The sequence below is a fragment of the Campylobacter sp. CCS1377 genome, assembly GCF_040008265.1.
Taxonomy (GTDB): domain Bacteria; phylum Campylobacterota; class Campylobacteria; order Campylobacterales; family Campylobacteraceae; genus Campylobacter_D.
This window is the reverse complement of the sequence record NZ_CP155620.1, coordinates 692055-749725: the sequence shown is the minus strand read 5'-3', so window position 1 is coordinate 749725 and position 57671 is coordinate 692055. Positions and strand designations below refer to the sequence as shown.

General features: G+C 30.2%; 60 protein-coding genes and 1 tRNA gene (2 of these 61 cut by a window edge). 42 read left to right on the top strand and 19 right to left on the bottom strand.

All coding sequences use genetic code 11. The features are described 5' to 3' along the window. The 4 genes from AAH949_RS03825 to ilvA all read left to right on the top strand — a co-directional run. A protein-coding gene (locus AAH949_RS03825; RefSeq protein WP_348519030.1) for a M48 family metallopeptidase crosses the window boundary here: on the top strand, nt 1–359 show its 3' end. The gene continues 829 nt to the left of window position 1, outside the view; the window shows 359 of its 1188 coding nt (coding positions 830–1188); its start codon lies off the left edge, out of view; it ends in the stop codon at nt 357–359. Continuing rightward, on the top strand, nt 356–1147 hold the full coding sequence (locus AAH949_RS03820) for a HemK/PrmC family methyltransferase (protein WP_348519029.1): 792 nt from the start codon (nt 356–358) through the stop codon (nt 1145–1147). Before AAH949_RS03825 ends, AAH949_RS03820 begins: the two co-directional genes overlap by 4 nt. A 71-nt stretch (nt 1148–1218) precedes the next feature. After that, nucleotides 1219–1662, top strand: a complete 444-nt coding sequence (locus AAH949_RS03815; RefSeq protein WP_134239101.1) for a CoA-binding protein — start codon at nt 1219–1221, stop codon at nt 1660–1662. Then, nucleotides 1659–2870 (top strand): threonine ammonia-lyase, encoded by a 1212-nt coding sequence (gene ilvA / locus AAH949_RS03810; protein WP_348519028.1) that lies wholly within the window; start codon nt 1659–1661, stop codon nt 2868–2870. Before AAH949_RS03815 ends, ilvA begins: the two co-directional genes overlap by 4 nt. 27 nt (nt 2871–2897) lie before the next feature. Here the strand turns inward: ilvA and AAH949_RS03805 are convergent, their stop codons facing one another. From AAH949_RS03805 to AAH949_RS03795, 3 genes are read right to left on the bottom strand one after another with little or no spacing between them, the layout of a single operon-like run. Continuing rightward, entirely contained in the window at nt 2898–3155 is a 258-nt protein-coding gene (locus tag AAH949_RS03805) for an AtpZ/AtpI family protein (RefSeq protein WP_134239103.1), read from the bottom strand. After that, nucleotides 3152–4432, bottom strand: a complete 1281-nt coding sequence (hemL, locus tag AAH949_RS03800; RefSeq protein ID WP_348519027.1) for a glutamate-1-semialdehyde 2,1-aminomutase — start codon at nt 4430–4432, stop codon at nt 3152–3154. The genes AAH949_RS03805 and hemL overlap by 4 nt, the downstream gene beginning before the upstream one ends. Further along, complete coding sequence (locus AAH949_RS03795; RefSeq protein ID WP_134239105.1) at nt 4429–4779, bottom strand: c-type cytochrome; 351 nt, start codon at nt 4777–4779, stop codon at nt 4429–4431. The genes hemL and AAH949_RS03795 overlap by 4 nt, the downstream gene beginning before the upstream one ends. A 79-nt stretch (nt 4780–4858) precedes the next feature. On the opposite strand from AAH949_RS03795, the gene folD reads away from it, so the two are divergent. Genes folD through AAH949_RS03780 form a run of 3 tightly spaced genes read left to right on the top strand, consistent with a single transcriptional unit; the run spans nt 4859 to nt 6425 of the window. After that, nucleotides 4859–5713 (top strand): bifunctional methylenetetrahydrofolate dehydrogenase/methenyltetrahydrofolate cyclohydrolase FolD, encoded by an 855-nt coding sequence (gene folD / locus AAH949_RS03790; protein ID WP_348519026.1) that lies wholly within the window; start codon nt 4859–4861, stop codon nt 5711–5713. Further along, nucleotides 5713–5859 carry a hypothetical protein gene (locus AAH949_RS03785; protein ID WP_166739677.1) on the top strand — a complete coding sequence of 49 codons (147 nt, stop codon included), beginning with the start codon at nt 5713–5715 and terminating at the stop codon, nt 5857–5859. The genes folD and AAH949_RS03785 overlap by 1 nt, the downstream gene beginning before the upstream one ends. Then, a complete protein-coding gene (locus tag AAH949_RS03780) occupies nt 5856–6425 on the top strand; it encodes a DJ-1 family glyoxalase III (RefSeq protein ID WP_348519025.1) in 570 nt (189 codons plus the stop codon). The genes AAH949_RS03785 and AAH949_RS03780 overlap by 4 nt, the downstream gene beginning before the upstream one ends. Before the next feature lie 16 nt (nt 6426–6441). Here AAH949_RS03780 and AAH949_RS03775 read toward each other — a convergent pair whose 3' ends face one another. After that, nucleotides 6442–6684 carry a SelT/SelW/SelH family (seleno)protein gene (locus tag AAH949_RS03775; protein WP_348519024.1) on the bottom strand — a complete coding sequence of 81 codons (243 nt, stop codon included), beginning with the start codon at nt 6682–6684 and terminating at the stop codon, nt 6442–6444. 135 nt (nt 6685–6819) lie between these two features. Here AAH949_RS03775 and dnaE point away from each other — a divergent pair, with 135 nt between their 5' ends. Both dnaE and AAH949_RS03765 read left to right on the top strand, forming a co-directional pair. Beyond that, nucleotides 6820–10419 carry a DNA polymerase III subunit alpha gene (dnaE, locus tag AAH949_RS03770; RefSeq protein ID WP_348519023.1) on the top strand — a complete coding sequence of 1200 codons (3600 nt, stop codon included), beginning with the start codon at nt 6820–6822 and terminating at the stop codon, nt 10417–10419. Between the two features lie 84 nt (nt 10420–10503). Next, nucleotides 10504–11415, top strand: coding sequence for an AEC family transporter (locus AAH949_RS03765; RefSeq protein ID WP_348519022.1), 912 nt, complete (start codon nt 10504–10506; stop codon nt 11413–11415). Here AAH949_RS03765 and AAH949_RS03760 read toward each other — a convergent pair. Beyond that, nucleotides 11407–12351: an SLAC1 anion channel family protein gene (locus AAH949_RS03760; protein ID WP_348519021.1), complete on the bottom strand. Its 945-nt coding sequence runs from the start codon at nt 12349–12351 to the stop codon at nt 11407–11409. The genes AAH949_RS03765 and AAH949_RS03760 overlap by 9 nt on opposite strands. 80 nt (nt 12352–12431) lie before the next feature. On the opposite strand from AAH949_RS03760, the gene AAH949_RS03755 reads away from it, so the two are divergent. After that, a complete protein-coding gene (locus tag AAH949_RS03755) occupies nt 12432–13058 on the top strand; it encodes a Crp/Fnr family transcriptional regulator (protein ID WP_348519020.1) in 627 nt (208 codons plus the stop codon). 1 nt (nt 13059) lies between these two features. Here the strand turns inward: AAH949_RS03755 and ychF are convergent, their stop codons facing one another. From ychF to rpiB, 6 genes are read right to left on the bottom strand one after another with little or no spacing between them, the layout of a single operon-like run. Then, on the bottom strand, nt 13060–14163 hold the full coding sequence (gene ychF, locus AAH949_RS03750; RefSeq protein WP_134239113.1) for a redox-regulated ATPase YchF: 1104 nt from the start codon (nt 14161–14163) through the stop codon (nt 13060–13062). Then, nucleotides 14160–15614 carry a leucyl aminopeptidase gene (locus AAH949_RS03745; RefSeq protein ID WP_348519019.1) on the bottom strand — a complete coding sequence of 485 codons (1455 nt, stop codon included), beginning with the start codon at nt 15612–15614 and terminating at the stop codon, nt 14160–14162. The genes ychF and AAH949_RS03745 overlap by 4 nt, the downstream gene beginning before the upstream one ends. Beyond that, nucleotides 15604–16203, bottom strand: coding sequence for a DedA family protein (locus tag AAH949_RS03740; protein ID WP_134239134.1), 600 nt, complete (start codon nt 16201–16203; stop codon nt 15604–15606). The genes AAH949_RS03745 and AAH949_RS03740 overlap by 11 nt, the downstream gene beginning before the upstream one ends. A gap of 4 nt (nt 16204–16207) precedes the next feature. Then, nucleotides 16208–16756 (bottom strand): adenine phosphoribosyltransferase, encoded by a 549-nt coding sequence (gene apt, locus AAH949_RS03735; protein ID WP_134239115.1) that lies wholly within the window; start codon nt 16754–16756, stop codon nt 16208–16210. Beyond that, a complete protein-coding gene (locus AAH949_RS03730; protein WP_134239116.1) occupies nt 16753–17085 on the bottom strand; it encodes a hypothetical protein in 333 nt (110 codons plus the stop codon). Before AAH949_RS03730 ends, apt begins: the two co-directional genes overlap by 4 nt. Further along, nucleotides 17085–17519 (bottom strand): ribose 5-phosphate isomerase B, encoded by a 435-nt coding sequence (gene rpiB, locus AAH949_RS03725; RefSeq protein WP_134239117.1) that lies wholly within the window; start codon nt 17517–17519, stop codon nt 17085–17087. Before rpiB ends, AAH949_RS03730 begins: the two co-directional genes overlap by 1 nt. A gap of 141 nt (nt 17520–17660) precedes the next feature. On the opposite strand from rpiB, the gene AAH949_RS03720 reads away from it, so the two are divergent. The 5 genes from AAH949_RS03720 (at nt 17661) to rseP (ending at nt 21733) form a co-directional block, all read left to right on the top strand. Continuing rightward, complete coding sequence (locus AAH949_RS03720; protein ID WP_134239118.1) at nt 17661–18215, top strand: CheB methylesterase domain-containing protein; 555 nt, start codon at nt 17661–17663, stop codon at nt 18213–18215. Between the two features lie 3 nt (nt 18216–18218). After that, nucleotides 18219–19001 (top strand): CheR family methyltransferase, encoded by a 783-nt coding sequence (locus tag AAH949_RS03715; RefSeq protein ID WP_134239119.1) that lies wholly within the window; start codon nt 18219–18221, stop codon nt 18999–19001. A 72-nt stretch (nt 19002–19073) separates the two neighbouring features. Beyond that, the gene (locus AAH949_RS03710; RefSeq protein ID WP_134239120.1) at nt 19074–20003 is read left to right on the top strand and encodes a ribose-phosphate pyrophosphokinase; all 930 of its coding nucleotides are present in this window, start codon (nt 19074–19076) and stop codon (nt 20001–20003) included. Between the two features lie 93 nt (nt 20004–20096). Continuing rightward, nucleotides 20097–20630 carry a CDP-diacylglycerol--glycerol-3-phosphate 3-phosphatidyltransferase gene (gene pgsA / locus AAH949_RS03705; RefSeq protein WP_348519018.1) on the top strand — a complete coding sequence of 178 codons (534 nt, stop codon included), beginning with the start codon at nt 20097–20099 and terminating at the stop codon, nt 20628–20630. Beyond that, nucleotides 20627–21733 carry an RIP metalloprotease RseP gene (rseP, locus tag AAH949_RS03700; protein WP_348519017.1) on the top strand — a complete coding sequence of 369 codons (1107 nt, stop codon included), beginning with the start codon at nt 20627–20629 and terminating at the stop codon, nt 21731–21733. The genes pgsA and rseP overlap by 4 nt, the downstream gene beginning before the upstream one ends. Before the next feature lie 62 nt (nt 21734–21795). Here the strand turns inward: rseP and rpsO are convergent, their stop codons facing one another. Further along, entirely contained in the window at nt 21796–22068 is a 273-nt protein-coding gene (gene rpsO, locus AAH949_RS03695; protein ID WP_134239123.1) for a 30S ribosomal protein S15, read from the bottom strand. Between the two features lie 167 nt (nt 22069–22235). On the opposite strand from rpsO, the gene AAH949_RS03690 reads away from it, so the two are divergent. The 16 genes from AAH949_RS03690 to AAH949_RS03615 all read left to right on the top strand — a co-directional run bounded on the left by AAH949_RS03690 (nt 22236) and on the right by AAH949_RS03615 (nt 41144). Next, a complete protein-coding gene (locus AAH949_RS03690) occupies nt 22236–22643 on the top strand; it encodes an RrF2 family transcriptional regulator (protein ID WP_134239124.1) in 408 nt (135 codons plus the stop codon). Further along, on the top strand, nt 22630–24789 hold the full coding sequence (gene flhA / locus AAH949_RS03685; protein ID WP_348519016.1) for a flagellar biosynthesis protein FlhA: 2160 nt from the start codon (nt 22630–22632) through the stop codon (nt 24787–24789). Before AAH949_RS03690 ends, flhA begins: the two co-directional genes overlap by 14 nt. Before the next feature lie 14 nt (nt 24790–24803). Beyond that, nucleotides 24804–25847 carry a 3'-to-5' oligoribonuclease B gene (locus AAH949_RS03680; RefSeq protein WP_348519015.1) on the top strand — a complete coding sequence of 348 codons (1044 nt, stop codon included), beginning with the start codon at nt 24804–24806 and terminating at the stop codon, nt 25845–25847. Next, on the top strand, nt 25844–26068 hold the full coding sequence (locus tag AAH949_RS03675) for a hypothetical protein (RefSeq protein WP_134239127.1): 225 nt from the start codon (nt 25844–25846) through the stop codon (nt 26066–26068). Before AAH949_RS03680 ends, AAH949_RS03675 begins: the two co-directional genes overlap by 4 nt. Next, nucleotides 26056–26688, top strand: a complete 633-nt coding sequence (locus AAH949_RS03670) for a hypothetical protein (RefSeq protein ID WP_348519014.1) — start codon at nt 26056–26058, stop codon at nt 26686–26688. Before AAH949_RS03675 ends, AAH949_RS03670 begins: the two co-directional genes overlap by 13 nt. Before the next feature lie 359 nt (nt 26689–27047). After that, a complete protein-coding gene (locus AAH949_RS03665) occupies nt 27048–27839 on the top strand; it encodes an HrcA family transcriptional regulator (RefSeq protein ID WP_348519013.1) in 792 nt (263 codons plus the stop codon). 5 nt (nt 27840–27844) lie between these two features. Further along, a complete protein-coding gene (gene grpE / locus AAH949_RS03660; RefSeq protein ID WP_348519130.1) occupies nt 27845–28351 on the top strand; it encodes a nucleotide exchange factor GrpE in 507 nt (168 codons plus the stop codon). Nucleotides 28352–28373: 22 nt separating this feature from the next. Then, nucleotides 28374–30245, top strand: a complete 1872-nt coding sequence (dnaK, locus tag AAH949_RS03655) for a molecular chaperone DnaK (protein WP_134239131.1) — start codon at nt 28374–28376, stop codon at nt 30243–30245. 453 nt (nt 30246–30698) lie between these two features. Next, entirely contained in the window at nt 30699–31037 is a 339-nt protein-coding gene (locus AAH949_RS03650) for a hypothetical protein (protein ID WP_348519012.1), read from the top strand. Nucleotides 31038–31173: 136 nt separating this feature from the next. Beyond that, a complete protein-coding gene (locus AAH949_RS03645; protein WP_348519011.1) occupies nt 31174–31317 on the top strand; it encodes a hypothetical protein in 144 nt (47 codons plus the stop codon). Nucleotides 31318–31412: 95 nt separating this feature from the next. Then, nucleotides 31413–32036, top strand: coding sequence for a hypothetical protein (locus AAH949_RS03640; RefSeq protein WP_348519010.1), 624 nt, complete (start codon nt 31413–31415; stop codon nt 32034–32036). Next, nucleotides 32023–34044, top strand: a complete 2022-nt coding sequence (locus AAH949_RS03635) for an Mbeg1-like protein (RefSeq protein ID WP_348519009.1) — start codon at nt 32023–32025, stop codon at nt 34042–34044. The genes AAH949_RS03640 and AAH949_RS03635 overlap by 14 nt, the downstream gene beginning before the upstream one ends. An 8-nt stretch (nt 34045–34052) precedes the next feature. After that, nucleotides 34053–35483 (top strand): hypothetical protein, encoded by a 1431-nt coding sequence (locus AAH949_RS03630; protein ID WP_348519008.1) that lies wholly within the window; start codon nt 34053–34055, stop codon nt 35481–35483. Continuing rightward, nucleotides 35480–38971: a hypothetical protein gene (locus AAH949_RS03625; protein WP_348519007.1), complete on the top strand. Its 3492-nt coding sequence runs from the start codon at nt 35480–35482 to the stop codon at nt 38969–38971. The genes AAH949_RS03630 and AAH949_RS03625 overlap by 4 nt, the downstream gene beginning before the upstream one ends. A 10-nt stretch (nt 38972–38981) precedes the next feature. Continuing rightward, a complete protein-coding gene (locus AAH949_RS03620) occupies nt 38982–40268 on the top strand; it encodes a hypothetical protein (protein ID WP_348519006.1) in 1287 nt (428 codons plus the stop codon). A gap of 288 nt (nt 40269–40556) precedes the next feature. After that, nucleotides 40557–41144: an NUDIX hydrolase gene (locus AAH949_RS03615; protein ID WP_134239382.1), complete on the top strand. Its 588-nt coding sequence runs from the start codon at nt 40557–40559 to the stop codon at nt 41142–41144. A 12-nt stretch (nt 41145–41156) separates the two neighbouring features. Here the strand turns inward: AAH949_RS03615 and AAH949_RS03610 are convergent, their stop codons facing one another. From AAH949_RS03610 to rpmB, 3 genes are all read right to left on the bottom strand, one after another. Beyond that, a complete protein-coding gene (locus AAH949_RS03610; RefSeq protein ID WP_134239381.1) occupies nt 41157–42281 on the bottom strand; it encodes a methyl-accepting chemotaxis protein in 1125 nt (374 codons plus the stop codon). A gap of 18 nt (nt 42282–42299) precedes the next feature. Next, nucleotides 42300–42518, bottom strand: coding sequence for a YdcH family protein (locus AAH949_RS03605; protein ID WP_134239379.1), 219 nt, complete (start codon nt 42516–42518; stop codon nt 42300–42302). Nucleotides 42519–42710: 192 nt separating this feature from the next. Next, a complete protein-coding gene (gene rpmB / locus AAH949_RS03600) occupies nt 42711–42905 on the bottom strand; it encodes a 50S ribosomal protein L28 (protein ID WP_134239378.1) in 195 nt (64 codons plus the stop codon). 178 nt (nt 42906–43083) lie between these two features. Here rpmB and rpe point away from each other — a divergent pair, with 178 nt between their 5' ends. The 9 genes from rpe to AAH949_RS03555 all read left to right on the top strand — a co-directional run bounded on the left by rpe (nt 43084) and on the right by AAH949_RS03555 (nt 51238). Then, entirely contained in the window at nt 43084–43731 is a 648-nt protein-coding gene (rpe, locus tag AAH949_RS03595) for a ribulose-phosphate 3-epimerase (protein ID WP_348519005.1), read from the top strand. Then, on the top strand, nt 43728–44510 hold the full coding sequence (locus AAH949_RS03590; protein ID WP_134239374.1) for a 3'-5' exonuclease: 783 nt from the start codon (nt 43728–43730) through the stop codon (nt 44508–44510). Before rpe ends, AAH949_RS03590 begins: the two co-directional genes overlap by 4 nt. 62 nt (nt 44511–44572) lie before the next feature. After that, nucleotides 44573–45067: a ferritin gene (locus AAH949_RS03585; protein WP_134239372.1), complete on the top strand. Its 495-nt coding sequence runs from the start codon at nt 44573–44575 to the stop codon at nt 45065–45067. Between the two features lie 9 nt (nt 45068–45076). Then, nucleotides 45077–46447 carry an MBOAT family O-acyltransferase gene (locus AAH949_RS03580; RefSeq protein WP_348519004.1) on the top strand — a complete coding sequence of 457 codons (1371 nt, stop codon included), beginning with the start codon at nt 45077–45079 and terminating at the stop codon, nt 46445–46447. Next, complete coding sequence (locus AAH949_RS03575) at nt 46447–47289, top strand: DUF459 domain-containing protein (RefSeq protein WP_134239368.1); 843 nt, start codon at nt 46447–46449, stop codon at nt 47287–47289. The genes AAH949_RS03580 and AAH949_RS03575 overlap by 1 nt, the downstream gene beginning before the upstream one ends. Continuing rightward, nucleotides 47276–48430, top strand: a complete 1155-nt coding sequence (locus AAH949_RS03570) for a GDSL-type esterase/lipase family protein (protein ID WP_348519003.1) — start codon at nt 47276–47278, stop codon at nt 48428–48430. The genes AAH949_RS03575 and AAH949_RS03570 overlap by 14 nt, the downstream gene beginning before the upstream one ends. A gap of 72 nt (nt 48431–48502) precedes the next feature. Next, nucleotides 48503–48829 carry a hypothetical protein gene (locus tag AAH949_RS03565; protein WP_348519002.1) on the top strand — a complete coding sequence of 109 codons (327 nt, stop codon included), beginning with the start codon at nt 48503–48505 and terminating at the stop codon, nt 48827–48829. A 73-nt stretch (nt 48830–48902) separates the two neighbouring features. Then, entirely contained in the window at nt 48903–49184 is a 282-nt protein-coding gene (locus AAH949_RS03560; RefSeq protein ID WP_348519001.1) for a hypothetical protein, read from the top strand. A 773-nt stretch (nt 49185–49957) separates the two neighbouring features. Beyond that, nucleotides 49958–51238, top strand: coding sequence for a hypothetical protein (locus AAH949_RS03555; RefSeq protein WP_348519000.1), 1281 nt, complete (start codon nt 49958–49960; stop codon nt 51236–51238). A 105-nt stretch (nt 51239–51343) separates the two neighbouring features. Here AAH949_RS03555 and AAH949_RS03550 read toward each other — a convergent pair. The 3 genes from AAH949_RS03550 to nrfH all read right to left on the bottom strand — a co-directional run bounded on the left by AAH949_RS03550 (nt 51344) and on the right by nrfH (nt 53890). Then, nucleotides 51344–51433 (bottom strand) — tRNA-Ser (locus AAH949_RS03550). Between the two features lie 111 nt (nt 51434–51544). Beyond that, entirely contained in the window at nt 51545–53359 is a 1815-nt protein-coding gene (locus AAH949_RS03545; protein WP_348518999.1) for an ammonia-forming cytochrome c nitrite reductase subunit c552, read from the bottom strand. A gap of 12 nt (nt 53360–53371) precedes the next feature. After that, complete coding sequence (gene nrfH / locus AAH949_RS03540; RefSeq protein WP_134239197.1) at nt 53372–53890, bottom strand: cytochrome c nitrite reductase small subunit; 519 nt, start codon at nt 53888–53890, stop codon at nt 53372–53374. 197 nt (nt 53891–54087) lie between these two features. Between nrfH and AAH949_RS03535 the strand changes: the two genes are divergently transcribed. After that, nucleotides 54088–56178, top strand: coding sequence for an RNA degradosome polyphosphate kinase (locus AAH949_RS03535; RefSeq protein WP_134239199.1), 2091 nt, complete (start codon nt 54088–54090; stop codon nt 56176–56178). Here AAH949_RS03535 and AAH949_RS03530 read toward each other — a convergent pair. Beyond that, nucleotides 56175–56636, bottom strand: coding sequence for a low molecular weight protein-tyrosine-phosphatase (locus AAH949_RS03530; RefSeq protein ID WP_348518998.1), 462 nt, complete (start codon nt 56634–56636; stop codon nt 56175–56177). The genes AAH949_RS03535 and AAH949_RS03530 overlap by 4 nt on opposite strands. A gap of 68 nt (nt 56637–56704) precedes the next feature. On the opposite strand from AAH949_RS03530, the gene AAH949_RS03525 reads away from it, so the two are divergent. Continuing rightward, nucleotides 56705–57671, top strand: partial view of an MFS transporter gene (locus tag AAH949_RS03525; RefSeq protein WP_348518997.1) — the 5' portion only. The gene runs 215 nt beyond the window's last position; 967 of the gene's 1182 nt are visible here — the first part of the coding sequence; its start codon is at nt 56705–56707; the stop codon falls past the right edge of the window.

The window sequence follows — 57671 nt, the reverse complement described above, 5'->3', positions numbered from 1 at the left end:
AAGCTTTATTTAACGGTGCTTTAATGTTATTTATTTTATTTTTTGTTTTTGCACACTTGCCTGAATTTTTTTACGAAGAAAGCAATTTGGTAGGTGTTGATGCTGGAGTTTTTGCGCTTTTATTTACTTTGGGTAATGTTTTTACTCTTTTATTTTCCCCATTTTTAAATGCTTTGAGCCGAAAAAATGAATTTGCAGCTGATAGGCACGGGGCTAATGTTACAAGCAAAGAAGATATGAAAAATGCACTCATAGCTCTTGCTAAAGAAAATAAAGCTTTTATTAAAACAAGTCAAATTTATACCTTTTTTCACCTTAGTCATCCTAGTATTTATGATAGAATCAAGGCTTTAGCTTGACCATCAAACAAGCCTTAATCTTAGCAAAAGATACACTTTTAGAACATAAAAATGAAGCCTTGTTTATACTTTGCGAGCATTTGCAAAAAGATAGAGCTTGGCTTTTTTTGAATGAAAATTTAGAATTTGATGAAAAACCTTATTTTAAACTAATCAAACGCTTTCAAAATGGAGAGCCTTTTGAATATATCTTTAAAAAAGCTAATTTTTGGGGCTTAGAATTTTATATAGAAAAAGGGGTTTTAATCCCTCGTTATGATAGTGAAATTTTACTCACTCATTTAATTTCAACTTATCAAAAACACTCTTATAAAAATATTCTTGAGATAGGATTTGGAAGTGGAATTTTAAGCATTGTTTTAGCAAAAACCCTTCATCTTAAAATACAAGCTTGCGACATTAACCCCCTAGCCTTACAAATTGCAAAAAAAAATGCAAAAATTCATAAAGTGGATCATTTGATTGATTTTACACTCTGTGATTTTAAGGACTTAAAAGGAAATTTTGATCTTATTTTTTCAAATCCTCCTTATATAAAAAACGACTACAAGCTTGATATTTGGGTGCAAAATGAGCCAAAAGAAGCCTTATTTGGCGGAGTTAAAGGTTATGAAATTTTAGAGCAAATCATTCATTTTAGCTCGCGCACTAAAGCAAAAACTCTAGCTTGTGAATTTGGCTACGATCAAAAAGAAATTTTAAGCCAACTTTTGCAGGATAAATTCTCGCATATTAGCTTTTTTCAAGACGAACAAGGTTTTGATAGAGCTTTTATTGCTTCAAAATAAATTTTTAAAATTTTTAAAAGACTTTTGTTGTATGATTATAGTTTTTAATTTTTAAATTTTATGGAAATACAATGCAAAGTTGCGAAATTAAATTTAACGACAAACAAACAACAAAACAAATCAAAAATATTTTAGAGCACACAAAAAATATTGCCATTGTAGGCTTAAGTCCTGATGAAAATAAGGCAAGTCACTTTGTTGCTAAAAATTTACAAAAAGCAGGTTTTAAAATTTATCCTATTTATCCAAGTTGCGATGAAATTTTAGGCGAAAAAGTTTATCGAAATTTAGATGAGATCAGCGATACAATCGATACAGTTGTAATGTTTAGAAAAGCTGAATTTGCACAAATTCTTTTTCCTATCATACTTAAGAAAAATATTAAAAATTTCTGGCTTCAAGTTGGAATCATCAACGATGAAATTAAAACTTTATGTATGCAAAATCATATTAATTTTATGCAAGATCGTTGCATTTGGGTTGAATTTGAGAAACTAAACAAGGACAAACAATGATAGAATTAAACAAAATTTACCAAGCCAAACAAAAAATTGCTGATTTTGCAATAAAAACTCCTTTTACTCACTCTTCATTTTTAAGTGAGCTCTGTCAAGCTAGCGTCTATCTTAAAAATGAAAATTTACAAATTACTGGAGCTTATAAAATCCGCGGAGCTTACAACAAAATCGCCAATCTTAATTTAGAGCAAAAAAAGGCAGGGGTTATAGCTGCAAGTGCTGGAAATCACGCACAAGGCGTTGCTATAAGTGCTAAAAAATTTGACATAGAAGCTATCATTGTGATGCCTGAATCCACACCTTTATTAAAAGTAAGTGCGACTAAAAATTTAGGTGCAAAAGTTATTCTTAAAGGGGATAATTTTGATGAGGCTTATATTTTTGCCACTAATTACGCAAAAGAACATGGTTTGGTATTTATTCATCCTTTTGAAGATGAATTTGTTATGGCAGGACAAGGGACTTTAATGCTTGAAATGCTAGATGATGTCAGCGATCTTGATACCATTATTATTCCTGTTGGTGGCGGGGGACTCATCAGTGGGGTAGCAAGTGCCGCAAAGCAAATTAATCCAAATATAAAAATCATCGGAGTAAGTGCTAAAGGTGCTCCTGCGATGTATGAAAGCTTTCACTCTAAAAAAGCAAAAAATTCCAAATCAGTACGCACTATAGCTGATGGTATCGCTGTTAGAGATGTAAATTCTATCAATTTAAATATTATCTTAGAAAGCGTAGATGAATTTGTCCAAGTTGATGATAAAGAAATTGCAAATGCTGTTCTTTTTCTATTAGAAAAACATAAAATCATTGTCGAAGGCGCTGGAGCTTCTGCTGTGGCAGCTTTATTACATCATAAAATAAATCTTAAGGATTCAAAAAAAATCGGAGTAATTTTAAGTGGTGGAAACATCGATGTGCAAATGCTAAATATCATCATAGAAAAAGGTTTAAGTAAGGCGCATCGAAAAATGAAAATCAATGTTACACTCATTGATAAACCAGGAGCTTTACTTGAGCTTACAGACAGTTTAAAAAGTGCAAATGCTAATATCATTAAAATTGATTACGATCGCTTCTCTACCCAACTTGATTACGGCGATGCTATGATTTCTATCACTCTTGAGACAAAGGGTAGAGAACATCAAGAAGAAGTAAGAAAAATCTTAAATGATAAGGGTTTTAATTTTACTGAAAGTATTTAAATTTCAAAGGTTTGAAAGCCTTTGAAATTATTTATATCGGTTTTCTTTTTTAAATTCCTCATAACTTTTTACTTGTGCCTTGTAAGCCTTATAAACATTTAAAATCGCTCCCGCAATACCCCAAAAAACCCCCAACCAGAAAAGTGGAGCATAATTAAAAAATTTTTCCATCAAATACCCAAGTCCTACGCCAATCAAAACCGCTACAACCATAGAAATTCCAAGACTTAGTCCATCGGCAGCTTCTATGGTTTTTTTAATAATTTTTTGTTTTTTATTACTCATAGGTTTTTAAAACTTTCATAAGCAGCTTCTATGGTGAAGTCAATAATTTTTTCATTCATTTTATCACAAATAAAACCTGTTTCAAATTGAGACGGAGCAAGATAAACACCTCTTTTTAACATATTTTGATGAAATTTGGAAAATAATTTCAGATCAGATTTTAAAGCATCTTGATAATTTAAAATCTCATTGTCATTAAAGAAATATCCAAACATAGAACCAACATAAACACTTTGAAAAGGAATCTGATTAATTTTAGCAGCTTCACTAAAACCTAAAGTTAATCTACGAGCTAATTTTCCAAGCCTTTCAAATAAATTTTTATCCTCTTTTGCTTTTTTAATGCTCGCAATTCCAGCAGCCATTGCTAAAGGATTACCACTTAAAGTTCCTGCTTGATATACCCCACCCAAAGGACTTAAAAAATTCATAATTTCATCCCTTGATGCAAAAGCAGCCGCAGGCATACCACCACCTATTACCTTGCCAAAAGTCACGATATCTGCTTCAATATGATTAATACCATAAGAACCCAAAAAAGAAGCCCTAAAACCACTCATAACCTCATCAAAAATAAGCAAAGTTCCATTTTCCTTACATAATTCACTTAATTCTTCCAAAAATTCTTGTTTAGCAGGCACTAAGCCCATATTTCCAGCAATAGGCTCAATAATAACGCAAGCAATATCCCTGTGCTCATCAAATAAAGCTTTAACACTTTGTATATCATTATAAGTTGCTACTAAAGTTTTTTGCGCAAGTTCATTTAAAACTCCCAAAGAACTTGGAGTATTAAAAGTCGCAGCCCCACTTCCTGCACTCACTAGCAAAGAATCAGAATGCCCATGATAACAACCTTCAAATTTCATAATCTTTTCTCTACCCGTAAAACCTCTTGCAAGACGAATAGCACTCATAGTCGCTTCAGTGCCGCTATTTACAAAGCGAATTTTGCTAAGATGAGGAAAATCTTGCAACACAAGCTTTGCAAGCTTTGTTTCAGCCAAGGTTGGCGCACCAAAACTTGAGCCTTTTTTTAAGGCTTTTTTGCAAGCCTTCACTATATCCTTATCACAATGCCCAAAAAGCAAAGGTCCCCAACTTTGAACATAATCAATATAGCTTTTTCCTTCAATATCCACAAGCAAAGCATCTTTTCCATGATCAATGAAAATCGGCTCACTTTCCACATTTAAAAAGGCACGCACAGGTGAATTAACTCCACCAACTATGTATTCACAGGCTTGCTTAAAAGCATTTGTGTTTGTTTTTTTCATTTTTTCTTTTCCTTATTAAGTTGTTTGATGTAATTATATAAAGCTAAAATTTCATTTTCAGTTAAAGAATAAGTTGGCATTATGCTTTTACCTTCCTTGTCTTCACTTAAAGAATTTTTAAATTTTTCATAATCTAAATTTTGAATACTTGGAACTACAAAAGGAATTTTTTGCCTCTTTTTCTCATAATATCCCAAAATTTGCTCTCTACCATCTTCCCCATGACAATGCTTACAACTTATGCCACGAGGATTTTCATAAAGCATTTTAGCATACTCTTGAAAAGTAATAAAATCTTCGCAAAAAAGTTTTACCGCACTTAAAATACAAAAAAATATTATTTTCAAATTCTAACCTTAAATAAAAAAGAAGTTCTAGTATGATACAATTTTTATTTTAAAACAATATAAATATCTAAGGAAAATTATGGTTTTATTGGATGGCAAAAAACTTAGCGTCAAAGTAAAAAACGAACTGAGTAAAAAGGCTGAAAATTTAAAATCACAAGGGATTGAGCCTTGTTTGGCTGTAATTTTAGTTGGTGATGATGAGGCAAGCAAAACCTATGTTAATAGTAAAGCAAAAGCCTGCGAAGCTTGCGGTATCAAGTCTTTAGTCTATAAACTTGAAGCTAGCACTTCACAAAATGAGCTCTTAGCACTTATTAATACTCTTAACTACGATGATAGCGTGGATGGAATTTTAGTCCAATTACCCCTACCAAGTCACATCAATAAAAATCTTATTTTAGAAAACATTAGCGCCCTTAAAGATGTTGATGGTTTTCATCCTAATAATGTCGGCTATTTAAATTTAGGATTTGAAAACGGATTTTTGCCTTGCACACCTTTTGGAATTATGCGTTTATTAAATGAATATAATATCAACCTTGAAGGCTTAGATACTGTAGTGATTGGAGCGTCAAATATCGTAGGAAAACCTATGTCTGCTTTATTATTAAATGCAGGTGCGAGTGTAAGCATTTGCCATATTAAAACAAAAGATTTGAAAATGTATACCAAAAATGCTGATTTAATAGTCGTTGCAGCTGGATGTCCTGATCTACTAAAAGCAGATATGGTTAAAGATGGAGTAATTGTTGTTGATGTAGGTATTAATAGAGTGGATGGCAAAATAGTTGGTGATGTAGATTTTGAAAATGTAAGCAAAAAAGCAAGTTTTATCACTCCCGTGCCTGGTGGTGTTGGTCCTATGACTATAGCTATACTACTTGAAAATACAATCAAATCAGCACAAAACCGTCTTAAGGTTAAAAAATAATGCAAGAAATTTTAGATTTTATTATCACTGCTTTATTTGTTGCTTTTATGGTTTTTTTGATTTTGGGCTTTAATTATCAAATGAGAATTAAAGCAAAAGAAAAAGAAGAAAAATATAAACAATTTAACAAAAAGGAGAAAAAATGAGTAAAAAAATTCTAATTCCTCTAGCACAAGGCTTTGAAGAAGCTGAATTTATAGGTATAGCCGATGTTTTAAAAAGAGCAGGCGAGATGGATAAAAATTTAGAAGTTATCATTGCAGCTTTAAATCAAGAGCTTTTAGTCAAAGGGGCTAATGGTATTGTAATAAAAGCAGATTGCTCCTTAGAAGCTATAGAAGCAAAGGAACTTGATGCTATAGCACTTGCAGGTGGATTTGAAGGAATGAATAATTTAAAAAACAATTCTCAAATTCTAAACATTATCAAAAAATTACACGCTGATGAAAAAATCGTTGCCGCAATTTGTGCCTCACCTATAGTTTTAAATACCGCAGGAGTTCTGGAAGGAAATTTCACTTGCTACCCAGGTTGTGAAGCGGGACTTAAAGGAACAAGATTAAACAAAGCCGTTGTTGTAAATAAAAATATCATCACAGCAGCCGGTCCAGCAACTGCCATTCTTTTTGGTTTAGAACTTGCCAAAATACTTTGCGGAGAAGAAATTTATAAGGCTCTTTATGAGGGTATGTTAATTCCGCTAACTAAGTGATAATTAAAGCAAGGGTTTATTTCCTTGCTTTAATTAATTTTGTGATTTCACCAACTTCAGGAAATCTTTCGCTTTCACAAGCTATCAAGCCTCTTTTTGAAAAAAGCACCTCAGTATCCACCTCAACAATGAAATCACCTCTACCACCGATTTCAAATTCCACTTTAATGTCTTTGAAATCATTTTGTAATTCTTCTGCAACCCTTGCAGCTTGTGGTTGATAATTTCAAAGATTGCAATAAGCAATTTTTACTTTCATCACTAAATCCTTTAAAAAAATTAAGTTTCCATTTTAAAACAAAAGTAAGAAATTTTAGCTTAATTTTAGTTATAAATTCTTTCAAATTCAGCGACAAAATTTTATAATTTCTTCCAAAAAAATACAAGGATAAAAATGAGCCAATTTACCCATCTTCATTTACACACAGAATATTCTTTGCTCGATGGAGCTAATAAACTTAAAGAATTAGCCAAAACCTTAAAAGAACAAGGCGCAACCAGTGTAGCAATGACTGATCATGGAAATATGTTTGGAGCGATTGACTTTTATCAAACCATGAAAGCACAAGGTATAAAGCCCATCATTGGCATAGAAGCTTATTTGCACAATGGCGAAGAATTAAACGATAGAAGCTCAAGACAACGCTTTCATCTTTGTCTTTATGCTAAAAATGAAATTGGATATCAAAATTTAATGTATCTAAGCTCCCAAAGCTATATTCACGGACTTTATTATTATCCGCGTATCAATAAAAAGCTTTTAAAAAAACACAGCGAAGGCTTAATCTGTTCTTCAGCTTGCTTGCAAGGTGAGGTAAATTGGCATCTTAATACAAAAAGTGAAAAAAATCAAAAATTTGGTGCTAAAGGCTATGAAGCTGCAAAAGAAGTTGCGTTGTGGTATAAAGAAGTTTTTGGGGATGATTTTTATCTTGAAATAATGCGTCATGGCATAGGAGATCAACTTTTTATTGATAATCAAATCATTAAATTATCTAAAGAATTAGGCATTAAAATCATTGCCACAAATGATACACATTACACTTTTAAGGAAAGAGCAAGCGCGCATGAAGTTTTTATGTGTATAGCAATGGGCGTAAAATTAGACGATCCAAACCGCCTAAGACACAGTGTTCATGAATTTTATGTTAAATCTCCAGCACAAATGAGCGAACTCTTTGCAGATATTCCAGAAGCGATTGAGAACACTCAAGAAATTGCCAATAAATGCAATTTAGAATTAAAATTAGGCAATCCCACTCCACCAAATTTTAAATTTACACGCCAATATGCTAAAGAATACGACATTAACTTGCCTCAAGAAGAAGTCGAATTTAGTTTTGATAATGACGATGTGGTTTTTGAGTTTTTATGCAAGAAAGGCTTAGAAGAAAGATTAAAATTCATTGATGCAAGCAAACACGAAGAATATAAAAAAAGACTTGAAGTTGAAATCAATATTATAAAAAATATGAAATTTTCAGGCTATATGCTTATAGTTCATGATTTTATAAAAGTTGCCAAGGATAAGGATATCCCAGTGGGTCCTGGAAGGGGCTCTGCGGCAGGAAGTTTAGTTTCTTATTGTCTAAAAATTACAGATTTAGATCCTCTTCCTTATAACCTACTTTTTGAGCGTTTTTTAAATCCAGAAAGGGTGTCAATGCCCGATATTGATGTGGATTTTTGCCAAGATAGGCGTGCTGAAGTGATTGATTATGTGATCGATAAATACGGAGCTGATAAAGTAGCGCAAGTTATTACTTTTGGTAAGCTTTTAGCCAAAGGTGTGATTCGCGATGTTGCAAGGGTTTGCGATATGAGTATTCCTGATGCAGATGAACTTGCTAAACTTATCCCTGAAGAATTAAAAATTACCCTAGACGATGCCTTTGAAAAAGAACCGAAAATTAAAGAATTTATCGATCGTCATCCCAAGGGTCATCAAGTTTGGGAGTATGCAAAAGCACTTGAAGGGCTTAATAGAAACGCTGGTATGCACGCTGCTGGAGTTGTGATTTCTAATGAAAGCTTATGGAAAAAAACTCCGCTTTTTAGACAAAGCAAAAACGATGAAAGACATTTGGTTACTCAATATTCTAAAGATCATTTAGAAGATGTAGATTTAATTAAATTTGACTTTTTGGGCTTAAAAACCCTTACAGTTATTGACAATGCCATTAAGCTCATAAAAAAACGATACAACAAAGATATTGTCTGGGAGGCTATTGATGTAAATGACCCTAAAGTTTATAAAACCATACAAAGTGGTAATACTTTAGGGATATTTCAAATAGAATCGGGCGGTATGCAAAGTCTAAATTCTAGATTAAAACCAGAGCGTTTCGAAGATATCATCGCGGTTTTGGCACTTTATCGTCCGGGCCCTATGGAATCAGGAATGCTTGATGATTTTATCGACAGAAAACACGGACTTAAGAAGATAGAATACCCATTTGATGTTTTAGAAAGTGTATTAGAACCTACTTATGGGGTTATTGTCTATCAAGAACAAGTTATGCAAATCGTTCAAATTATAGGTGGATTTTCATTAGGTGGAGCGGATGTGGTGCGTCGTGCCATGGGTAAAAAAGATCCAGAAAAAATGAAAAAACTAAAAAGTGAATTTGCTGATGGAGCAGAAAAACAAGGCTATAATAGATCAAAAGCGGAAGATCTTTGGGAATTAATCGTTAAATTTGCAGGATATGGTTTTAATAAATCTCATTCCGCAGCTTATGCACTTATCACTTTTCAAACAGCATATTTAAAGACTTACTATCCTAGTGAATTTATGGCTGCTTTGCTTACTAGCGAAGAAAACAAAGTTGAAAAAGTTGCAGTTTATATCGAAGAGATGAAAAGAATGGATATTAAACTACTTCCGCCAAATATTAACAAAGCTCAAAGGGAATTTAGTGCTATTGAGTTAGAAAATGGTAAAGATGGTATTATCTATGGCTTAGGTGCAATTAAAAGTGTTGGAATTCCTGCGGTTACAAATATTATGGAAATAAGACCAAAAGAAGGATTTAAAGATCTTGATGATTTTCTTAACAAAATTAATCCGGCAAAAATCAACAAAAAAACCTTAGAAAATTTAATCAAAGTAGGTGCTTTTGATGAATTTGGCTATACAAGAAAATGTTTATTTGACAATCTTGAAATATTAGCCGAAACAAGTAGAAAAATTGCTGAAGTAAGAAGAGATGCACAAGATTCACTTTTTGGAGAAGAAGAAATCTCAAAAGACATTAAAATCAGCATCAATATCAATAATAGCGAATTTGAGCTCATGGAAAAATTAGGCTATGAAAAAGAAATTTTAGGCATTTATCTCTCAGGCCATCCTTTGGATAAATTCAATAAAGATATTGAAGGAATTGATTATTATAAAAGTATAGATTTTGAAAATTTAAATGGAAATGGTGAAATTTTAAGTATAGGTCGCATTGAAGATTTTAAATCTTTAATGAGTAAAAGTGGCAAAAGATACGCAAAAATGCAGTTGCTTGATTTTTATTCAAATTTTGATGTCATTGTTTTTGAAAGCTTTGTTAATGATTTAGAAGAAATTTTTAAAGACGAAGAGAAAAAACAAAAAGCTTACGCATTTTTACTAGGCTATGATCATAAAGAAGGTTCTTTAAATTTTAGATTGAGTAATTTTTTTGAATTAGAAGAAGTAAAAGATAAAGATTTTAAAGCACAAAAAAGCTTCAAAAAATACAATGAGAAAAAACGCGATAATGATTTTGTAAAAGAGCCTAAAGAATTTGAAAAAAATATTATCGAGCTTGATTTAAGTCGTTTAAATAGAGAATTAATCTATGAAATCCACGAATTAGCAAGGAATGCGCATAATCCAAACGAAGCAGGCAACAAAAAACTTGTATTAAAAGTCATAAGTGCTGGATCTTGTCTGCTTTATCACACAGATTTTGTGATTTCAGATTCTATTAGCGAAAAAATTCTAAGCAAAACAGCCATATAAAAGCAAAGATAAATCTTTGCTTAAGATTTTTTTTAAATTTCAAGTATTATAATTGCGTCGTTTTTTAAATCTCAAGGAAAAACGATGTTTATTTTTACTCCTTTATTTACCGTATTTACTCTATTAAGCGGTGGTTATCTCGCAAAACGCTTTAAAATTTTAAAGCAAAAACAATCAAGAACTTTTCTAGACTTTGCCATTATTTTTTCTTTACCTTGCTTAATCTTTGAAAAAGTATATCATTTAACGCTCGATTTTACACTCATTTTAATAATTTTACTTGGACTTAGTTCCTGTATTTTAGCGGGTTTAATCAGTGTTTTATTGGGTAAAATTTTTCATTTTTCAAAAACCACTCTAGTGAGTATGTTTTTATTATCAAGCTTTGGAAATACACTTTTTGTAGGTATTCCCATCATTTCTGGTATTTATCCTGATCCAAAATTTATAGGAGAAATTATACTTTATGATGCACTAGCAACAACCTTGCCTATTTCGCTTTTTGGACCACTCGTTTTATCTTTAGCAAGCGAGCAAAAAGTGAATTTATTGCAAAATATTAAAAAAATTATCACTTTTCCACCTTTTATAGCACTTGTTGGTGGTATATTTTGCAAAATGTTTTATATCCCAGAATTTATTTTTGAACCCATTAAAATGTTTGGCTCTTGCGCTACCGCAGTAGCTTTATTTGCCATAGGTTTAAGTCTTGGTTTTTCAGCCATTGTAAGTTCATATAAAAGCACATTGATTGTTATTGGAGCAAAAATGCTACTTGCTCCTTTGATTTTTATTGTATTGGTAAAAATTTTTCATCTTAATTTTAGTTCTAGTTTAAATGTTGCAATACTAGAATCAGCTATGCCAACAATGACTCTAGCAGGTGCAATGATAATGAAAGCTAAGCTTGACACTAATCTAGCCGTTAGTGCAGTTGCATTTGGAATTTTGTTTGCTTTTATTTCCATGCCTTTACTCACTTGGATTTTACTTTAAAACAGGCTCTTCTTCAAATATACTCTGATTGATGATATTTTTCAGAGTATAAAAACCCACCAAAAGCATCATAATACATAAAATCACAAACAAAAACACCCCAAAATATAAAAAGATACTCTCATGAGAAAATTCATAAAATTTCAAAATTGCTAAAATTGCTGCTGCACTTGGAAAAGTAAAAGCCCACCACGAGAGAAAAAATTTAAGTTTAAAAAAACTTTTAAACATAAAAAACAATAAAAAACTAAAAAACAAAGTTAAGCTAAAAAGACTTTGCGCAAACAAATCATAGCCCACAATTTTTACATAAGATAAGAAGCCAACTGCAGGAGGTGCAAGCATAATAAACATTGTTGGGATAAATTTCATTGCCAATTGATCGTGAAATAAAATTCTATAAAAAATAATACTAAATAATATCCCATAAAAAAACATCGCTATGCTAAAATAATACCAAAGCCAAGCCCACTCTTTTTCACCTGCAATTACGACGATTAAATTTCCAACCACAGGTATAAACCAAGCTGGATTGGAGTGTTTGATCTCTAAATTATTCTTAATCCAAAAAGAAATCACATAAAAGGTAATAAAGGTTTGAAAAACAAGACCTATATAAAAAAGACTTTGATAAAACACAGGAAAATCTTTCCAAAGCATTGCTAAAATAAGCAAAGAAATAGAAAAAGTAGCAGTAAAATTAATCTTAATGGGATGATTAATTTCGGCTTTAAAAGCATTAAAATACAAAATGATTTTCATAAGATAAAACACAACTATAATCATAAAAAGCGAAGTGCTTATCACTCTGAAAATATCAAAAAACACTAAAGAAAATTTAAATTTTTCGCTCAAAGCAAAAACAACAAGCGAAAATCCACCCATACCCATAATCACAGCAAAAAACATTATGGGAAAATTCTTAATTTTATGCATACTCATATCCTTTTTTTTGTGGAATTATCCTATAATATAAAAAAATGTTTTGTGATTTTGCTACAAAAAAAGGTAATTTTATGACTAAAGAAGAATTAATTGATAATTTTTTTAAAAAATTTAAACTTGCAAACGAAGACTTAGAAGAAATTAAATCAAATGCATATTTTAAAAATTTAAGCAAAGGAACTCAGCTTGCAAGCACAGATGATTGCTTGGGTTTTGTTATCATGGCGTATGGAACTTTAAGAGCTTATATCATCTCTTCAAATGCAAAAGAGATTACTATTTTTAAACTTATTAAAAACGAAGAATGCGTTATTTGTTCAAACTGTGCTTTAAATTCTATTAATTATAATATCATCTTAGAAAGCAGCGAAGATTCTCAAATTTTAATTATTCCTGCAAAAATTTATACCAAAATAAGAAATAAATATCAAAGCATCAATGACTATACTCTAAACATTATTTCTAAACGCTTTTCAAATCTCATTAGTGTTTTAGAACACGCCTTATTTACACCACTCATTGAAAGAATTCGTATCTTTTTAAAAGAAAATTCACAAAATAATAAAATCACACTTACCCATGAAGAAATAGCTAATCATCTAGGAAGCGCAAGGGAGGCCATTTCAAGAATACTAAAAGAAATGGAAAAGCAAGGAGAAATTTCACTGGGTCGTAAAGAAATTACCTTGCTAAAATAAATCAAACATTAAATCTAAAATGCATCACATCGCCATCTGCGACGATATAATCTTTTCCTTCCAAACGAAGTTTTCCAGCTTCTTTGGCGCCACTTTCGCCTTTATAAGCAATAAAATCATCAAAGCTAATCACCTCAGCCTTAATAAAACCTTTTTCAAAATCATTATGTATCACACTTGCCGCTTTTGGCGCTTTCCAACCCTTATGGATAGTCCAAGATCTAACTTCTATTTCGCCAGCTGTAAAATAGCTGATTAAATTCAATTTTGCAAAAGCTGTGCGAATGATTTGCTCTAAGCCACTATTTTCAACACCTAAAGATTGCAATAACTCATTACTCTCTTCTTCGCTTAAGCCTACCATTTCTTCTTCAATTTTCGCACAAAGTTTAATAACTTCATGATTATGCTCTTTGGCATAGTTTTTCAAAGCTTTTACATAATCATTATCTTCTAAGATTCCATCTTCATCAACATTTGCACCATAAATCACTTCCTTAGCAGAAAGCAATCTTAACTCTTTGATTAAATTCTTATAAATCTCACTATCACGCTCACTATAAGAACTAGCACTCAAACCTTTATTTAAATGCTCCAATAAAGAATTTGCAAGCTCCAAACTCTCCTTAGCACCCTTAGCATTTGCCTTAGCTTCTTTATTTAATTTTTCTATTTTTTTACCAAGTTGTTCGATATCGGCTAAGATAAGCTCTGTGTTGATAATCTCTATATCGCGAATAGGATCTACTTTACCTTCAACATGGGTGATATTTTCATCATCAAAACAACGCACAATATGTAAAATCACTTCCGTTTCGCGTATATTAGAAAGGAATTTATTGCCAAGTCCCTCGCCCTTACTTGCGCCCTTAACAAGTCCTGCAATATCAACGAATTCAATAACAGAATGTAGAATTTTTTGCGGATTTACAATCTGTGCGAGTTTCAAAAGACGAGAATCAGGAACAGGCACCATAGCCTTATTAGGCTCTATGGTGCAAAAAGGATAATTCGCACTTTGAGCATTTTGAGCTCTTGTTAAAGCATTAAAAGTCGTGGATTTCCCAACATTAGGCAAGCCAACAATTCCAACCGATAAACTCATTTCATAACCTTTGAAGAAAGTTTTAATAAATACGCAATGCACATTCTAACCCCTGCTCCACTTGCTCCAAAAGCATTATAGCCCCAACTTTTTTCCAAATACGCAGGTCCTGCTATATCAAGATGCAACCACTTATCTTTATATTCTTTACGAATAAATTTATCTAAAAAAAGCCCAGCGGTAATCGCTCCACCATAACGACTTGATGCAGTATTGCTTACATCGGCAATATTAGATTTTATCAGCTCTCTTAAATGGGGATTAAAATGCAATACCGTGGTATATTCTCCACTTTTTTTGCTTGTTTGATAAAAATCATTTTGTAAATCTTCATTATTTCCCATAATGGCACTTGTAAATTCTCCAAGTCCCACAACACAAGCTCCTGTAAGGGTTGCCATATCAATGAGTAAATCAGGCTTTAAATCTTGAGCAAAAGATAAACAATCAGCCAATACTAAACGCCCTTCCGCATCAGTATTTCTAACCTCTATACTTACACCTTCTCTAGAAATTAAAACATCATCAGGTTTATAAGCATCTCCTCCGATCATATTTTCCGTTGCACCAAGCACAGAATGCACTTCAATATCCAATTTCAACTCGGCCACCGCTTTAATGATGCCCATTGCAGCTGCAGCACCACTTTTATCTGCTTTCATCGTAAGCATATAATCAGCAGGTTTAAGACTCAAGCCCCCACTATCATAAGTAAGTCCTTTACCAACAAAAACCACTTTTTGCTTTGCATTTTTTGGCTTATAACTTAAATGAATCAAACGCGGTGGGTGTATAGAAGCTTTATTAACCGCTAAGAAAGCATTCATTTTTTCTTTGCTTAGGAATTTTTCATCATAAACTTTGCATGTGATATCTTTATTTTCTTTAGCAAGACTTAAAGCATCTTCTGCCATTTTTAAAGGGGTGTAAATTTGTGGAATTTCATTGACAATATCTTTAGTAAAATTAGTAGCATTTGCCAAAATCTCTCCCATATTAATACCAATTTGCGCCTCTTTTTTATCAAATTCCTTGCCATTAATTTCCTCATAGGAAATAATGATTTTTTCAAGACTTGAGATTTTTTTCTCGCTTTTATATTTATTAAATTCATAAACGCCAAATTTAAAACCTTGCACCAAAGATGAAAAACTCATCACAACGCATTTTCCTAGTATGCTTGGAATTTTTATACTTTTAATATTTAATTTTGATAAAGTTTTATAGATATTAAAACAAGCCATTCTAATATCTTCATATTCTAAACTCTTGAGCTCAATATAAAGAATTTTATTTGCTAAATCAAGACAAGCTCCCTCGCCTTTATAATCATTGATTTTAAATAAATCTTTAGCTTTAGAAAAATTCTTTAAATTTTTATCCTGTATAAAAACAACTTCAAAATCTGCTTTTATTTGTGTGATTTTTTTTGCACTCAATTCAAAATTCATTTTTTTTCCTTTTACTTAAAATCGCTCTCTCCATTTGCTTAAATCCAAAAAGCAAAAGAGAAATAAAACTAATGATAATCAAAGCAGCGTAATACCAATGCTGCTCAGCCCAAGTCACTGCCTGCCAAATTTGCCCTCCAAAATACCAAGCAAGCAATATTGTAATAGCCGCCCAAACCCAAGCGCTTAAAAGATTGATAAAGGCAAATTTTTTCGAACTATATCTGGTTATACCTATACTCATAGGAATAACCGTCCTAAATCCATACATATAGCGTTGCACGAAAATTATAGGCCAACCAAATCGTTGCAAAAGTAAGTGTGCAACTGCAAATTTACGCCTTTGTGTTTTAAGCTTTTTTTGAATGTATTTTTTATTATATCTTCCTATGTAAAAATAAATTTGATCACCCACAAAACCACCAAGTCCAGCGACAAAAACAATCATTGCCAAATTCACATGGCCTTCATGGGCAAAAATTCCACCTAAAATCAAAGCCATCTCACCTTCTAAAATGCACCACAAAAATATAATTAAGTAAGCCCAATCTTTGTATTGGAGCAATAATTCTTTCAAATTTTCTTCTATCATTTTACAACTCTAAAACATTATAAACAGGAGTTAATTTTGCCAGCTCATTAGCTCCATTTAAATCCTTAAGATTGATCAAAAAACAAGCCTCTACACATTTCGCTCCTGCTTTTTGTATCAACTCCCAAGATGCCAAAGCCGTTCCACCAGTAGCAATTAAATCATCGACCAACAAAACCTTAGCTTCATTAACTCCACTAAAAGCATCTTGATGAATTTCTATACTATCACTTCCATATTCTAAAGTATAATGACAAGTGAAAGTTTTATAAGGCAATTTTCCTGGCTTTCTAATAGGAACAAAAGGGATACTTAATTTCGCACAAAGCATGGAGGCAAAAATGAAACCCCTACTTTCAATTCCAGTAATAAAATCTAGGTTCATATATTTATAACGCTCCGCCAAATGTGAAAGTAAAAATTCTAAAGCTTTTTTGTTGCTCAAAAGTGTTGTAATATCCCTAAAAATAATTCCTTCTTTTGGAAAATTTGGAACAATCCTAATAGAATCAAGTAAATATTTTTTTTCTTCTTGCGTTAAAGTTATCATAACAATGCCTCTATTTTTGCTTCTAATTCTTTAATTCTTTGTCTTAATTTATCATTTTCTAAACGATACTGAGAATTTCTAGTCCTTAAAGAAGTCAAGTCGCTTTTGATTTTATTTAATTCTTCGGTTAAAATATCAATATTTCCTAAACTTCTTTGAAGTTGCACCTGAAGTTTGCGTATGACAATTTCAGTATCATCAAGATTGTTTTTAATGGAATCTTTAGAAATTTTTTCTTTATGAAGTAAGGTTTTGTAGTAAAACAACATTACAATCAAATAAATACTAATACAAATTAATACAGTTAAAATCAACCAATTTGAAAACATCACCACACCTCTATTTTTTCAATTCGTCTTAAATGTCTGCCTGCTAGAAATTTTGTATTAATAAATTTATCAATGATATCAAATGCCAAATCAAACCCTGTCAATCTTCCACCTAATGCCAAAACATTAGCATCATTGTGCTCCCTAGCAAGTCTAGCACTCAAAGGCTCATTACATAAAGCACAACGAATACCTTTGTGACGATTTGCGGCGATTGAAATTCCAATACCTGTGCCACAAATTAAAATTCCAAAACTATTTTCATCCATATGATTTGCAAGCAAATGTGCATAATCAGGATAATCACAACTTTGTGTATCCTTTGTGCCTAAATCCACAAAAACAATATTTTTTTCTTGAAAAAATGCACAAATTTTGCTTTTTAACTCAAAACCCGCATGATCGCTAGCAATATAAATTTTTTCTTTAAGCATTAAAAATTCCATTAAAATTTTCAAAATAAGCATTAATTTTAACATAATTAAACATAAAAAAAGCTTTCTTTTGTCATTATCCTAAAAACAATTTTATTTTTCAAAAATTACAATAAAAAACCAAAGCAAAAGGTTGTATTTATGAAAATCATTCTCATTGGTTCATCTACAGGCGGACCCAATCAGCTTAAATTTTTGCTAAAAGACCTTGATATTAAAAATACTTGTATTGTTATTGCTCAACATATGAGTTTAGACTTTATTCCTTCTTTTGCAAAACAATTTAACAAAGAAGCCTTAAGTGAAGTTACAACGCTTCAAGATAAAGAATTGCTAACTCATAAAATTTACATTTGCCAAAAAAACACTGTATTGAACGGAAATTTAAATTTAAGTGCCACTCATAGTCAAAAAACAACCAATTTTAAACCAAGTGTTGATTTGCTTTTTCATTCAGCTATTTCACTAGCAAAAACCAATAAAATTCTAGCCATTATTCTCACTGGAATGGGAGATGATGGTGCTAAAGCGATGCTTGAACTTTACAAGGCTGGTGCTAAATGTATTTGCGAAAGCGAAGAAGATAGTATTGTGTATGGAATGCCAAAAAAAGCCAAAGAGTTAAATCCGCATTTAAAACAAATGAGTCTTAATGAAATAAAAAGAGAAATTATCCATTTTGTAGAACAGGAATAGGCGATGAACAATTTTCATATCAATGAACAAGAACTTTATGAATTTATAAAAATTATTAATGAAATCAGCGGAATTGATTTAAGTGATAAAAAAGATATTTTACCCCTCAAACTTAGTACTTTTTTTAAACGCTTTAATATTACTGATTTTAAAGAATTTGTTGCTAAATTAAAATTCAACACAGAATTAAGACAAAATACACTTGACTTCATTACCATCAATGAAACCTATTTCCACAGAGAACTCACTCAACTTAAAGAAATTATTTTTTATGCCAAAAGTTTAGACAGAACAGTCAATATCCTTAGCGCACCCTGTTCTAGTGGTGAAGAAGTATATTCTTTAGCTATACTTGGGGCACAAAATTTCGTTAAAAATTTACAAATTACTGGCATAGATATTAATAATGAAATGATAAATAAAGCCAAAATTGGAAAATATACAGGACGCACCTTGCAAAGATTAAGTGAAATAGAAAAAAAGAAATTTTTTACCCAAAATGATGAATTTTACACTATAAATAAGAAAGAAATTTGCAATTGTCGTTTTGAGCTTTATAATGTTTTTGATCCCAAATTTCCTCAATTTAGCAAATTTGATATCATTGTTTCAAGAAATATGATGATTTATTTCGATTATGATTCTAAAATAAAATTGCTAGAAAATTTCTACAAACTTCTTAGCACTACAGGAAGACTTTATATAGGAAATGCTGATTTAGTACCTGAAAATATTTACTTTAAAAAAGTCTTTAGCTCAAAAGGTGTTTATTATGAAAAGCTTTAAAAAAATTTTTATTTTTTTAAGCCTTAATGTTATAAAATACTGCTTTTAATTTTCTTTATTAAGGTTGAATTAATGCGAGGTTATAAGATTTTTTCTGGTTCTGCAAATATAGAATTTGCTAAAAAAATTTCAAAATATCTTTCTTTACCCTTAAGCGAATCAGGCATAAAGCGTTTTAGCGACGGCGAAATTAGCGTTCAAATAGACGAAAGCGTGCGCGGAAAAGATGTTTTTATCATACAAAGTACTTGTGCGCCAACAAATGATAATTTAATGGAACTTCTTATTTTAACCGATGCCTTGCGTCGTTCGAGTGCAAATTCCATCACAGCAATTGTGCCTTATTTTGGCTATGCAAGACAAGATAGAAAAGCGACTCCAAGGGTACCTATTACAGCGAAACTTGTGGCGAATTTAATGCAAGCTGCTGGAATTAATCGTGTAGCAACTATAGATTTACATGCAGGACAAATTCAAGGATTTTTCGATATACCCGTTGATAATCTTTATGGAAGCATAGTTTTTAATGATTATATTAAAGCAAAAAATTTTAAAAACCCTATCATAGCAAGTCCAGATATTGGCGGAGTAGCAAGAGCTAGAAGTGTGGCTAAAAATTTAGGACTTGATATTGTTATTGTCGATAAACGAAGAGAAAGAGCCAATGAAAGCGAAGTGATGAATGTAATTGGCGATGTAAAAGATAAAGAAGTGATTTTAGTCGATGATATTATCGATACAGCTGGAAGTATAGTCAAAGCCGCAGAAGTCTTTAAATCAAAAGGCGCAAAATCAGTTATGGCTTGTTGTACTCACGCGGTTTTAAGTGGTATTGCATACGAAAGAATTGCCAGCGATGCTTTAGATGAGCTGGCAGTTACCGACACTATAGCTTTAAAACAAGAAAATAGCAAAATTAAAGTTTTAAGCGTTGCCCCAATTTTCGGAGAAGTTATTCGCAGAGTTTATCATAATGAAAGCGTAAATTCTTTATTTATTTAAAAAATAAAGATTTTTGATTATAAATATCAAAAATCTTTAAATATTTATTATTTTTGATTAAAATTTAGATATTTTATTTTTTTGAGGTTTATAATGAATTTACCTAATATACTTGCTAGTCTAAGGATTTTTTTAGCTCCTTTATTATTTTTTTTACTCACTTATCATTTTGAAAATATCCATCAAAGCTGGATTAATTATTTTGCTTGTTTGACTTTTGGGATCGCTGCTTTGACAGATTTTTTTGACGGCTATATTGCTAGAACTTGGAATCAGACTACAAAACTTGGCGCCATCTTAGATCCCTTGGCGGACAAAATGCTTATCTTGGCTGCATTTATAGGAATTTTAGTGCTTAAAAGAGCTGATGTTTGGGTTATATATCTTATTTTAGTACGCGAGTTTTTTATTACAGGATTTAGAGTGGTGATGCTAAGCGAAAACTTAAGCGTCGGTGCTTCTTTTTTTGGAAAGCTTAAAACCGCTTTTCAAATGGTTGCAATTATTTTTTTAATTATGCAATGGCCTTTTGCGCAATTTTTGCTTTATATAGCTCTTTTTCTTACTTTGTACTCTGGTTTTGAATATGTTTATACTTACATTAAACACATCAAAGGAAAACAATGAAAACTTTGTTATTTTTATTAATTATTTTAATCATTGGCTTTAAATTTTATTCTTTTGAATTTCTTGTCACGCTTTTAGTGATATCTTTTTTAATTTTCTTTCATGAGCTTGGCCATTTCCTAGCTGCAAAATCGCTAGGTGTAAAGGTTGAAGTTTTTAGCATAGGTTTTGGCAAAACCTTAATAAAAAAAACTTATAAAAATACAGAATACAGGCTCTCAGCCTTACCACTTGGTGGCTATGTTAAGCTTAAGGGTCAAGATGATTTAAATCCCACGGAAGAAAATTACGACAAAGATAGTTATAGTATTTTAAGCCCCTTAAAGAAAATTTACATTTTGGTTGCTGGACCTTTTTTTAATATTTTTCTAGCTTTTTTACTTTATATTGCCATAGGAAATTTAGGACTCATAAAACCGGCCGCACAAATTGGAAAAATTATGCCAGATTCTGCAGCACAAATGGCAAATTTACAAGCAGGAGATAAAATTTTAGCCATTGATGGAAAAGCTATTCAAAGTTTTGATGAAATTTCTAAATTTTTAAGCCCAAAAGAAACAACGCTATTGATACAAAGAGGCGATCAAAAACTTAATGTCACTCTAACACCAAAAATCGGAACAGGCTATAATGAATTTTTACAACCCATACAAAAACCTTTATTAGGTATCACTCAAAGCACCAATACTACTAAAATTTATCATACCGGCTTAGACTCTGTATACTTTGCTTTTGATGAAAGTATCAATGCTTCCTTACTTATTGTCAAAGGACTTGTAAAGCTCATCGCAGGTCAGATAGATCCTCAAAATTTAGGGGGTATCATCACTATGGTTGATGTGACTTCAAAAGCTGCAAATAATGGTTTAGTGGTGTTATTTTTCATTACAGCTTTAATTTCGATTAATCTTGGAATTTTAAATCTACTTCCTATACCTATGCTTGATGGTGGGCATATTGTATTTAATATCTATGAAATGCTTTTTGGAAAAAAAGTACATCCTAAAGTATTTGAGTATTTAAGTTATGGAGGAATGATTTTACTTCTAAGCTTAATGCTTTTTGCAACCTATAATGATATTGCAAGATTATTAAAACTTTAAGAAAATATGAAGATTATATCAAGTTGAAGAAAAATCACCTTCTAATTAAAGAAGGCAAAAAATTACTTGTCTCTAAGATTAAGCTCGCTAATTAATTTTGTGTAACTAGCATAATTTGTTCTCTTAAGATAAGCCAAGAGTCTTTTTCTTTGACCTACTAATTTTAACAAACCTAAACGAGACGAAAAATCTTTTTTATAGATTTTTAAATGTTCTGTAAGTTCTGAAATTCTAGCACTTAAAAGTGCAACTTGAACTTCCGTAGAACCAGTATCTCCTGCTTTTCTAGCGAATTTCGCAACTATTTCTGCTTTTTTAGCCGAATCCAAAGCCATCATGACCTCCTGATTGGTAGATTTTTTTATAAAAATTAGAATTATACTCTGAGAAAACAAAAATAAAACTGAAATTATATTTTATTGCGAAAAAATAATAAATTTAAGCCATTAAGCAGAAAAAATTAAATATAATACAAATTTTCAATAAAAAAGAAGGAGTAAAAGTGCTTTTTACAAAAGCCAGCGAATATGCTTTGTTTTCCATGATATATATTTCACAAAAAGAAAATCCTCAAGATGTTGATACTATGGCTCTAGAATTAAATATTCCAAAAAGTTTTTTGGCAAAAATTCTGCAAACTTTAGCTAAAGATGGTCTGCTTAAATCTTTTAAAGGTGCCAAAGGTGGTTTTGCTCTTATTAAGGAACCTCACGAATACACCATAAAAGAAATTATTAATAGTGCAGAAAAAAAAGATATTAATGTTTTTGAATGTAGCAATGGCGTATGCCCAAATCACAAAGAAGAATGCACCCTACTTTCTATGCTGGTAAATTTACAACAAAAAGTAGATGAATTCTTAGAATCCATAAGCTTAGCTGATATCATAAAATCTAATGGCAAAAAATAAAATTTTTGATCTCGTTTTTCCTTTTTTGGGACCTCTAATTGGTCCTGTTGTTAAAGCTAAAAGCTTAACTATTGTCGCTTTTATAGTTTGTATTTTAGCCATTATAATTGTCCCTTTACCTTCGGCAATTTTGGACTTTTTCTTGGCTTTAAGTATAGCTTTATCAGTTTTAATTATTTTAATTTCAATTTACATACCAAAACCCACAGATCTTACCACTTTTCCTACCTTAATTCTCATCATTACTTTATTTAGACTTGCTTTAAATATAGCAACAACAAGAATGATTTTAAGTGAAGGACAAAATGGACCTGTTGCTGTAAGTGAAATCATTGCTTCTTTTGGTGAATTTGTTGTTGGAGGAAATTATGTCATTGGAATCATTGTTTTTTGCATCTTAGTTTTAATCAATTTTATGGTTGTAACAAAAGGTAGTACAAGGGTTTCAGAAGTTCAAGCAAGATTTACTCTCGACGCCATGCCAGGAAAACAAATGGCTATTGATGCAGATTTAAACGCAGGACTTATTGACGAGCAAACAGCAAGGACAAGACGCCAAGAAATAATAGCTGAAGCAAATTTTTATGGCGCTATGGATGGTTCGAGCAAATTCATCAAAGGAGATGCTGTTGCTGGAATCATCATTACTATAATCAATCTCATTGGCGGGTTTTTAATTGGTTATTTACAACATGATATGGAGCTTAGTGCTTGTGCTTCTACTTATACCATTTTAACTATTGGTGATGGTCTTGTTTCACAAATTCCAGGTCTTATTACCTCTACTGCAACCGCCATTATCATTACGCGTGCTAGCAAAGATGAGAATAATTTCGCAGAAGGCACACTTAATCAACTCTTAAGTGAGTATCGTACACTTTTAATCGTAGGCTTTATACTCTTTATTTTTGCCTTAGTTCCCGGTTTACCACAACTTTCTTTGGGCTTTATGGCTTTGGTCTTTTTAAGCCTTGGTTATTTAACTAAACAAGTTAAAGAAGGTAAAATTGACATTAACATAAAAAAAGCAAAATCAAATCAAGTAGCTCAAGCTCAAAATCAAGCAACTCAAACCCCTAAAAAAACAGAAGAAGATATACTCAAAGAAGAAGAAAGAAAAATTACTGATATTTTAAAAATTGAAATTTTGGAATTAGAACTTGGCTATGGTCTTATAAGACTTGCCGAAAATGAACTTACAGAAAGAATTCGTTCCATGAGACGTACTATTGCACAAAGCCTAGGGTTTTTAATGCCAAAAATTCGTATCCGTGATAATTTGCAATTAAAACCCAATGAATACAATTTCAAACTCAAGGGCGTTGTCATCGCTAGTGCTGAAATATATCCTGATAAATACCTAGCAATGGATAGTGGATTTATCACTGAAGAAATAGAAGGTATAGCCACTAAAGAACCTGCTTTTAATTCTGATGCGATTTGGATTGATGCAAATTTGAAAGATGAAGCTACCCTAAATGGCTATATAGTCATTGATCCTGCGAGTGTGATTTCAACCCATATGAGTGAACTTATCAAAGCTCATGCAGCAGAGCTTTTAACACGACAAGAAGTGCAAAATCTTTTAGAAAAAGTGAAAGCTGATTATCCTATTATCGTAGAAGGTGCTTTAAATGTCGCTTCAGTAAGCTTAATTCAAAAAGTATTAAAAGACTTGCTCAAACATCACATACCTATTAAAGATATGCTTACTATCTTAGAGTCCATTAGCGATATAGCAGAGGTAAGCAAAAGTTTTGATATGATTATAGAGCATGTTAGAGCCTCTTTAGCACGGATGATTACCAATATGTATTTAGATGAAAAAGGAAATTTAGGAATTTATATTTTAGATTCTGCTAGTTCTTCCATTTTAATGGATCACTTACAATTTAAAGACGGAAGCTATCATTTGATGATTAATGTAGCACAAACCGGTGCTTTAGTTGACGCCTTAAAAAATGAACTTGCTTCGGTTGTTTCAACACGGATTAAACCTTTTATTCTTTGCGTCGAACCACAACTTAGAAAATTCATTGCAGATATTTGCTTGAATTTTAATATTAATATCGTTGTTTTAAGTTTCGCTGAAATTGCTGAAAATACGCAATTTGAAACCGAAGGTGTTATAAAAGTCAATTTATAATAAAAAGGAAAAATATGAAAATTTACCATCTCTCACATACTGATCTTGACGGATACGCTTGTCAATATGTGGTGAATTTTTATTTCAAAAACTGTGTTTTTTTTAACTCAAACTATGGTAAAGAAATTAATGATAATTTCACTGTTATTTTAAATCAAATTGAACAAGATTTACAAAAAAATCCTAATGAGCAATTTTATATCTTAATTACTGATTTAAATTTAACTCCTACTCAATGTGAAGATTTTCAAAAAGCCATAGAAAGCAAAAAAATTAAACTTTTACTTTTAGATCATCATCAAAGCGGTCTTGAATGTATGCAAAAATACCCTTGGTATTTACTAGATAATTCAAGATGTGCTACAAAAATTGTTTATGATTTTTTCTCTAAAATTTGCTTTAAAGATGAAAATTTAGCACACTTTGTCAAAGTGGTAAATGCAATAGATATTTGGTTAAAAGACGATAAATATTTTGAATTAGGTAAAATTTTTCTAGGAATGATAGCCAATGCTAAAGAAATCAATCGGACAATGTTTGCAAAACAAAACATAGAATATATGTTTTTTTTACTCGAACAAGCAAGACATTTTATAGACAAAGAAAATGCCCCTATTCTCTTAGAAGATTCTATACATTTTTTAAAAAAAGATTTTTTCAAACAAAATCATAATGATACTTTAGCGAATCTGATTTCTGCTTATATAGTCAATCATTTAAATTTTTATAAAGATAAATTTAGTATTTATTATGAAAATTTTAAAGGTTTATTAACTTATAATATAGGAAATACCTCTGTTATAGGAAATGATTTTTTAGTAAAAAATCCTGAATTTGATTTTTTTATCGATGTAAGTTCTAGAAAGACTTTAAGTTTCCGTGCTAATGGCAAAGTGGATGTTAGCTTAATGGCTAAAAAACTAGTTGGTGGTGGCGGACATAAAAACGCTAGCGGTGGATTATTTAACGGCTTTAAAGATAATGCAAGTTATACTAATATCAAAGCACAGATTAATGATTTGATTAAACAAAAAACCCTTAAAGAAGGCTTATCATGAAAAAAGAAATTGAAGCATTGCAATACGAACTCAATATAGTTTTAGAAGCAGCACTATTTTATGCTGGAGTCAAAAAAGAGCGTTTGGAGGATGCCGTAGATGCTTACATCGAATGTATTGATAATGTTTTAGAGAACTCAAATGCTCAAGGTATGGACGAGGTTATAGAGGTAATTGAATATCTTAGAAAAAATCACGGAGATTTATTTTGCCAAAATTAATCCTTGTATTAATATTAGCAAAAACATTTATTTTAGCTAATATCTTTGAAACGCTTAATGATTTTGCATACAGCAAAAGCTCAAATACACAAATTCAAAGTCAAGATGTAAAGCTACTCACGCTTTATGATAAGGGTCAAAAATGTGCGCAAATTTTAGTTTCAAAGAATGAAATTATCCCTTTTATTTTTTTTGATGCTTGCAAGAAATTTGAAAAAAGTGATAGTTTCAAACAATTTTTAAATTCAGATTTTAAGGAATTATACTTTAGCGATAATAAAGAAATTTCAAACGCCATTAAACAAATTCAAGCCACAATGCAAGATATTATGCTATCTTATAAACTTAATCGCGATATTAAAGACACAATGAGTAAAAATCCGAATTTAACTTTCTTAGAACCTTTTGATTTTGAAAAAGGAGGAACGCTTTTATATAAAGTTGATAATCAAGCTTGCGTTTTATTTAAAATCTTCAATAATATCAATGGAAAGAAAATACTGCAAATTCAAGGAATGGAAAATCTCAACAAATCATGCAGATTGATTATAAATTCTCCACAATTTAAAAGCTTATCTTATAATTTTAGGGATTTTAATTCTTATATTTTAGAGCAATAAATTCTTTAATTTTAATTAATATTTTATTTATTAAAACTACAATTTTATTTTTTTTGCTTTCTTTAAGAGGAATAAAAACGCAAGATTCTAAATCATTTTTTTCTTCAACACTAAGATTTTTCATTTTTGATATAACCTTCTTTAAATATACTGCTACGAAATTATAGCACAAAAAATAAAAATATGCTCAAGGATAACTAAAAATAAAGCATTTTTATATAATTTTATATATATACACTAATATAACTTTATATATATAGACTAAATTAAATTAAATATTTTTATTAAAATAATACTTGACATTATAACACTAAAAGTTGTATAATGACTTCAGCAATTTAAAAATCAGAGTGCTAATAATGAAAAATATAAAAAAGAAAGACCTTATACTTGAATCCATCATTGAAGCTTATCTTTTAGATAATGTGCCTATAGGCTCAAATGAGCTAAATCTCAAAATGAGTCTTTGCATTCCATCATCCACTATTCGCGTGTATTTTAAAAAGTTAAGTGATGAGGGTTTGCTAACAAAATTACATATTAGCGGCGGACGTATACCAACCATTTTTACAATGCAAAATTATTGGCAAGAACATATTAATACAAAAGAAAAAATCAGCATTAAAGATATTGCTTTGCTTGACTTTTTAAGCAAAGAGAATAAAATTTATTGCCTTGTATATGGGGGCAAAAATTTAATTTTAAAGGCAATAGAACGTATTGCTCAAAAATATCTGATTTTAGATTTTGAAGAAGAGCAAGTGATTTTAAGCTTTGATTTAGCAAGTTATGAATTTACAAAACGCTTTTTAGGACTTGAGCTTTTTCATATTGAAAATTATGCTTTAAATGTAGGTTTTATCAAGCTTGCGGATAAATTAAAATTCTTAAGAACAAGTTTGATTTATCACAGAAGTAACGAACAAAGGGCTTATCAAATTTATCAAAACGATGATTTTAATAAGCTCTTAGATGGAACCGTTCATATGGATTTTAAACAAAATTTAGAATTTGATCCTTTATTTAAGGAAGGTTTTATGGGGCTTAAATTAGATGCGGATTTTCTCGGAAAAGATGCTAATATTATTTTTGCAGGTAGCGTTTATACTAACTACAAAAAAATTTTAAAACAACTTAAGGAGGTAGCGTGAGTGAAATAAACGAAGAACAAAATAAAAAGCTTTGTGACGAACAAGAGCAAAGTCAAACAAACGAAGAAAATGAAATCGAAAAACTCCAAAATGAGTTAAACGAATTAAAAGACAAATATATGCGCGCAAACGCTGAATTTGAAAATATCAAAAAAAGAATGGAAAAAGAAAAGCTAAGTGCTATGGCATATGCTAATGAAGGCTTTGCTAAAGATTTGCTTGATGTTTTAGATGCTTTAGAAGCAGCCGTAAATGTCGAGTGTCAAGATGAAATCAGTTTAAAAATCAAAGAAGGGGTGCAAAATACTTTAGATTTATTTATGAAAAAACTTGAAAAACATGGGGTCAAACTCATCGGCGAAACTCTTGAATTTGATCCAAATTTACATGAAGCGATGTTTCATGTAGATAGCGAAAATCACAAAAGTGGTGAAGTGGTTAGCGTGCTTCAAAAAGGCTATCAAATAGCTGATCGTGTGATCCGCCCAACCAAAGTTAGCGTAGCAAAATAAAAATTTAATAAAAGGATAAAAAATGAGTAAAGTTATAGGTATAGATTTAGGAACAACCAATTCTTGTGTTGCTGTGTATGAACGCGGCGAGAGTAAAGTAATCCCAAACAAAGAAGGAAAAAACACAACTCCTTCCGTAGTAGCTTTTACAGATAAAGGCGAAGTTTTAGTAGGTGACAGCGCAAAACGCCAAGCAGTAACCAATCCTGAAAAAACCATTTATTCTATCAAAAGAATCATGGGTTTGATGATCAATGAAGATGCAGCTAAAGAAGCTAAAAATAGACTTCCTTATCACATCACTGAAAGAAATGGTGCTTGTGCGATTGAAATTGCAGGTAAAATTTACACTCCGCAAGAAATTTCAGCAAAAGTATTAATGAAATTAAAAGAAGACGCTGAAGCTTTCTTGGGCGAAAGTGTTACTGATGCAGTTATTACCGTGCCAGCTTATTTTAACGATGCACAAAGAAAAGCGACAAAAGAAGCAGGAACGATTGCAGGGCTTAATGTATTAAGAATCATTAATGAGCCTACTTCAGCAGCTTTAGCTTACGGACTTGATAAAAAAGATAGCGAAAAAATCGTAGTTTATGATCTAGGTGGTGGAACTTTTGATGTTACCGTGCTTGAAACTGGCGATAATGTGGTAGAGGTTTTAGCAACAGGCGGAAACGCGTTTTTAGGTGGGGATGATTTTGATAATAAACTTATAGATTTTCTAGCAAGCGAATTTAAAGATGAAACAGGTATTGATCTTAAAAATGATGTTATGGCTTTACAACGCTTAAAAGAAGCTGCAGAAAATGCTAAAAAAGAACTAAGTTCAGCTAATGAAACAGAGATTAATTTACCATTTATCACAGCTGATGCAAGTGGTCCAAAACACTTGGTTAAAAAATTAACTAGAGCTAAATTTGAAGGTATGATTGATTCACTTGTAGCTGAAACCATTAGTAAAATCAACGAAGTGGTAAAAGATGCAGGGCTTGATAAAAACGAAGTAAAAGAAATCGTTATGGTGGGTGGATCTACCCGTGTGCCTTTAGTACAAGAAGAAGTTAAAAAAGCTTTTGGAAAAGATTTAAACAAATCTGTAAATCCAGATGAAGTTGTAGCTATTGGTGCGGCAATTCAAGGTGCGGTTATAAAAGGTGATGTTAAAGATGTGCTTTTGCTTGATGTAACTCCACTTTCACTAGGTATTGAAACTCTAGGTGGCGTGATGACTAAAATCATCGAAAAAGGTACAACAATACCAACCAAAAAAGAGCAAGTTTTCTCAACTGCAGAAGACAATCAAAGTGCTGTTACTATCAATGTTTTACAAGGTGAGAGAGAATTTAGTCGTGATAATAAATCTTTAGGAAATTTCAATCTTGAAGGAATTCCACCAGCACCACGCGGAATGCCACAAATTGAAGTAACTTTTGACATTGACGCAAATGGTATTTTAACCGTTTCAGCAAAAGACAAAGCAACAGGCAAAGCACAAGAGATTAAAATCACAGGTTCAAGCGGACTTAGCGAAGAAGAAATCAATAACATGGTAAAAGATGCCGAACTTCATAAAGAAGAAGATAGAAAACGTAAAGAAGCCGTAGATGCTAGAAATGCAGCCGATAGCTTAGCACATCAAGTGGAAAAATCTTTAAGCGAACTTGGAGAAAAAGTGGCTGATAGCGATAAAGAAAATATCCAAAAAGCACTTGATGATTTGCGTGAAACTTTGAAAAACCAAAATGCAAGCAAAGAAGAAATCGAAGCTAAAATGAAAACTTTAAGTGAAGTTTCTCATAAATTGGCTGAAAATATGTATAAAAAAGATGAGCCAAATGCAGCTAATGATAAAAAGAAAAAAGACGATGATGTAATCGATGCTGAAGTCGAATAAAACTTCCTAAACTCCCTAATCAAGCCCTAAATTTGGGCTTGATTTTTTAATTTCAAGAAATTATTTTAGAAATCAAAGATTCTATGCCACATTTAATCAATGAGAATGATAAGAATTCAACCCTTGCACCCTTTATGGCTTTATGCAGATATAGGATAACTAATCTAAAAAATCATAGTAAAGGGCAATAAAGTATGAAATATATTACATTGCCTTTTATTGCAGGTTTAATTGTATTTGTTTCGGTAAAAGGTTGTTTTTATCCTACAAGCTATCGTGCTTTTATACCAAAAGTTTAGATTCTGAGTATAAAGAGTTTGAAAGATTTTCACAACAAGAATTGGACAGAGTACTTTATGCTAGACCTTTAACAGAAATAGAAAAAATAGTCTCAATAAAAATGATTTTTATATCAAAACAAATCAATATGGCATTAAGAACAAAGATATAGATATGTTTGTGGGTATTGAATTTATATATTCAGCAGAAAGACTTGTATATGTCTATATAAAAGAATTGGGCTATTATGGTGGTTGGAATAAATGGACATTTAATTTATTTATTCTTTCAAATACAACGCAAAGAAATTACAATTCAATAGAGAGTATTATAATAAACAACTCTCAAATAATGCAAAACAAAGAGATAATAGGCAATCTAAAAATAGGTGATAAATTAGATAGATCTTATACTTATGATTATCTGAATATTATTGTGTTAGAAAATTTATTAGACAAACCAAGCTATCTTAATCATTTCGAAGAAAACTATGATTGTTTTGAGGACTTATAATGACTTTTAATTACAAATACTCTCTTGGAATCTATGTTAATGATTGGGGTTTATAATGGGCAGTGAGGGAAACCCTCATGTGTTTTTATAGCTTTTATTATATGTTTTATTATCATTATTTAAATAAAGGATAATTTTGAAAGAAAAAATCAATAAGCTAAGAGATTATGCAGAACTTACACAAGCTAGGAATTTCTCTCAAAGATATGAGATTAAATTTCACCAGCCTAATACTTTAAGTAGTTTTTCTGCTACTTTATTTGGAGAAAAAAGAAAATAAATTTATAGTAAAATAAAAAAAGTTATACTGCTAAATATAACTTATAAACCATATCTTAATTTTAATAAAATAGAGAAACTAAAGGAAATAGCTTAATGATGACATACATATTACTTCTTATTATAATTTCTACTATTCTTTCTTATCTTATATTAAAATTTATTTATAGAATTATCTTTAAATCTAAAAAAAGTGTTTCAAAGTTTTTAGTCTTTCTTGGAAGCATAGGTTTAATTATCTTTTATTATACTCCTTATTCTTATTATTTAGAGCCTAGTTTTTATAAGTTTAAAGAAATATGTAAGCTAGACCCAGAGATTTATCAAGCCAATGGTGGTAAATTAGATGAGGAATATTATAATAAAGTGCTAAGGTATTTTGATACGGATTTGGATAATATGTCAAAGTCATATAAAAAAGAGCTAGGGGTAACTAATGATAAAAAATATAGTAGATATTGGTTTGAAACATGGATAGATGGAAGAACCGAAATAAGCTTTGAAATATGGTTTAAAAGTAATATTGCAATAAAAGACAATATTGACTTTAGTATAAAACCTTTTTTTTATGCTTCTTGGCGTGATTTACGCCCATTTCCATCAGGTAATGAAGGGACAGGATTTTATCTTTCAGGAGATAGATTGAGTTGCTTTGAAATATTAAGCAAGAGTGAATATAAAAAATTCAAAGAATGGAAAGAAAATAATGCAAAATATTAAAAAACAAATACAAACATTAAAAGACAATTCAGAACTTGCTTGGGCAGCCTATGGATATTTTCATTTAGCTAATGAAAGTTATAAGCCAGAGGAAAATAGTAAGGATTGGAAAAGATTAAAATATTTTAGAAAATTATATAAAAACAATAATTTAAAATCTAGTAAAACCGATGAACAATTACAATCCATTTACCCCACCTACGCTGATATACTCGACATTACTTATAAATACTACCTTGATGATAATAGCAAACCCAAAGATGGCTTCTTTGATGATGAGTTATTTGATGGCGAATTCTCCCCACTCCAAGCTAAACAATTCTTTTCTCGCTATGATTTATTAAAACATTGCCCTAATACAGATTCAGGTTTTTCTGCTACTTTATTTGGAGAAAAAAGAAAACAAATTAATAGTAAAACTAAAGAAAAAAGCTATACCAGTGAATATGGCTATATCAATTATATTTTAGCAATTAGAGGAACAGAAATGAGTTCTTTTAAAGATTTATTTGTAGCTGATGCTTCTTTAGCCATAGGCTCTATACCTAAAGCCCAATATGATGATATGATAAACTTTTATGAAACTTGTATTAAAGATTATCCACAAATCAAAGAAAAAGACTCTCTTACCATTACAGGACACTCTCTTGGAGGCTGTCTTGCGCAACTCTTTGCTTTAAGTATCTGTGATGATAAGAATAGAAATAATATCAAAGCTTTATATACTTATAATGCACCTGGAGCTAGAAAGATAATACCTCCTTATGATTATATAGTCAAACTCTTTATATTTCACAGTAAAGAACAACAAGAAAGATTTATAAAAGAAGAAATAGAAAATATAGCAAATAGAGCAAGAGATTTAGGCAAAGATAATATTTTCTTAGAAAGTAAGATACGAAAGATATTACACAAGATAATCCAAGAAAAACAAAGTCAATACTATGGGATAACAATGAGTATTTCTACTAATACAACGATGATGACACTCGATATTAATGCCATTCCTATTTTAGCAGATATTGCACCATATTATAGACAACTTGCTTATAATTATTGGCAACATTTTAAAGAAGATAGGAGAACACCTCAAAATTTTAAACTTAAAGGAGATGAAAGATATATATACAAACTCTCAATTCAAGATTCTATACATCATTGTGAATCAAGTAGTAATGAATACAAAAATGAATGGTATATCGGCTCTCCTATATCAAAACTAGGGATTAAGCTAGGATTACATCAAGACAATCAATATAGCGATACAACGCTGCTTCATACAATCAATACAAGCTCTGGAATAACAGGGGAACACTCCATTATCCCCCTTACTCAAACTCTCTATTTTTATTCTTATCTTTTAGAATTAGATGCTAACTATAACAAAGTCAAAGATAAAAATCTTAGCGAGTGTATAGAATATCTTAATCATTTTACGAAAAGTATTCAAATATATATAGAAACTTTTGTGTTAAAAAATAATGATATTAATAATAAAAATTTTACTCTTAAAAATAGACTTCTTGGGCTTTTTAAAAATTCGCCAATCAATCATTTTGAATACTTTCTTTCATTAATAGCCACTATAATGCAAGAAATAAATGACAGTTCGCAAGAGGTTGGAGATAGTTATTATGCAAACTATAACCCTCCTACCATTAGTCAAACAAAAATCATAGATTTTATTTTAAAGGTGCAAGAAAAAGAAAAATATATTTTAATTCTTGATAAAAATGATTTTAATAAATACAGAAAAGATTGTTCCTTTGTTAATAATCAAGAAAATTTAGCCCATAAAATTGCCATTGGGGAATTTAGAATTTTCATTGTAGTTTATAAAGACATGAAATGTCTTGAAAATATTAACAATATAACAAAAATATATGGATATAATTCAAAAAGTTATAAAATAAAAGATCAAATTTGGGATGAGCAATATTTAGGTGGAGTTTGTAAAATATCACAAGCTTTATATTTTAGCGGAAAAGCTAAAATAGGCATCATTTAAGGAAAACTATGATAAGTAGAGACTTTTTATATTCTATCCATAAAGATAAAAAAAGTATTTATTTACTTTGTGAAAACAAAAGCATAATTGATTGTCAAAGTATTTATGAAGAACTTTATAAATTAGAAGCAACAACAGATTTTACTTTTGAAGAGTTGCAAAGCTATCAAGCTTATATCTTCCTAAACTCCACCCTCCTTACAGGCTCCACCGAACTCCCTAATAATCCTTTTTACTTTGGAGAATTAGATAAAGATAATATTATAAAACAAGATATACCCAGCTATTATTTTTCTCCTAAAGATGAAAGCAGTGGTTTAGGAAGACTTAGTATCTTTTATAAAAATAATGAACTTTGCTTGCTTAATTATTCTATATTGGAAAAATCTTTAAATATCAAATTAGAATGCTTAAGCAAGCAAAGCTTAGAATACAAAGATTTAATTTCAAACACTCTAAAAGAACAAAAAACCATACAAATAAATAAAAAACAAAGCATAGCTAAACTTCACGCCCTTTTAGAAAATCAAAACCTAGAATGTATCCATGGAGGTAAAGTCATACTTAAATCAAGCAAAGGAAAAACTTTTAAAGATGGTGGTGTGCCTATTATGCTAGAAAGTGATTTATTAAACTCTAGTATAACAGGTTGTCCTCACACTATAGCTAATGTAAGTGTTCCTTGCACTAAAGTTGTTAATGTTAAAGGTTCTTTATCTCAAAAGAAAGTAAATAGAGAATACGCTATATTACAAGAACTCATCTCAGCTTGTATTACAGACAAAGGCTTTCCTTTGAAAGTAAGCTTTGTACCTACTAAGTTTAAATTTGATCATAGTTTTGATCCTAAGGAGGGGTTAATCAAGCAAAGTGAAAATCAAACAAAGTTAAGAGAACCTATAATAAGACTTCATTATAAAAGTGATAGATTTCAAAAAGATAACCTACCTATATATAATCTTTTGATCAATAATGAAAAAAAAGAACAAAATAAAGCTTTAAGTGAATTAAATATAGAACAACAAGATTTAAAAGATATAAAGGATATAAATATTCTTAATCAATTCAAACAAGACTTTAGTAAAGATTATGAATTTAAAGAATTAAATTTTAGTTTTGATACTAATTTAATCAAACTTTATTTTATTATCCCAAAAAATATTGCTAAAGTTTATAAAAGTGCTTATAAAGAATTTGAATATAAAGATTTAGGAGCGGGGTATTTTACACAGCTACATGAGTATGATAAAATCATCAAAAATTCCCTAGAAGACAATAAAGAATTAAACGAATATCATTTTAGTTTTTTAGCTCCTGCTAAAATGCAAAATTTAAAACTTCAAATCGCAAAAGGACTAGATGAAATCTTAGAAGATGAAGATAGAAAGCAAGAGCTTTTTGTTTGTAAATTTGTAGTAGTGAATGGGGCTAGAATATGAAAATAAACAATTTTACTTTAATCACATCAAATCATAACCTAGAAATAGAAATAAAAAATCTTACTAAAAATGCCAATAAAGTTATTTTTATATGTGGTGATTTTGATGGATATAAAGAAGCCGAGAATTCTTTGTATAAAACATTACATACTATTGAAGATAATTTTAAAATTGATAATAAAAAAACTTTTAAAATTATACATTTAAATCAAGCTAATAAAGATGAAATCACAAAAGAACAAAATTTTAGCTCTGATAAAAATTTATCTAGCATTAAAAAAATTATCTTTAATAATTTAAAATTTTTAAATAATATAATCAATCAAAATGAAAATAAAACGCTTAATAAAATTATTGATGAAAATAATGAAGAAAATATTGAAAATTTTTTAAGAGAAATTCAAAAAGAATTAAATATATTATTAAAAAATATCAAAGAATCTGGTTATTTTGAGCAAGAGATTAAACCAAAGATACAACTTACCCTAGATACACTTTTTAATACACTTTTAAAAAATATTACTCAATCTAACGATGATGAATATAAGCAAATTATTAGAGCTATAGCAAAATTTTTTATCAATATATTAGATTCTGTAACCAATCTTAAAAAACCTATCTCTTTAGTCAAAAAAAATCCTTATGTTTTTGTTGTAAATGCATTATTTGAAGCTTATAATTCTTACTCTGAATATCAAGAGTATAAGGAAAAAAAATATTATTATGATTTTGCTTATCCACTTTTAGAACTTATTACCAGTAAACTTTATCCTATTATTGCTTTATGCAATGAAGAAATTTTATCTGATGTATTAATTATAGATGATAAAATACTATTAGATTTTTCATCTTATGCTAATGCACCTTCAATTAGCCTTTATAGAAATAGCTTTTATAAAATTATTTTAAATGAAGAATTTCAAGGTATTTTTGATAATTTTTTAGAAAATAATCCAAAAATTGAAAACGAAAAATTAAATAATACACTTTTGATTAATTCTAGTTTAAAAAATTTTGATACAACATTAAAAAAAGCAATCAATTTAAATATTTCTGAACTTAATCATTTCTTTTATGCAGAATATCCTGATTTAAATTCTTCCATGCTAGTAGAAATGATACTAGATAAAAAAAATACCGATCAAATCAATACAACAAAAATGGGTAAAAATTATTTGTTTATTACCAATCCACCACAGCTTAACAATGCAGCACTTTGTGAAGATTTGTATCAAAAAAAATTAGGAGCAATAATAAAAAATCGTCCTAAAGCCCTTACAAAAAATGAAAAACTTGCATTAAAAGGCGATTTTCCTAGCAAAAGAGATTATGGTTCTTATTTTATAGAAAGAGATGTTAAAAAAGAAGATGATTTTGTATTGCAACTTTGTCCTTTTGTAAAACTTGATGGACAGATTTATCAAAAATATAAGGGATATTTTGAGTTTTATAATCAAACATATTCTTGGATGAAACTTTATTTATTAGAGTATATAAATGAACGATTTGAATATGAAAAATTTAAACAAGATTTTGCTTATATTGATAACTTTTTTAAATTACCTAAAGAACTTGAGGAAATCAGCAAAAAAGAAAAAGAAAAAACAGAAGTGTATGTAGAACTTTTTAATGATTATTTAGACAAGTTTAATTCGCATTATGATCTAATGCAAATCATTAATACAGAACCTTTCGTATCTAAACATGAAGATATAGATTTTAAGAAATACTCGTCTTTAACGGTTGTTTTATTGACTTTAACTTTGCATGTTTTACAAAAAGACTTAGCTTTTACGCAAGAATATTCTCTTGGCATTAAAAATATTGTAATTCCAAATCTAGATTATGGCGATAAAGAAGTTTCACTCAATTATCAAAAGATTGAAATACCAAATTATTCAGAAAAATATATTTCATTTATCCCCGATGATATTTATTTTTATGATAATGATAAAAAAATTTACATCTTTTTATCCAAAGAGTTAAATAAAAATAAAAAAGAAGATGAAGTCATCTATTTAGATGAATTAGCTAAAGCTATGTTTGAAAATGATCTCGAAGAAGATGATCAAACTTATGCGAAATTTTTAAACACCTTAAATGAAAGCTTTGATGATGAAATTGAATTTGAAGAAAATATACAAACAAATCAAACACTTCCTACAAAAAAGGATTTAGATAAAAGCATTCAAGAAATTATGCTTGATAATGAGCTTGCAAAATTATCTATAGATATCACTTTTTTTAATATCATTAAGCAACTTTTTCCTTTTACAGAATTTTTTATGAGTCAGCCTGATTTTTTTAAAAAAATGATTTTATTTTTTATAAATTCAAGCTCCGATAAAAAGCATTATGGCAATAAATTATTTTCTAGTTTTAAAGCACATTTTTTTAAAGAACTAGGGATATTTTATGCGCTTAATCCTAAAGGGCGTTTTATAAAAATCAACCCAAAAAGTAAAAAGCCACTCAATAAGCTTTTTTTATATCAAATAGGAACAAATTATTATTATTTTAGTCAATCAGAATATGCCAGCGAGTTAAAAAAGTCAAAGAGTTTTTCAAGATTGGATAAAGCTAAGCAAATTCATTTGATATCAAAAGTAAGAAAACAATTAGCTATTGATTTTTCTATTAAAGTAAGTAAAAATTTAAGTGTAGATGTGTTAAAAAATTTAGCAGGATCTTTTATCGATACACTTTTACCTACAAATTATGAAAGATTAAAAATTTTATATGAAAAACTAATGTATGAAAAATTTACTTACAATTATGATTTTCCTTTAGCTGTAAAAAAAGAAGAATACTTAACCTATCCTTTATTGATAAATTCTAGATTTATGAGTTTTGATTTATCTGAGTTTATTTTTGGTTCTTTATTATGCACAGGTGGGCTTAATTATTATCCTAGTATTGCTTGCGCTACGACTTCAAGCAAAGCTAGAGAATTTGCCTTAAAAAGACTTTTATCTTATATTATTTTAGATGAGAAAAGAAGTGCTTTTAAGGAAGATAAAATCAATGAGGGCAAATACATCTTAAACGATATGGAATTTTTTGAAAAAAACAATATAGAACTTAGAAATTGTAATATATATAAGCTAGAGCATTTTCAAAGAAAAGAAGAGTATAAAACACAACACCCAGTGATAAAACAACACCCTATCTTAGCTTATAATGATGCTATACAAATTTTATATGAATATGCAAATGGTATTTATAATACTACCCAAGATGAAAAGGGTAAGTTCATAGAAGATAGGCAAAAAGCAAGAAGATTAATGGAGAATTTAGAAGCCATAGGACAACATAATTTAGAAGTGATGTATAAGGGGATAGGGGATAAGAAGATAAAAGATGAAAGAAAAAATGAAAATGATGATGATGAAAGTGATGATATTAGTAAAATACAAGATTATTCCAACAAATTCATAGGCAGATTAGCCACTACTATAATCATGGAAGATGGTTTATATATAGGATGAAAGGATAAAAATGAGTGAAACTTATGAAATTTATATGCCTAATGGTGTTATATTAGATGTAGAAAAAAAAACGAATAAAATTTTATTAAGTGATGGGGGAGCTAAGGTAGGCAAATACACCCAAGAATATTCTAAAGCTTTGTTTGAAGCACACAATATCAAACAAAACTCTCCCTACAAAGACTATCAACCTAGATATCTAGATCCTAACTTTTATACAGGACAAGCTTCTACTTTACTTGAATTTAAAGATTGGCAAAGTATTTATTTAAAAGATCCTATTAAAGGAAGCATAGCTCCTTGGACTAAAGCAGAAAAAGCTTATTATAAATCTTTAAAAACTAAAAAAGAAAGATATAAATATTTAGTTATAAGAAGTGGTATAAGAAGTGTTGTTATAGATATACCTTATGAAGCCATAGGAGCTGTAGATGAAAAAGGAAATGTAGATCCTAAATATGAAAAATTATATAGAATAGTAGATGATAATAAACATAATCTAAGATCAAGTTTATTTCATAATGAATGGGGTATGGCAGCAGGAATACTAGGTGATTATAAATATCTAGCTAATGATATGTCTCAAAATGGTTTTAATGCAAGATTTATCCAAGCTACTATACTTTATATACAATTAAGTGGGGGAAGTAGTATATTAGATAAACCTAATTTATTAGGTGCTATTTATGGTTATGCAGATATTGCTGTAGGAAGTGGTTTAGTAGGAGTGCATAAAAATCCTTTAAGAGAACAAGAGATTAAAACCTTAGCTAAGACTTTAAAACCTGATGAATTTGGTATGCTTCCTTTTATAGATGAGATTATGGGAGTAGATTGGGTGATTGATTTAAATAAATATAGATTGGCTAATGATGAATTTGGAGATATATATAAAGCCTTAAGAAGTGATGTGGTTGAGGGTAAGATAAAAGATCCAAGGGATGTAGATTCTACTTATGAAAGCAGAAGGGAATTTGATCGTTATATGGTTGGATATAGAAAGGGTATGAGGCAAGGTTATGAAACCGATACACCTAATGATTGGAGTGAAGAAAGAGCACAACTTTTTAATGATACTTTAATACTACATGCCAAACTAGCAGCCCTCACTCCTCCACAAGGCTATCCTAATGCACCTTATTATTTTACCCCTGAAAAACTAGAATGGTATTATAAAAGACATAAGCTTGATAAACTCCTTGATCCAAGAATTCCTGCTATATATAGATATAATTTTCCGCAAGAACTTCGAGCTAGAATTCTAAAATTTGGTGAAGAAAATGGCATTAAAGATTGATTTGCAAATTTTAATACTTAAGAAATATAAGATTTCAAAATTTAAAATCAATAAATTTTCTTTCAAGAATCTTCGCAAAAAAAGATTTTTAAACCTTCACCAAAAGGTTTATTAACCTTTAATTAAAATATTATCAATATTCTTTTTTGAAAAATTTATCCTATAAAAGTCTTTGATTTGTTCTGCACTTAAACAGTGTAAAATATCAACCTATCTAAAAAAATAATTCTTTTATCTAATACTAAGAACTTTTAATTATAATCATTAAAAATTTATAAGGTTGCAATAATGAAAATTAGTAATATCAAAGAATTGGAATTTAAAGACTCTATCTACATAAAGCCTAAACGATATAGTTTTACCAATGATGGAAAAAATTGCGTTTGGGATTTTATCGAAGCAATGGATAGTGTTTCAATCTTGCTTTATCACAAATCTTTACAAAGCTTTGTTTTTGTAAAACAATTTCGCATTGCCCTTTGGTTTCACCAGCAAAAAGATGCAAATTATATCAAAGACGATAATATGGGTTACACAATAGAACTTTGTTCAGGACTCGTAGATAAGCAACTTAGTTTAGAGCAAATCGCCAAGGAAGAATGTATCGAAGAACTTGGATACTCTCCTAAAAAACTTGAAAAAATAGGTGAATTTTATACAGGATTTGGTTCTGGTGCAAGTAAGCAAACTCTTTATTTCGCTGAAATTGATGAAGAAGATAAAATTTCAAACGGAGGCGGGATTTGTGAAGAGGTTATTGAAAGCGTTTTTGTTAAAATAGAAGATTTTCAAGAATTTGTTACAAAAATAACAAGATCGCCTTTACTCGACTACGCTTGCTTGTGGTTTATCAATAAAGCTAACTCAAATATTTGAGTTAGTTTAAAATCAATTTTCTTCTTGAATATTATTTTTATTTTTTTCTTCCAAAAGCATATCTTTAAATACTTCAAATAAATCCAAAGATGCCTTTTCTGCCTCATTACATTTTTCAATGATTTCACCTTGAATTTGCGAACAAGTAATGTCTTCATTATGTGCAGTTTCTATTGCGTTATTCATATTATAATGCACTCTTTGATGTGGTTCGGTAATTTTACCAAAATAATGATTATGTTCAAATCTCTCCCTACCTGCACTCGCCATCCACTTACCTAAACGACAACTTGTATGATCGGCTAATTTTTCACCAGAACGAACAAAAATTTGTTTATAAGCGTTAAGTTTGAATGCCATATGATCAAGCTTCACTAAAGAAACAAAAGTTTCTGAAGTAATAATATTGGCATTAGTATCAATGGCTTGAACTTCTTGAATAAAAGCATTAAACTGATCAGCAAATTGCATAATATGTGAATTTGAATCCATTGAAACTTTTTCAACTTGCTCGCTTTGAGTATACATTTCGTTGGCATTTTGCTTTAAAAGATTGATATTCATTTCTACTTCAGCTGTAGCTTTTTGTGTTTTTTCTGCCAATTTCCTAACTTCATCAGCAACAACTGCAAAACCTCGTCCATGCTCTCCTGCACGCGCAGCTTCAATGGCTGCATTTAACGCCAAAAGGTTAGTTTGATCGGATACATCTTTAATCAAGCTAATTACATTGGTAATCTCATCCACACTTCTGTGCAAAGTTGCGGCAGCATCTCTTGATTTATTTGCAGATTCTACAATATCCGCAAGAGAAGAGTTGATGGAATTTGTAGCATTTTGAAGACTATTAATGCTATTTAAAGAAGACTTTGATAAACTAGAAATTTGTTCAGCCTTATTAACATTATCAGACATATCATTTTGAACTATAGTGATATTTTGCAAAGCCCCATTAAGTAAAATTTGCAATAAATCTGTTTTTAGAGAAGACTCTAACGCATCTTGCTCACAACGCTTAAGCTTGTCACTAATTTCTTGTTTTTCATTTTTAAGGCTTTCTATTTGTGCTTCTAGCTTCTTGATTTGAGCTAGAGCGTTTGTTAAATTTTCGTTTTGCGTTTTGCTTGAACCAAACATTGTGATATTCCTTTTGCTTTATGATTTTTTGCAATTAGCTAAATACTCACTTAGCTCATCTTTTATACCGAGCTTTTCTCTTTTAAGTGCAGATAATGCAAGATCATCTAAATGTACCCTTCCCTCTTCAGCATCTTTAATCTGATCATCAAGTTCATTATGACGCTCAAATAATTTATCAAAATGTGCATCTTTTCCTTTTAATTCTGAGATTAATTCTCTATATTCGTGTAGCATAAAAACTCCTTTAAATTTAAAAAATATTAATGTAATTATTATAACCAAAAAATCAAAAAAATCACATAAAAAACTACATTAAATTGCTTATTATTAAAAATTTTCATTAATATTAAGTTAAAATTTTTAAAAGCAAGAATTAAATTAGTATTTAGAATTTTGAAATAAAAAGAGTCCAAGACTCTTTTAAAATTATTTAGAATTTTGTTTTTTAAGAGTTCTAAGTGTAGAAGCTGCTATTCTCATTTTTCTTGTAGTTCCATCTTCTAAAGTGACACGAACTGTTCTAAGATTTGGTAAAAATCTTCTTTTTGTTTTATTGTTTGCGTGAGAGACATTGTTTCCTACCATAGGACCCTTACCCGTAACTTGACATACTCTAGCCATTGCTTTTCCTTAAAAAATTTTTCGTAATTAATAATAAAAACGGTAATTATATCAAATAAAACTTAAAAAATATAAAGATTTTTAATTTTTTTATATTTTAGTTTTATATTTTTTTTATACTTTACAAGATAGAATTATCAACTTTGAAATAAAAAATTTAAAAAACAAGGTAAAAGCAATGTATGTAGCCCCAAGTTTGTTATCTGCAAATTTTTTAAAATTAGAAGAAGAAATCAAAGCCGTAAGTGAAGCAGGAGCAGACTTACTTCATATTGATGTGATGGATGGACATTTTGTGCCTAATTTAACCTTTGGACCTTGTGTAATAGAAAAAATTTCCGCCATCACCCAAGTGCCATTAGATGTGCATTTAATGGCTAATGATGTAATTAAATTTATAGATCTTTTCATTCCCTTAAAACCCAAATTTATTTCTTTTCATATTGAAGCCGAAAATCATCCTATAAGACTTTGCGAATACCTTAAAAATCATGGAATTCACCCTGCTATAGTTTTAAATCCACACACGCCTATAGATTCGATAAAACACATGATAGAATTTGTGGATATGGTGCTTTTAATGAGTGTTAATCCTGGTTTTGGCGGTCAAAAATTTCTACCTTTAATTTATGATAAAATCAAAGAATTAAGATCTTTAATTGATAAAAAAAATGCTAAGGTTTTTATAGAAGTCGATGGGGGGATAAATGGTTTAAATGCAAGCGATTTAGAGGCCGCTGGAGCTGATATTTTAGTAGCTGGAAGTTATATATTTTCTTCAAATGATTATAAAACCTCAATCTCATCTTTAAAGCTTAAATTTTGAACCTACAGCAAATCGATCAAATTATTTCCGTGCTTAGCAAACAAAGCAAACCCTATCAATGGGTAATGAATGAATTTGCGAAAATCGAAGAATTATCTTATTTTGACCTTGATCTAGAAACACTTGAATTAATGGGCCTTGGTCTGCTTTTAAATAAAGACAATTTAATCAGCCTAAAAACACGCACAAATAATATCAAAAACGAAACTTTTTGCATAGTAGATATTGAAAGCACAGGGGGAACTAAAAACGGACAAATTTTAGAAATTGGTGCAGTAAAAATCAAAAATTCTAAGGAATTAGGACGCTTTAATAGCTTTATCAAAGTGGAACAAATTCCACAAAATATCACAGAACTTACAGGTATTACGCTTCAAATGGTTAAAGATGCTCCAAGTTTAGCCAAAGTTTTAAATGATTTTAGATTGTTTTTAAAAGACAGTATTTTTATCGCACACAATGTAAGATTTGATTATACTTTTATCTCCAAAGCCCTTAACGAATGCGGTTTTGGAATTTTGCTTAATCGTCGCATTTGCACTATAGAATTTGCACAATGTTGCATAGAAAGTCCGCGTTACAAACTTGAAACTTTAAAAGAAATTTTAAATATACAAAGCACCCATCACAGAGCTTTAAGCGATGCTTTAGCGGCGGCTGAAATTTTTAAATATTGCCTTTCAAAACTTCCTTATCATATCAAAACCACAGAAGAGCTCATTCATTTTACAAAAACAGCAAGACTCAAGGGGGCGAAGCAAAATTTTGCTAATTTTTAGATTATTTTAAATTATTCTTTATATCATTATAAAATTATTTTATTAAAATTTAAGGAGAAATAATGCTTTCAAAAGAAGTTATCAAGCTACTCAATGAACAAATCAATAAAGAAATGTATGCTGCAAATTTATATCTCAGCATGAGCTCTTGGTGTTATGAAAACAGTTTTGATGGTGCGGGTTTATTTTTGTTTCAGCACGCAAGCGAAGAAAGCGAACATGCTAAAAAATTAATCACCTACTTAAACGAAACTGATTCAAAAGTAGAATTAAAAGCAGTTGCAGAACCTGAGCAGAATTTTAGTTCCTTACTTGATGTATTTGAAAAAACTTTCAAGCACGAGCAAAGCATCACAGCTTCAATCAATAATTTAGTCGATCATATGCTCACGCATAAAGATTACGCCACTTTTAATTTCTTGCAATGGTATGTTAGCGAACAACACGAAGAAGAAGCACTTTTTAGAGGTATAGTAGATAAAATAAAACTCATTAGCGATAATGCCAATGGTTTATATTTAGCCGATCAATACATTAAAAATCTTGCTAAAGCTTAAATTTCACAAATGACTTTTTTTTCTTTGGAATTTAGTATCTTAATGATACTTTTTTTTGCGCTTTATTGGTTTTTCAATCACCATAAAGTGCAAAATTTTCTTATTTTAATTTTTAGTTATTTTATTTATATTTTAATCAATCCTTATTTCGCACTTATACTTTTTATTTATACTTTTTTTATTTATTATTTTTCTTTAGTGATTTTTATCAGACGAAAAAAATACCTTTTTTTAGCTTGCATTGCTTTGGTAATTTTAAATCTTTGTTTTTTTAAATATTTTTCTAGTATCAAAGACAGCTTTGATCAATTTTTATTATTTTTAGGATTTGACTTTCTAAATTCTGATGTGATCTTTCCTATGGGAATTAGTTTTTATACTTTTGCAAGTATTACCTATCTCACCGAAGTTTATAAAAAGCATAAAATTCAAACTTTTCTTGATCTATGCACCTATCTTTCCTTTTTTCCTACTTTATTAATGGGACCTATTATGAGAAGTGAATTTTTCTTTGCTCAAGCCCATAAAAAACGAAAATTCGAAAACGCTGATTTGATTTTAATTTTATTGCTTTTTGGTATAGTAAAAAAAGTTTTGATAGCAAATTATTTAGGCATTTATGCTAAAGAAATTTTAGACAACCCAAGTAATTATAATTTCTTAGATTTACTTTGTGCTATTTATGCTTTTAGCGTGCAAATTTATTGTGATTTTAGCGGTTATGTGGATCTTGTATGTGCTTTTGCCTTAATGCTGGGCTTTACACTGCCGCCTAATTTTAATATGCCTTATTTGGCAAAAAATTTAAAAGAATTTTGGCAAAGATGGCATATTAGTTTATCTACATTTATTCGCGATTTTATCTACATACCTCTAGGTGGAAGTAAAAAAGGATTGGTGCGAACTTTATTTAATCTGCTTATTGCATTTGCTTTATCAGGAATTTGGCACGGCAATACGATTAATTTTTTAATTTGGGGATTATTGCATGGTGCTGGAGTGGTATTTTTGCATTTTTTTGCTTTTAAAAAATATCAATTCAAATACAGCACTTATTTAGGTAGATTTATTACTTTTCATTATGTAAGTTTTGCATGGATATTTTTTTATTATGCAAATTTTGAAGACGCTTTGTTGTTTTTAAATTCTTGCGTGCAAAATTTCACCCAACCAAACAATACTCAAAATTTCACCATTTTACTTTCTTTTGCGGCAAGTTTTTTGCTTTATCCTTATCTTATAAATTTAAAAGAAAATTGCGTAAAAATCTTTATTCAAATGCCGCTATTTTTAAAGCCTTTTGTTTTGGCATTCGTTTTAATTTTGATTTTTAAAACCATGCCAAGCGGGATTCCAAATTTTATTTATTCGAGTTTTTAATGAAAATCATTCAATTTTTATTTATTTTAGTTATCACTTTTATACTTGTTAATATTGCAATGCATAAGAGTATTAATAATTATCTTGAACAAAAATATCATTTTGACTCTACAAATGATGAAAACTTTAGCATAACAGATTTAAATTTAAGCATTCAACAAAAAAACAATATTCAAAAGACAAAAAAAAGCGAAAAGAAAATCAATATATTGCCAAATGAAGAATTTTTATTCATCGGAGATTCTTTAATGCAAGGAGTAGCTATAAGCTTAGCCAAGGATTTAAAAAAATACAATATCAAAAGCATAAATTTAAGCAAACAAAGCACAGGACTCACCTATAAAAGTTTTTTCGATTGGAATAAAACTACAAACCAGGCCTTTGAAAATAATAAAAATATCAAATATTTAGTTGTTTTACTAGGCGCAAATGATCCTTGGGATTTTAGAAAAAAAGGCAAATCTTATCATTTTAATAGCAAAGAATGGCAAGAAATTTACGCCCAAAGAATTAATGAAATCATTAACATTGCTAAAGAAAATAACGCCACATTATTTTGGTATGAAATTCCTCCTGTCAAAGATACAAAATTAAATCAAAAACTTCAAATTCTCAATGAACTCTACCGAGTGCAGCTAGAAAAACAAGATGAGATATTCATACAAACAACACAAACTATGAGTAAAGATAGAGTATTTTCAAGTTATGTTAAAAACGAAAATAATAAAAGCATAAAAATCAGAGCAAACGATGGTATACATTTCACACAAAAGGGATCTGAATTAATGTCAAAGCTTTTATTAAAATATTTAATTTTGAAAGAAAGAAATGAAAAACATTAATTTATTGATTTTTATTTTTTATATATTTAGCCTATCAGCTTGTGCAAATGCGAGTAATTTTAAAGCCGAACAAATTTTAAACACAAAAAGTAATTTGCATAATTTTACTTCAGATGAAAAATTACAGAATTTCAAAGAAAAATTTCAAAAAAAACAAGATTTAAAAATCAGAATTTTCGGAGACTCGCATATTGCAGCAGACTTTTTCTCAGGAGAACTTCGCAATTTAATATTCCAAAACAATTCAATAGGTTTTACTTATCCTTTACAACCTGAGTATCATCAAAACACAAATCTTAGCTACAAAAATAAAGGTTTTATCATTTTAAATTCAAAAAACAACGATAAAAATATAAGCTATCCTTTAGGTGGCATCATTGCACAAGCTCAAAAAAAAGATGCATATATAGAATTAAACACTAAGTTAAATAATAAATTTAAAATAGGCATACTCTTTAAAAGCCCTAATACTGATAAAGCTTTTCAAATCAATGATGCAAAAAAACAAAATTTTATACTTCAAAGCCCCATGGCCCAAAAATGGACTTATAAAGAATTGGAGAATGTTTCCTTTCCTCTTAAAATTCAAGCACTGCAAAAAAATGTTTCGCTGGGCGGATATTTTATTTACAAACAATACAATAATAATTTCATAGATATCCTAGGTATTAATGGCGCAAGCTCAACTCTATGGTTAAGATGGAATGAAAAAACACTTAAACATGAATTAAAAATTTTAAATAATGATTTCATCATGCTAGTTTATGGTTCAAATGACATTTTACTTCCTGGTTTTTCAAAAGCAAATTTTAAGAAAAACTACAAAAAACTCATTCAAATTCTTAAAGAAAATAATCCAAGGGCTATCATCACTCTTGTAACCCCTCCTACTTTGGCTAAAAAAGATGAAAAGAATTCCCTTTTAAAGCAAAAATTTAAAGAGGCTAAAAATGCCATTTATGAGCTTGCAAAAGAAGAAGAGTTGTTGGTTTTTGATACCAATGAATTTATAGAACAAAGTGGTGGAAAAAATGTTTGGATAAAACATGATTTATCCTTAAAAGATGTCCATCTAACAATTCAAGGCTATAAGATGATGGCAAATAAATTTTATAAGGATTTAAAAGCTTTATTAAAATAATACAAAAATTATAATTACCACTGTATTTTTAAAAATTAACTTTAGCCTAAATTCTACAAAAAAGGAAAACAAATGAATGGATTAAAGAAAATTTATATCATTTGGGGGATGTTTTGGACTATTGGACTTGGAATTTTTCTGCCCACAGCACATGGATTTGATAGTATGGATTTTGTGGATTTTTTCATACTTGCTTTACAATTTATAGCTATAATTTGGTTGCCTCCATTACTCATTTTTAATATTGTATATTTTGTGATAAAAAAAGAAAGAAAATATATTATAAATACATTATGGATATTATTGTATTATCCTGTGGCTTTGATATTGTATTACATGTTTTATTATCATAATAGTTTTTATGTTACATTATATATTTTTTTATCATTGTTTAAATAAAGGATAATTTTGAAAGAAAAAATCAATAAGCTAAGAGATTATGCCGAGCTTGCACAAGCTAGTTATTTGAATAATGAAGACTTTTAGCATAGAAGGTTCTTTGTGGCAAATGGCAACTTATAGAGAATGGCTTGAATGGGAAATAGATGGATATAAAATTGATTGTTCAATAAGCCCTCAAAGAATTCTGCAATCTCCAAAAACTAAACAATACTATATTTACAATCAAGATTATCAAGACTATCAAAAATTCACTCCTTATGGTTTAGATTTTAAACTTTATAGTAAAGATTTTATCACTAAGCTTGATTTTAAAGATAAAGCTTATAATGTGCTTTATGATACAGGAGTTTAAATGGGAGATAGTATTACACTTTCTATTTTTTGGGGTTTATTTGGATTTATTCTTGCTTTTACTAATATAAAATTTTATCTTACGACTTTAAGTTTTCTTATTGTCTTTTCTATTTTAAATTATTGGATTAAGATTAACATAAAAGAATTTGTAAAATCTTATTTTTCAATATCTTTTATTATCTTTTTATGGCTATTGTTATCATATTTTATCTTAGCTATGATCTTGAATTTTATAAATCGCTTGTATTGCTTGATCCTCCAGAAGTTGAAAAATTATCACCGCAAGAATATAGAGTGCGTAATTATTTTAAATTTTTAACCTTTGCAACTATGTTTTTTTGGCAATCACATTTTTGATACTTCCTTGTTTATTACAAGCTTATTTATTTAAATGTTATAGCATAGGAGAAAAACGCAAAAAATTAAGTTGGTTTATAGGGTTTATGTGTAATGCTCCTATATTAATTGCGAGTGTGTATGTGATATATGAAAATCTTTAAAGACTATCAAAAATTCACTCCTTGTGGTTTGAATTTTAACTGTCAATAAGTGAATTTTTAACATAATTAAGTGATTATGATAAAAAATTCGTTTACTAAGATGAGTAATAACACTTGGCAACAATAAGAATAATACAATAATATTTTTATATAATATTTAGGAATTTTTATATTTATAAGCTCTAAATCAATGATAAAACCAAACAGACTAGCCACCACTATAATCATGAAAAATGGCTTACATATAGGATAAATTAAGAAAGGATAAAAGATGAGTGATACTTATATGATATACGCTCCTAATGGATTAGGAGTAGAGGTAGATAAAAAAACTAATGAAATATATTTTGCACAAAGTGCTGATCCTGTAGGCAAATATACTAAAGAATATACCAAGGTTTTTTTTAAAGCTTGGGATATAAAGCAAAACTCCCCCTACAAAGACTATAAACCCAAGTATCTAGATCCTAACTTTTATACAGGGCAAAAATCCACTTTACTTGAATTTAAAGATTGGCAAAGCATATATTTAAAAGATCCTATAAAAGGAGCTATAGCTCCTTGGACTAAAGCAGAAAAAGCTTATTATAAATCTTTAAAAACTAAAAGAGAAAGATATAAATATTTAATTATAAGAAGTGGACTTAGAAGTACTGTTATAGATATACCTTATGATGCTTATTGTAATGTAGATGAAAAAGGAAATTTAATCAATAAAGACTATAAAGAACTCTATAAAGAAGTAGAAGCCAATAGAGGTATGGCTAATATGCATAAAGGTTGGCTTTTTATGGCTGAATGGGAATTAGCAGCAGGAATACTAGGAGATATAAAAGGATTTGTAGGAGCCTTACAACTTTCCATGACAGGATTTAAAGCAAGAACTCAAGCAATAAATTTTTTACTCATACAACTAGGACATGAACAAGGCTTTAAAAGTCTTTATGATTCTTATGCATATAGAGATTTAACAGATGGCATACACAAAAACCCTCTTAAAGCTCAAATGCTAAAAGACTTTTCTAAAAATCCTCCTTATGATGAATTTGGTATGCTACCTTTTCTAGATGAACTTATAGGGGTGGATTGGGTGATAGATCCAAATGATTATTATTTTGTTTATGATGGAGCAAAAGGAAGAGTTAATGATGCTCTAAAAGATGATGTTGAAAAAGGAACACTCAAAGATCCAAGAGATGTAGATTCTACTCCAGAGAGTAGGGAAGAATTCATTGATAACTTCGAGCGTTATGGGAATGGAATGAGGGAGCGCTATACTTTGGAAATAAGCAATGATACTCCTGAAACATCTGCTAATATTTGGCTAGAAACAATGCTTTTAGAAGCTAAAATTAAAGCCCTAACTCCCCCTCAAGGCTATCCTAGTGCACCTTATTATTACTCTCCTGAAAGATTAGAATGGATTTATAAAAATCATAATTTAGATAGGCTTCTTGATCCAAGAATCCCTGCTATACATAGATATAATTTCCCGAAAGAACTTAGAGCTAAAATTTTAAAATTTGGTGAAGATAGGGGTATTAGAGATTGATTTTTGACAAATTAGGCAATGCTATAATTTTTTAAATTTAAACTACTTTGATGTCAAAAATAATTAAATTAGATATATAAAAAAGACGATTTAAAAATAAGATAGTGGCGGACAGAGAGGGATTTGAACCCTCGAGACCCGTTAAGATCTGCACCCTTAGCAGGGGTGTGGTTTCAGCCACTCACCCATCTGTCCTTTATTAATAGAAATAAATTGAAATTATATTCAAAATTGATAATAATTAGCTTAAATTTCTAAAATGATCATAAAAATTTAGGCTCATTCTTAAAGAACAAGCCTAAAAAGTTATTTTTGATCAATAATTTGATAATTATAAGGCACTAAATTTTTATCGTGCTCTAAAAGTTCTTTTGGTGTATTGCCATTAACATTATCATGCTTATAATAACGATCTCCGGCTTTATTACCATTTAAATCCACCTTATAATGAAGCTCGCCTGGATTTAGCTTTTGCATATCCTCAAAACCTAAATTTGAAGTTTTAAAATCTTTTATGCCATTAGCCAATGCAATTTCTACAAGCTTGGTTTGTGCTATTCTAGCCATATCAATGGCTTGTAAAAGCATTCTTGAAGCTTCGCGTGGATTATGAAATCCTGTTGAATTTTCAGCACCCACAAAATCAGCTCTCATTTGAGCTTTTCTTTGAAGCTCTAAAACTTCATTAAGTTCTTTAGAAATTTTAGCCTTAGTATCTTGCTTATAAGCGTCTAATTTTGCAAGCTCTTCTCTTAAAATCTTAGTATCGTTAATCAAACTTACAAGTGCATATTCTGCTTTTCTTAAATCATAAGCTACAGAATTTTGTATATCTTTGATTTGCTTTTTAAGATAATCTTCGCTTTGAGTATGACAAGTCTTGCAGGCCGCGTTGATGTCTTGTAAAGGAGAAGTGATATTATGCTGAGTCATTTTCTTTGCACCTTTTCTAACATAAGGCATATGACAATCCGCACAGCTTACACCATTTGCTGCATGCACGCCACCACTATAAAGCTCACTTTCTGGATGTTGAATTTTAAGCATAGGTGCTTCTGTATATTTATGAGACCAATCTTTATCAAAAACAGATCTTACTTTTTCATAATACTCATCAAACATTTCTATTCTAAATGGTTGCCCCTTTTTCCACTCAGACCAAGGGAAAACTAATTCCAGACCATCTACTTCAATTTGCGTAGGTGCATTGCCATCTCTCCAAGAGTCAACTTCATCATAAGTTTTTTGTGTGCCATTCCACCATTTTTTAGAACTATCATTAGTAATACTCTCTCCCATTACTTTAACCTTAGTTCCAGTTGGTTTAAAATAATACTCCACATGGCATTGAGAACAAACCAAAGTTCTCATCTCTTCTCTTGTAGCTTTAACGCCTTGGATAGGATCTTTTTCATAGCCTCTAGCAACCAAAGCATTTATAGCTGCTGGACGAGTAAGTCTTAAACTCATATCATTTGGATTGTGACAATCTGCACAAGTTACACCCATTCTTTTGCCTCCATGTGGCCCTGAGTGCTCAGGTGAATTTGGTGTGATACCATTTACCGCAGGAACATTTTTAATCATAGTCCAATACTTAGTAGAGTTAAAAGCTATCCAATCATCTTTTGCGACATTTTTCAAAAGCCAAGGAGTCCACCCACTATGACAATTCATACAAGCCGTTGGTTGACCACCAAATCCTGCAAGTCCATGAGAATTTAAGAAGTCTTTGTTATTTCTTGCTGTATCCATTTGATCAACTTGAACCCAAAAATGCCCTCTTTCTTCATTGAAATCAACGCTAAAAGGATATCCCGCCCAAAGAACTGTAAGTTGCGGATAACGCGTTAATTTTGAATAAGATAAATTTCCACCAAATTCAGTCGCAACAGGCTGCTCTTTTTCAACAGTTAAATACATATCTAAATAATCTGGAAAATTTTGACCCCAATGATCAAAAGTAGGATTATCATCACTCATTTCTACAAAATTTTTAGAAAGCACACCGCCAACACCTTCATTTTGTTTTTGTTCTATGTCTTTATTAAGCCATAAAACTGCTGCAATTATAAGAACAAGAATAATAATTGCACTCCATAAAAAACCTTTTTTACTCATTTTACCTCCTTATTAAAATCCGCGTGTATGTCCTACACCCACATGGCAAGATACACAATTTAAAGAATTATCCTTATGAGGATTAGTGCTTGCATTGATAACATTTGTAGCCATTTCAGAATGACAACGCACGCAATTATCTTGAATCATTGCTTTGCTTTTAGCATTTGCACTTAAATTTGCGGGTAACTCATTTAACTTAAAAGTAAAAGCATAAGCATGCCCCAACCCACTTTGTGCCTTTGCAATCCACTTATCCACAAAATCATGTGGCAAATGACAATCATTACAACTTGCTCTTGGTTTACCTGCTATTTTTTGAGAATGCGAAGCCTTTAAATAGTCATTGTAAACCTCATTCATAATATGGCAATTATTACAAGATTCACTTGCATCACTAAAATACGACATTCCTTTGGCATTATAAAATGTATAAGCACCCACAACAAATAAAACCAAAAGCAAAAGTAAGAAAATAGAAAAAAGTTTTCCAAATGCTTTCTTCAAATCAAACCTCCTTCCTTGCTCCATAGAGACTAGACAAACCCTTTGATTGTTATTATAAATAAAAAATTTTAATTTAAATTTAAGGATATATTTACTCTTAATTAATACTTACACATTGGATTTTCGTATTTTATTTAAAAATTTTTATACAAATTTATACCTTTCAAACCTTCAAAATATGTAAAAAATGATAAAATTAGTTTTCATAAAAAGGAGTTACAATGCAAACACAACCTACTATGTTTTTAAATCGAGAGCTTTCTTGGTTAAGATTCAATTCTCGTGTTTTAGATCAATGCTCTAAATCCATTCCTTTGCTAGAAAAACTTAAATTTATAGCAATTTATTGTACAAATTTAGATGAATTTTATATGATAAGAGTGGCAGGATTAAAGCAGCTTTTTGCAGCAGGAGCAAATGCTAGTAGTAGCGACGAAATGACACCTTTAACACAATTAAAAGAAATTCGCAAATACCTAAGTAGAGAAAAAAATTTATTAGAAACTTATTTCACTCAAATCACCAAAGATCTCGAAAAAGAAAATTTATTTATCAAACATTATGAAGAATTGGATACAAATTTAAAAATTAAATGTGATGAATATTTCTTCTCGCATATTTTTCCAGTTATTGTCCCAATAGCTGTCGATACCACACATCCTTTTCCACATCTTAATAATCTTTCTTTTTCTTTAGCTGTTAAACTTTGCGATAACGCGCACCCTGAACTTATCAAATTTGGAATGATTAGAATTCCACGCGTTTTGCCACGTTTTTACGAAGCAAGCTCAAATGTCTATGTTCCTATTGAAAGCATAGTTCATCGTCATGCAGAAGAAATTTTTCCAGGTTATAAACTTTTAGCCGCAGCTGCTTTTAGGGTTACAAGAAATGCTGATATTACCATCGAAGAAGAAGAAGCTGATGATTTTATGATGATACTAGAACAAGGCTTAAAACTTCGTAGAAAAGGTGCTTTTGTGCGTTTGCAAATTCAAAAAGATGCGGATGAGCAAATCGTTGAATTTTTAACAAGTCATATGAAAATTTTTCACAAAGATATGTATGAGTATTCCATACTACTTAATCTACCAAGCCTTTGGCAAATCGTTGGAAATAAAACCTTTACTCACCTTTTAAGTCCGCTTTATACGCCAAAAGTCTTACCTCCTTTTGATGAAAATTTATCTATTTTTGATGCAATCGACAAAGAAGATGTCTTGATTTTGCAGCCTTTTGAAAGCTTTGATCCTGTATATAAATTCATTAAAGAAGCCAGCAAAGATCCCGAAGTTATATCCATAAGAATGACGCTATATAGAGTAGAAAAAAATTCAAACATCGTCCAAGCCCTAATCGATGCAGCAAGTGATGGCAAACAAGTAACGGTTATGGTTGAGTTAAAAGCACGCTTTGATGAAGAAAACAACTTGCATTGGGCAAAGGCTTTAGAAAATGCAGGTGCACATGTTATTTATGGAATCACCGGCTTTAAAGTCCACGCCAAGGTTTCGCAAGTCATACGCAAACAAGGTGAAAAGCTTAAATTTTATATACATTTAAGTACGGGAAATTACAATGCAAGCAGTGCAAAAATTTACACTGATGTAAGTTATTTTACTAGCAAGGCTGAATTTGCCAGAGATACAACAAGTTTCTTTCATATCTTATCAGGTTTTAGCAAAAATCGTCGTTTGCAAACCCTATCTATGAGTCCAAATCAAATCAAAGAAAAAATATTAGAAATGATTAACACAGAAGCACAAAAAGGCGAAGATGGTGTAATTATCGCCAAAATGAATTCCCTTGTTGATAGCGATGTCATCAAAGCTCTTTATGAGGCATCAAATAAGGGTGTTAAAATCGATCTTATTATCCGCGGAATTTGCTGCCTAAGACCAAATGCAGAGTATAGTAAAAACATACGCGTTAGAAGCATTATAGGCAAATACCTTGAACACGCAAGAATATTTTACTTCAAGCACAGTGAGCCAAATTATTTTATCTCGAGTGCGGATTGGATGCCAAGAAATTTAGAACGCCGTTTAGAATTAATGACTCCTATATATGATGAAAGAAGTAAGGCAAAACTGGCTCAAATTTTGCGTTTAGAGCTTAGCGATAATGCCCTAGCTTACGAGCTTGACAATGAAGGGGAATACCACAAAATTATTCCAAAAGAAAATGAGAAAATTTTAGATTCCCAACAAACACTAGAAGATTATGTCAGTAAAATTTATAAAACTCTCAAAAAAGATACGGATCAAACTCGCGCAACCCATCTTGCTTCTAAGCTTTTCAAAGAAAGCTAAATTTCATCTTCTAGGCTTTGCAAAAAGTTTTTGCAGGCCTTAGAAATAATCTCATAAGTTTCATCAAAATTTCCACTATACCAAGGATCTGGGACCTCATCATAGCCCAAATTCTTAGCAAAATCAATAATTTTAAAAGTTTTATTTTTTACTCCTTGAAAATTCTTTATAACATGATTAAAATTGGAATTATCCATAGTAATTAAAAAATCGCTTTCATCACAAAGCTTTTGAGTCAGTCGTTTGCTCGTAAAATTTTGATGCTCTATATTTAAGCTTACAAGTTTATTTTTAGTGCCTCTGTGCATTCCTTCTCCATCGTGCTCTCCAGAAGTTCCTGCACTTGTAATGCTAAATTTCTCTTCTAAATTCGCTTTTTTAATTAAATCTTTCATAACAAATTCTGCCATAGGTGAACGGCAAATATTTCCCAAACATACAAAAGTTATTTTTTTCATTTATATCCTTCATTTTTAATTTAAAATTATAGAAAATATCATACAATATTTTTTATGGATAAAACAATATGAATCATTTTCAAAAAACTTTATTAATATGTTGGTTTGGGGTTTTTACCACAAGTATGGGGCTTAGTCAAATCGCTCCAATTTTACCCTTGTTTATGAGAGAACTAGGACTTGTCAAACTTAGTGATATTAGCTTTTATTCTGGGCTTGCCTTTGGCATTACTCCGCTAGGAATGGCTATATTTTCTCCACTTTGGGCATATTTGGGTGCAAAATATGGATACAAAAATATGCTTTTAAGGGCTAGCTTTGGGATGTCTATTTTAAGTTTATGGCTTAGCTTTGCTAATAGTGCCACAGAAGTGGTTTTAATCCGTGCTTTAACGGGCATTATTTCAGGCTTTACCTCAGCAGCAGTTGTTTTTATTGCTGTTATTTCACCCAAAGAAAAAGTTGCTTATGCACTAGGAACGCTTTCTACAGCTTCAATTAGTGGAAGTTTAATTGGGCCTTTATTTGGAGGGTTTATTGCGGAATTTTTTAGTATCAGATTTGTTTTTGATCTCATAGCTTTTTTGATCGCTTGTTCTTTCATTACAATTTTTATATTTATCAAAGAAAATAAAAACCAAAAAGAACTCAAAAAATACAACGAAGATACAAAAACAAACAAGACCCTTATTGCTATACTTTTTATCACTACTTTTATCATACAATTTGGCACTTTTGGAAGCATTCCCATGCTAAGCATTTTTGTTGGCGAAATTTATCAAGGAGAATATTTGGCCTTTTGGACAGGTATAGTTGTCGCAGCAAGTGGGATAAGTAATTTATTTTTCGCACCAAAATTAGGAAAAATTGCTGATAAAATCGGTCCTAGCAAGGTTATATTTAGCTCTTTGGTATTTTGCGGAATTTGTTTTTATTTGCAAAACTTAGCCTTAAATATTTATAGCCTCATCATCTTTCGTTTGCTTATAGGTGTAGGGCTTGGCGGACTTTTACCTTGTGTTAATGCTTTACTTA

What these genes read in the sequence shown, in the direction of transcription:
- AAH949_RS03815 (WP_134239101.1), top strand. Translation starts at nt 1,219, where the DNA reads ATGCAAAGTTGCGAAATTAAATTTAACGACAAACAAACAACAAAACAA.
- ilvA (WP_348519028.1), top strand. Translation starts at nt 1,659, where the DNA reads ATGATAGAATTAAACAAAATTTACCAAGCCAAACAAAAAATTGCTGAT.
- AAH949_RS03805 (WP_134239103.1), bottom strand. Translation starts at nt 3,155, where the DNA reads ATGAGTAATAAAAAACAAAAAATTATTAAAAAAACCATAGAAGCTGCC.
- hemL (WP_348519027.1), bottom strand. Translation starts at nt 4,432, where the DNA reads ATGAAAAAAACAAACACAAATGCTTTTAAGCAAGCCTGTGAATACATA.
- folD (WP_348519026.1), top strand. Translation starts at nt 4,859, where the DNA reads ATGGTTTTATTGGATGGCAAAAAACTTAGCGTCAAAGTAAAAAACGAA.
- AAH949_RS03785 (WP_166739677.1), top strand. Translation starts at nt 5,713, where the DNA reads ATGCAAGAAATTTTAGATTTTATTATCACTGCTTTATTTGTTGCTTTT.
- AAH949_RS03780 (WP_348519025.1), top strand. Translation starts at nt 5,856, where the DNA reads ATGAGTAAAAAAATTCTAATTCCTCTAGCACAAGGCTTTGAAGAAGCT.
- dnaE (WP_348519023.1), top strand. Translation starts at nt 6,820, where the DNA reads ATGAGCCAATTTACCCATCTTCATTTACACACAGAATATTCTTTGCTC.
- AAH949_RS03765 (WP_348519022.1), top strand. Translation starts at nt 10,504, where the DNA reads ATGTTTATTTTTACTCCTTTATTTACCGTATTTACTCTATTAAGCGGT.
- AAH949_RS03760 (WP_348519021.1), bottom strand. Translation starts at nt 12,351, where the DNA reads ATGCATAAAATTAAGAATTTTCCCATAATGTTTTTTGCTGTGATTATG.
- AAH949_RS03755 (WP_348519020.1), top strand. Translation starts at nt 12,432, where the DNA reads ATGACTAAAGAAGAATTAATTGATAATTTTTTTAAAAAATTTAAACTT.
- ychF (WP_134239113.1), bottom strand. Translation starts at nt 14,163, where the DNA reads ATGAGTTTATCGGTTGGAATTGTTGGCTTGCCTAATGTTGGGAAATCC.
- AAH949_RS03745 (WP_348519019.1), bottom strand. Translation starts at nt 15,614, where the DNA reads ATGAATTTTGAATTGAGTGCAAAAAAAATCACACAAATAAAAGCAGAT.
- apt (WP_134239115.1), bottom strand. Translation starts at nt 16,756, where the DNA reads ATGATAACTTTAACGCAAGAAGAAAAAAAATATTTACTTGATTCTATT.
- AAH949_RS03730 (WP_134239116.1), bottom strand. Translation starts at nt 17,085, where the DNA reads ATGTTTTCAAATTGGTTGATTTTAACTGTATTAATTTGTATTAGTATT.
- rpiB (WP_134239117.1), bottom strand. Translation starts at nt 17,519, where the DNA reads ATGCTTAAAGAAAAAATTTATATTGCTAGCGATCATGCGGGTTTTGAG.
- AAH949_RS03720 (WP_134239118.1), top strand. Translation starts at nt 17,661, where the DNA reads ATGAAAATCATTCTCATTGGTTCATCTACAGGCGGACCCAATCAGCTT.
- AAH949_RS03715 (WP_134239119.1), top strand. Translation starts at nt 18,219, where the DNA reads ATGAACAATTTTCATATCAATGAACAAGAACTTTATGAATTTATAAAA.
- AAH949_RS03710 (WP_134239120.1), top strand. Translation starts at nt 19,074, where the DNA reads ATGCGAGGTTATAAGATTTTTTCTGGTTCTGCAAATATAGAATTTGCT.
- pgsA (WP_348519018.1), top strand. Translation starts at nt 20,097, where the DNA reads ATGAATTTACCTAATATACTTGCTAGTCTAAGGATTTTTTTAGCTCCT.
- rseP (WP_348519017.1), top strand. Translation starts at nt 20,627, where the DNA reads ATGAAAACTTTGTTATTTTTATTAATTATTTTAATCATTGGCTTTAAA.
- rpsO (WP_134239123.1), bottom strand. Translation starts at nt 22,068, where the DNA reads ATGGCTTTGGATTCGGCTAAAAAAGCAGAAATAGTTGCGAAATTCGCT.
- flhA (WP_348519016.1), top strand. Translation starts at nt 22,630, where the DNA reads ATGGCAAAAAATAAAATTTTTGATCTCGTTTTTCCTTTTTTGGGACCT.
- AAH949_RS03680 (WP_348519015.1), top strand. Translation starts at nt 24,804, where the DNA reads ATGAAAATTTACCATCTCTCACATACTGATCTTGACGGATACGCTTGT.
- AAH949_RS03675 (WP_134239127.1), top strand. Translation starts at nt 25,844, where the DNA reads ATGAAAAAAGAAATTGAAGCATTGCAATACGAACTCAATATAGTTTTA.
- AAH949_RS03665 (WP_348519013.1), top strand. Translation starts at nt 27,048, where the DNA reads ATGAAAAATATAAAAAAGAAAGACCTTATACTTGAATCCATCATTGAA.
- dnaK (WP_134239131.1), top strand. Translation starts at nt 28,374, where the DNA reads ATGAGTAAAGTTATAGGTATAGATTTAGGAACAACCAATTCTTGTGTT.
- AAH949_RS03650 (WP_348519012.1), top strand. Translation starts at nt 30,699, where the DNA reads ATGTTTGTGGGTATTGAATTTATATATTCAGCAGAAAGACTTGTATAT.
- AAH949_RS03640 (WP_348519010.1), top strand. Translation starts at nt 31,413, where the DNA reads ATGATGACATACATATTACTTCTTATTATAATTTCTACTATTCTTTCT.
- AAH949_RS03635 (WP_348519009.1), top strand. Translation starts at nt 32,023, where the DNA reads ATGCAAAATATTAAAAAACAAATACAAACATTAAAAGACAATTCAGAA.
- AAH949_RS03630 (WP_348519008.1), top strand. Translation starts at nt 34,053, where the DNA reads ATGATAAGTAGAGACTTTTTATATTCTATCCATAAAGATAAAAAAAGT.
- AAH949_RS03625 (WP_348519007.1), top strand. Translation starts at nt 35,480, where the DNA reads ATGAAAATAAACAATTTTACTTTAATCACATCAAATCATAACCTAGAA.
- AAH949_RS03620 (WP_348519006.1), top strand. Translation starts at nt 38,982, where the DNA reads ATGAGTGAAACTTATGAAATTTATATGCCTAATGGTGTTATATTAGAT.
- AAH949_RS03615 (WP_134239382.1), top strand. Translation starts at nt 40,557, where the DNA reads ATGAAAATTAGTAATATCAAAGAATTGGAATTTAAAGACTCTATCTAC.
- AAH949_RS03610 (WP_134239381.1), bottom strand. Translation starts at nt 42,281, where the DNA reads ATGTTTGGTTCAAGCAAAACGCAAAACGAAAATTTAACAAACGCTCTA.
- AAH949_RS03605 (WP_134239379.1), bottom strand. Translation starts at nt 42,518, where the DNA reads ATGCTACACGAATATAGAGAATTAATCTCAGAATTAAAAGGAAAAGAT.
- rpmB (WP_134239378.1), bottom strand. Translation starts at nt 42,905, where the DNA reads ATGGCTAGAGTATGTCAAGTTACGGGTAAGGGTCCTATGGTAGGAAAC.
- rpe (WP_348519005.1), top strand. Translation starts at nt 43,084, where the DNA reads ATGTATGTAGCCCCAAGTTTGTTATCTGCAAATTTTTTAAAATTAGAA.
- AAH949_RS03585 (WP_134239372.1), top strand. Translation starts at nt 44,573, where the DNA reads ATGCTTTCAAAAGAAGTTATCAAGCTACTCAATGAACAAATCAATAAA.
- AAH949_RS03580 (WP_348519004.1), top strand. Translation starts at nt 45,077, where the DNA reads ATGACTTTTTTTTCTTTGGAATTTAGTATCTTAATGATACTTTTTTTT.
- AAH949_RS03575 (WP_134239368.1), top strand. Translation starts at nt 46,447, where the DNA reads ATGAAAATCATTCAATTTTTATTTATTTTAGTTATCACTTTTATACTT.
- AAH949_RS03570 (WP_348519003.1), top strand. Translation starts at nt 47,276, where the DNA reads ATGAAAAACATTAATTTATTGATTTTTATTTTTTATATATTTAGCCTA.
- AAH949_RS03565 (WP_348519002.1), top strand. Translation starts at nt 48,503, where the DNA reads ATGAATGGATTAAAGAAAATTTATATCATTTGGGGGATGTTTTGGACT.
- AAH949_RS03560 (WP_348519001.1), top strand. Translation starts at nt 48,903, where the DNA reads ATGAAGACTTTTAGCATAGAAGGTTCTTTGTGGCAAATGGCAACTTAT.
- AAH949_RS03555 (WP_348519000.1), top strand. Translation starts at nt 49,958, where the DNA reads ATGAGTGATACTTATATGATATACGCTCCTAATGGATTAGGAGTAGAG.
- AAH949_RS03545 (WP_348518999.1), bottom strand. Translation starts at nt 53,359, where the DNA reads ATGAGTAAAAAAGGTTTTTTATGGAGTGCAATTATTATTCTTGTTCTT.
- nrfH (WP_134239197.1), bottom strand. Translation starts at nt 53,890, where the DNA reads ATGGAGCAAGGAAGGAGGTTTGATTTGAAGAAAGCATTTGGAAAACTT.
- AAH949_RS03535 (WP_134239199.1), top strand. Translation starts at nt 54,088, where the DNA reads ATGCAAACACAACCTACTATGTTTTTAAATCGAGAGCTTTCTTGGTTA.
- AAH949_RS03530 (WP_348518998.1), bottom strand. Translation starts at nt 56,636, where the DNA reads ATGAAAAAAATAACTTTTGTATGTTTGGGAAATATTTGCCGTTCACCT.